This window comes from Pseudomonas sp. PD9R, from assembly GCF_019200975.1.
In the GTDB taxonomy this organism is placed as follows: Bacteria; Pseudomonadota; Gammaproteobacteria; order Pseudomonadales; family Pseudomonadaceae; genus Aquipseudomonas.
In genome coordinates this window covers 568,825-626,265 of sequence record NZ_JAHTMR010000002.1, presented here as the reverse complement: position 1 = coordinate 626,265, position 57,441 = coordinate 568,825, and the positions used below count along the sequence as shown (strand labels likewise).

Genomic DNA, 57,441 nt, shown 5'->3' with positions numbered 1-57,441 from the left:
CCTGCCCGAGCAAATGCTCCGGGGTCACGCGGCTGGCCCGCAGGGTCCAGAGACGCTCGGCAACGATTGCCATCGCCACGATGGAACTCAGGATGATTGGAATCATCATCCAGCCGCCGGATTTAACCAATTCCCACACAGTGACAGTCCCCTCGAAAAAGTGCGCCACTCTAACATAGGGGGTGAGCGCACCGAAGACCGTGATGTCGCATCCGGTCGGTCTGTAATAACTCCTGGCTATTTATTTACGGGTGGCAAATCGCGCCAGAAACGCCGTTCCAGACGCATCGAGCGCGCCGCTTCGAAGCGCCCCAGTTGCAGATGAATGGCACCCTGCTCCGCACTGTCGTAGATCGCCATACCGAGTTTTCGGTAGCGCGCCATGACGGTCGGGTGCGGGTGGCCGAAGGAATTGCCCTGGCCACGGGAGATCAGCACCGCTTTGGGCTGCAAACCGTTAAGCAACGCCATGGAAGATGAGCTGCGACTGCCATGGTGCGGTGCCTGCAACCAGTCGGTGGGCACGGCCAGCGGACTGTCGAGCAGGACGCGCTCGGTCGTGGTGTCGATGTCTCCGGTCAATAGCAAGCGCTCGCCATTGGCTTCGATCTGCAGAACGCAGGACTTCTGATTGCTATCCCCGGCCAATGGCCATTGCCAGAGCTGGAACGTAACGCCGTCCCACGTCCATTGCCGGCCGCTCTCGCAGGCCTCGGCCTGCAATTCGGTAGGCAGGGCCAGTGGATCGCCACTGACGACTCTATTCACGGCAAGTCCATTGGCTACGGCCCGAGCACCACCGGCATGGTCGGCATCGGCGTGACTGATCAGCATCAGGTCGAGATGTTTCACCCCCAGCTTGCGCAACGTCGGCAACACTACCCGTTCACCCAAATCGAAATCACCAAAACGGGGCCCCGTGTCATACAGCAGTGTGTGCTCGCGAGTGCGAACCAGAACAGCCAAGCCCTGGCCGACATCCAGTTGCCAGATATCGGCGATGCCTTCCGGCAGCAATGGCCGCGGTGGAAAAACCAGCAACAGCAGCATCGGCCATCCCAGCGACCGCATCGGCACCCCGCGCGGCAGTAATAGTAGAAAAGCCCCGACCATGCCGAAAGCCCAAACCCACAACGGGATGGCTATGGGCACCCAGGCGGGAACCTGACCAGCGATCAACGCCAATCCCCTGAACAAGCCATCGATCAAACCGCCTGCCAGCCACAGCAACCCCTCGCCCACATAGGGCACCGCCAGCAACAGCGTCCCAACCAACGCTGGTGGCAACACAACCAGGCTGATCCAGGGCACCGCCAGCAAGTTGACCAATGGCCCGCTAATACTGATCGGCAGCCCCAACACCAGCAACATCGGGCACAGGCCAATCGCGATCAGCCACTGGGCACGGGTCCAGGTTTGCCACCATCGCCAAGGTCCCAAGCGACCGCCGAAAGTGAAGATAAGTACCGCCACCGCCGCGAAGGACAACCAGAACCCCGGTTGCAGACTCGCCAGCGGATCGAGCAGCAAAACGCCATTGAGCGCCAGCAACAGTGGCCACCACGCGCCCAAGTGACGAAAACGCAAACGCCATAACAACACCAGGCCGATCATCAGACAGGCTCGGCGCACCGGTACTTCGAAACCGGCCAGCAACCCGTAACCGAGGGCAGCCATAAATGCCAGACCGCAAGCCCAGGGCAGCCATGGCAGACGGCTTGGCCACAGGCCATAACGCGCGAGCCCGGCGACCAGCAGATACACCAGCCCCGCCAACAAACCGATGTGTTGGCCGGAAATCACCAATAGATGCACAGTGCCGGTGTCTTGCAGCACCTGCCAGTCTTCACGACTGAGGCCGGCGCCATCCCCCAGCACCAACGCCGCCAGCGCCCCCGCCCGGCCCTGGGCATCCACAGTCTGCAACCTCTGGCGAATACCATCGCGCCAGGCCCATCGAGCTTCGGCGAGTCTTTCGCCCGTCTTGACCGTCCCGGTCGCACCGATACGTTGTGCCAGAAGCCAGGCGTCATAATCGAAAGCATGCGGGTTGAGCAGCCCGGCGGGACGCTTCAACTTGATCGCCAGCCGCCAGCGCTCGCCGCTGTTGACTGGCGGCCCGTCGTACCAGGCCAGACGCATGAGCTGCGGCACCGTGCCGTGTCGCGACCGGGCATTCGCCAATTCGAAGCGCACGACCGCCTCGCTACTCTGCGGCAACCCCACCACCCGCCCTTCGACCCAGCGTGTTTCGCCATCCAGGCCCGGCGACAGTCGATCATCCAGCGCCCACTGCGCCTGCACGCAGGCCCAGCTCAGACCGAACAGGAAAAACGCCAATGGGTAAGTCTTGAATGGAAGCAGCATCAAAGCCACGACCGGCAACAACAGCAACAACCCGACCGGCGGCAATGCCGGTAAAAAACGCAAGGCCAGCAGACCCAACGCCAGCGCCATCATCCCTGTGCGCATAAGCCCGTCCTTGAGAGTCCACTCCCTAGGCATAGCCGGCCTGCCGCACGGCCGTCGTTATTAATTGTCACAAAGTCTGAATGGGCGCCTCATAGAATCCAGACATACTTGCCGCCTTAACCGACCGAGAAGCCTTATGCCCCGGCGCTTATTCAAACGCTACATGCCAGACCCGACCAGCATCAGGGAACACAAATCCTTACGCTTTCTTGGCACCCTGCTGCATGACCCGAACCTCTGGCACCTCAATCGCCATTCCGTCGCGCGGGCCATGGCTGTGGGTCTGTTCGCGGCGTTCCTGCCGATTCCGCTGCAAATGCTGGTGGCTGCCATTCTTGCCATTGTCGTGCGTGGAAACATGCCGATTGCGGTCAGTCTGGTCTGGCTGACCAATCCGATCACCATGCCCGCCGTGTTTTTCTGCACCTATCAGACGGGTGCCTGGTTGATGGACGTACCTGCCCGCCATTTGCCGGATGAACTGACCTGGGAATGGATCAGCGGTGAACTCTCGACGTTGTGGCAGCCGTTTTTGCTGGGGTCGGTGGTGACGGGGTTGGTGCTGGGGGCGTTGGCTTATTGCCTGGTGATGATGTATTGGCGGTGGTGGGTGGCGCGGCAGTGGAAGCGACGTAAGCAACGTCGGATGTGAGCATGCAAAAACGGCCTCTGGGAAAGAGGCAGCAGATCAACGTTAAAGCAAAGCAAAATCAAAAGATCGCAGCCTTCGGCAGCTCCACAGAGGGACATACGGTTTCCTGTAGAAGCTGCCGAAGGCTGCGATCTTTTGATCTTGATTTATGGTCCTCTCGAGAGGCCGAGTGGAGGTTTTGCACAGCGGCTGACCCGCTCCCACAAGGGATCGAGTACAACCGCTAAATCAAGTCAGCAACAAGTTCGTTATCAAAGCGACTAGGTCCGCATCCCCCGCCCACTCACCAACAACCGTGCGCAACCGATATACAACACCAAAGTCGCCACCACCATGAACGTAATCGCAATGCTGATCTTGATGTCCGACACCCCAAGAATGCCGTAACGGAACGCGTTAACCATGTGCAGCACCGGGTTAGCCAACGACACGGTTTGCCAGAACGGCGGCAGCAATGTAATCGAGTAAAACACCCCGCCCAAGTAGGTCAACGGCGTCAGTACAAACGTCGGAATGATCGAGATGTCATCAAAATTGCGCGCAAACACCGCGTTGATGAAACCCAGCAGCGAGAAGATCGTTGCCGTCAGCACCACCACCAGAATGGTCACGCCCAGGTGATGCACCTGCAAATGGGTGAAGAACAACGACAGCAGCGTCACGATGATCCCGACCATCAACCCGCGCAGCACGCCGCCCAAGGTGTAGCCGATGAGAATGGTGTGCGGCGACACCGGCGACACCATCAACTCTTCGATCGAGCGCTGGAACTTGCTGCCGAAGAAACTCGACACCACGTTGCCATAAGAGTTGGTGATCACCGACATCATGATCAGCCCCGGTACGATGTATTCCATATAGGTGAAGCCACCCATATCGCCGATCTGCCGGCCAATCAGGTTACCGAAGATCACGAAGTACAGAACCATGGTGATGGCCGGCGGCAGCAGGGTTTGCGGCCAGATCCGGGTAAAACGCCGGACCTCACGGTAAACAATGGTGTTCAGGGCAACGAGATTGGGTTGCAGCTCGGAACTCATACCGCCACCTTCGACAGATTTTTCTCCACCAGGGACACGAACAACTCCTCGAGGCGATTGGTTTTGTTACGCAGGCTCAGCACTTCAATACGCTGTTCGGCAAGCTGTGTGAACAGCGCGGTGATGCCCATGCTTTTGTCCACCTGGACTTCCAGGGTATGACCGTCAAGCAACCGTGATGGATAGCCGATCAGTTGCGGCGGCACACCCAGACCGTTCTTCAAATCCAGCAGGAAGGTCTCGACATGCAGTTGGCCGAGCAACTGCTTCATGCTGGTGTTCTCGACAATAGTGCCGTGATCGATGATGCCGATGTTGCGGCACAACTGCTCAGCCTCTTCCAGATAGTGCGTGGTGAGGATGATGGTGATGCCTTTCTTGTTCAGCTCGGTGAGGAAGGTCCACATCGAGCGACGCAATTCGATGTCCACGCCAGCGGTCGGTTCGTCGAGGATCAACAGGCGCGGTTCGTGAACCAGCGCCCGGGCGATCATCAGTCGACGCTTCATGCCCCCAGACAGAGAACGCGACGGCACATCGCGCTTGTCCCACAGCCCGAGCTGGGTCAGATACTGCTCGGCACGCTCTTTCGCGACTTTCGCCGGAATGCCGTAGTAACCGGCCTGGGTCACGACGATGTCGAATGTCTTTTCGAACTGGTTGAAGTTGAATTCCTGGGGCACCACGCCGATGGAGCGCTTGAGCTGTGCAGGATTCTTGTCCAGGTCATGGCCGAAGATATTCACTGTGCCGCTGGACTTGTTCACCAGGGTCGAGAGAATGCCGATGGTCGTGGATTTGCCGGCGCCGTTCGGGCCGAGCAAGGCGAAGAAGTCACCTTCGGCGACGTCCAGATCGATACCACTCAAGGCCTGGAAACCGTTGCCGTAGGTTTTGGTTAGCTGCCGGATGGACAGAGCGGAACTCATATCGGATTTACGCACCAAGAAGGGAAGGAAGGGATAAATATGGGCGGACGGCGAGCAATGCAACCGCAGCGCGTTAGCGCAATGGTGCTTGTCGCCGCCACACAAGTACAGTCAAGTGTGTCGATAGTGAGTATTAAGTCAACGCGGTCATCACCGCTTTTTGATACGCCGGGCGTTGTTTCAGCCGCGCATACCAGGCCTCCAGATGAGGTTGCGGTGCGCGCTCGATTGGCATCTCGAACCAGGCATAAATAAAACTGCCCAGCGGAACATCGCCCATGCCGATCTCGTCGCCGGACAGGTAAGGTTTGGTTGCCAACGCCTGATCGGCCATCGCCAGCAAAGCGTCGCACTCTGTTATCCCTGCCTTGATCGCGGACCAGTCCTGCTGGTCTGCCGGAGTGCGCAGCACGCCCCAGAACACAGTGCGAAACGGGCCGGCAAAACTCGACGTGGTCCAGTCCATCCATTTGTCAGCGGTGGCGCGCGCTTGCAGATCCGCCGGATACCACGCGGTGTCTGTGGCGTATTTGGCCATCAGGTAGCGAACGATGGCATTGGATTCCCACAACACGAAGCCGTCGTCTTCAATCACCGGTACGCGTCCATTGGGATTCATCGCACGGTACTCGGGCGTGTCAACTACACCGAAGGCACCGCCCGCATCAATGGCTTCATAGGCCAGGCCAAGTTCTTCGGCGGCCCACAAAGGCTTTCTGACATTCGATGAATTTTTCCGACCCCAGATCTTCAGCATGACCGCCTCTTTATAGATGAATGCGCAGGCAGCATACGCCGGATCAGGCGCGACTCAAATCGCTCTACATATCCCCCAGCAGCGGCGGCAGTTGAGCGCCGAACAAGTGCGGATAGCACTTCTCAAGGTGCTCGAAGAAGAAGGCTTCGGGGACGTCAGTGAACTGGCCGTGATCGATCAGGTACTCCATCAACTTTTCGCCATCTCGATTGAAGGGGTGGAAAACACTGTCGTTGATTCCGTCGAACTCCAGTGGCGCGACATTGAACAGTTCGCATAAACCCTGATTGAACGCCGGAGTGGCTTTGACCCAACGACCATTCAGATACAGCTCGGTGTAGCCATGCATGGCGAATACGTCGCTCTTGAGCAATTCGAGCAGGCGCGGCGTCGATAAATGATTGCGCACGTCCGCCAGGCCGATCCGCGCGGGAATTCCACAATGTCGCGCACACCCAGCCAGCAGCGTGGCTTTGGGCACGCAGTAACTTTCGCCGGTTGCCAGCGCATAACTGCCGCGCAAGGTCTGCGGATCGCGACTGAAGGTGTACGGGTTGTAGCGCACTGCCTCTCGCACCGCGTAATAAAGATTGATTGCCTGCTCGAGCGGGTCGCGACTGGCACCGCGATGTTTTTCGGCGAACTCCACCACCGAGGGGTGGTCACTATCGATGAAGCGGCCGGGACTCAGATACTCGTGCATGCGGGCAATCTCCTGGGGGAGCCCCGAGTCTAGCGAGAGGTTCAGCACAGAGATAACGACGTTTCGGCCAAATATAGGCGCGTTGTCGCCCGCCTCAACGAACGATTTCCCAGACACGTGGCGAACCCGGCCTACACCATTTATCCCGGGTTTCCCACGTTTTCAATCACATCGCTCTGACCGTCCGATTCTGCGGATGCCGTCTAAGCTCTGTGAGTTGGTTCGCCCTGGTTTCACGGAGGATTAAATATGCTGCTGTTGTGGATACTGGTTCTGGTTGTCGGGATAGCTTATTTAGCCCACCGTCGTATCTCCCCGCTGCCTGCCCTGGGCATCGTGGCTGTCTACCTACTGGCAATGGGCGCCTTCAGCCGCGCACCGGGCTGGTTGCTACTGATTTTCTGGGTATTGATGGCCGCCGTGGCGGCCCCTTTGTTGTTACCCGACCTGCGCCGCAAACTGTTCAGCGCGCCACTGTTCAAATGGTTCCAGAAAACCCTGCCGCCCATGTCGCAAACCGAACGCGAGGCCATCGAAGCTGGCACGGTGTGGTGGGATGGCGAATTGTTCAGCGGCCGCCCGGACTGGAACAAGCTGCTGTCCTATCCGAAAGCACAACTGAGCGAAGAGGAACAGGCGTTTATCGATGGCCCGACCAATGAGCTCTGCGCCATGGTCAGCGACTGGCAACTCGGGCAAACCATGGACCTGCCAGCCGAAGCCTGGACCTTTATCAAGGCGCAGGGTTTCTTCGCCCTGATCATTCCCAAGGAGTTTGGCGGCAAGGGGTTTTCGGCCTATGCCCACTCTCAAGTCGCCATGAAACTGGCAAGCCATAGCGGCGACCTGGCGTCCACCGTGATGGTCCCCAACTCCCTCGGCCCGGCCGAACTGTTGCTGCATTACGGCACCGACGAACAACGTAACCATTACCTGCCACGCCTGGCGCGCGGCGACGAAATTCCTTGCTTCGCATTGACCGGTCCGCTGGCCGGCTCTGACGCGGGTGGCATGCCCGACACGGGGGTTATCTGCAAGGGTGAATGGGAAGGCAAGGAAACCCTCGGCCTGCGCCTGAACTGGGAAAAGCGCTACATCACGCTCGGCCCGGTGGCCACCCTCCTCGGTGTGGCATTCAAGGCCTACGACCCGGACCATTTGCTAGGAGAAACAGAGGATCTGGGCATCAGCCTGGCGCTGGTTCCAACCGATACCGCTGGCGTGGAAATCGGCCGTCGTCATCTGCCTTTGGGCGCGGCGTTCATGAATGGTCCGAACTCCGGCAAGGACGTTTTCATCCCACTGGAATTCCTTATCGGCGGCCAGGAAATGCTCGGCAAGGGCTGGATGATGCTGATGAATTGCCTGTCGGTCGGGCGTTCAATCTCCCTGCCAGCGGTGGGCACCGGCATGGCCAAGTTCACCAGCCTGGTGACCGGCCAGTACGCGCAGATTCGCGAACAGTTCAACGTGCCGATTGCCGCTTTCGAAGGCATTCAGGAAGCCATGGCGCGCATCGGCGGCAACGCCTGGATGATGGACGCGGCGCGAATGTTGACCGCCAACGCGGTGGACCTGGGCGAAAAACCGTCAGTACTGTCGGCGATTCTCAAGTATCACCTCACCGAGCGCGGGCGCGAGTGCATCAGCCACGCCATGGATGTTCACGGTGGCAAGGGGATCATCATGGGGCCCAAGAATTATCTGGGGCGCATGTGGAGCGGCGCGCCGATCTGTATCACGGTCGAAGGTGCGAACATCCTCTCGCGCAACCTGATGATCTTCGGCCAGGGCGCAATTCGCTGCCACCCCTTCGTACTCAAGGAAATGGCTCTGGCCAGCCGCGAGGACAAGGACCAGGCACTCATTGAGTTCGATGACCTGTTGCTCAAGCACATCGGTTTTGCCGTGAGCAACGCGGCCAGCACGCTGGTGTTGAACCTCGGTTTCGGGCACTTGGAACACATGCCGGGCGACAAACTCAGCCAAGGTTACTTCCGCGCGCTCAATCGCCAGTCCGCCGCGTTCGCCCTGCTCGCCGACCTCAGCATGATGTTGCTGGGCGGCGAACTGAAACGCCGCGAACGCCTGTCGGCACGGCTGGGCGATGTGCTCAGCAACTTGTATCTGGCCAGCGCCGCGCTCAAGCGTTACAGCGATCTCGACTCACCCGAGCACATGACGCCGCTGTTTACCTGGGCCATGGAAGAAAGCCTCGGTCAAGGCGAACGGGCGATGGATGAGCTGTTGAGCAACTTCCCGAACAAAGTGCTGGGTTGTCTGTTGCGGGTGATCGTGTTCCCGTTCGGGCGCCGCCACAAAGGACCGTCGGATAAACTTGGCGCCGAAGTCGCGGCGGTGATCGCTCGGGCCAAAGGCGATCCGACCCTCGAAGAATTGCTCCAGGGCTGCTATCGCCCGCAATCGATCGAAGATCCGGTCGGTGTCCTGCAACACGCCTGCGATCAGTTGAGTGCCGCGCAACCGTTGCGAAAGAAACTGCACGTGGCGCTCAAGAGCGGCCAGGTCAAACCGGTTGCCGGCGAACACATCATCGATGCAGCGCTGGAAGCTGGTGTATTGCAGCCGGTCGAAGCACACACGCTGCGTGAGGCCGAAGCGGTGCGGCGCAAAGTGATTGATGTCGATGATTTCGACAAAGAGGAGCTGACGCTGGCCACAGGCAAGGTCCGCTGATCCAGCTAACCATGTCCGGCATGTAAAAAAGGGCGCAGGCGCTTTATACTCCCGCGCCCGTTTTGCTCTTGAGGACTTATCTCGTGTCCAACATCGTTGCCGATCATCTCGTTTTGCTCGACCACCTGCGCAGCATCCTGGTCGCCGTAGGTGAGGCCGACCAGGTTCCCGAAGAAAGCCATGCCTTGTTCCTGGAGCGCTTCGACGAATTGCGTGCGTTGCTGCCGGTCGACCCGATCGAAAGCCAATACCTGGGCCAGGACATCCTGTGCCAGGTGATTACCCGCTACCCGCAAATCGCACACCTGGTCCCGCGCGACTTGCTGTGGTACTTCGCCGGTGACTGCCTGCATTACATGCCCGATGATGAAATCGATCTGTATCAGGCGCTGGAAGAACGTCGCTTTGAAGCCGAACAGAATGACGAGCCGTTTGACTGGAACCAGGAAAAGCAATTGCTGGCGTTGTCGAACCAGGACAGCAAGCACTGATCCGAATGCCGGGCAGATCAAAAGATCGCAGCCTTCGGCAGCTCCTACAGGGAACGAATGTAGGCGCCGCCGAAGGCTGCGATCTTTTGATTTTTGTTTTTTAAAACAAACCGTCGCTCTCGGGCAGCTCATACTCCGATACGGCCGTCACCAGACCGCTCGACTTACCCGGTTTGCTCAAAGTCGGCTCCTTCTCCAGACACTCCACCAGATAATCAATCAGCACGCGTATTTTTGGCGGCATGTATCGGGTTGGCGAATGCAGCAACCAGGCGCCTCCGTGGTAGGACGCCAGGAAAGTCCAGTCCGGCAATACTTGCACCATCAACCCCTTCTCCAAGGCTCGGCGCGCCGTGAAGTACGGCAGGCTGCCAATGCCGATGTGCTGCAATACAGCGCCAAAACGTACGCCAGTATGATTGGCGGCATAACGTCCGCGCACACCGACAGTGACCGTCTTAGTGCCTTTCTTGAATTTCCAGCGCGCATCGCTCGGGGTTTCACCCAGGTAAATGCAACTGTGGTTGAGCAAGTCATGGGGATGAGTCGGCGTTCCGTGTTCGGCCAGATACTGCGGTGTCGCGCAGAGCAAATGGTCAATCGTCAGCAACTGCCGCCCCACAAGCCCCGAAGGCGGGCGATCAGTGATGCGAATCGCCAGGTCGACGTGATCATCGATCAAATCCACCTGACGATCTTCAAGCAACAGCTCTACATCCACTTTGGGATAACGGCGTAAAAACTCGGGCATATGGGGGTGAATCACGATCCGGCCCACCGCTTTTGGCACGCTCAGACGCACCAGCCCCTCGGCTTCATCGGTGAACTGACCGCTGATTTCCATCACCGATCTGGCGGCGCTGACCATGTCCTGGCAACGCTTGAACACTTCCTCGCCACCGTCGCTCAGGCGCAATTTGCGCGTGGTGCGTTGCAGCAGGCGGGTAGCGAGCGCCTTTTCCAGACGCGAGATGCTGCGGCTGACCGCCGAAGGCGATGAACCCAACTGGCGGGCCGCCTCGGAGAAGCTCCCGGTCTCGACAACCTTGACGAAAATCGCCATTTCACCGAGCAGCGGCAGTGGAAGATTTATGCTCACAACGCAACAGTCCTTTGAAGTTTGAACGGATTATCACGTTATTCCGCGCTTCATATAATAAAAAATAGAAATTTGATTACGAGCCTGGAACATGACGCTTCGCCTCTTTTTCCATAGTGATGACCTCAAGGCCAATGTGGAAGTCCTGGATTGCACGCCCCACGAGAACGAGTTCGCCGTGGTTCTGCGCGCAACGTTGTTTCACCCACAGGGCGGCGGCCAACCCTGTGATACCGGCTGGATTGGCGAAAGCCAAGTGCTGCGCGTGGTTCAGGACCCGGACCGGATTATTCATTTCGTCGATCGTCCGGTAAAAATCGGCATGACCCAGATCCGCATCGACGAACAGCGTCGCCAATTCAACACGCGCATGCATTCGGCCGGACACTTGATCGGCCATTTTGTCCAGGCCATGCGCTGGATGCCGATCAAGGCCCACCACTGGCCAGGCGAAGGACGCGTGCAATTCAAACCGACAGAGTCCGCAAAAGAAGTTGATGCCGATACGGTCGCGCACGGCATCGAACAGTGGATTGCCGATGATCTGCCGCGCCTGACCTCGCTGCGCGAAGGCGCCCGGGAAATCGGTTTCGGCGAACTACCCGCCTATGGTTGCGGCGGCACCCACGTACGCAGCCTGAAGGATTTGGGTGCAGTCAAGATTGCTTCCCTTTCGCAGAAGAAAGGGATTTTGTCCGTCCACTACCAAGTGGACTGAGAATTCGGGCGTGACTACAGCATCGCCTGCCTCCGGGGAAGGCTCGTTGCCCTGGCTGCTCGCGAGCCTCGCGTGAGCCCTTCCCTACTTTGTCGGCTACTTCGCGCCTAACCTTCTGGAGTTGAAATGCTTTCCAATTATCTGGGCGAGTTTTTGGCGCTGGCAACCATCCACTTTCTCGCCGTGGTTGCTCCCGGACCGGATTTTGCCGTGACCATCCGCCAGAGCGTGCGTTTCGGCCGAGTGGTGGGCATCTGCACCGCCCTGGGCATTGGTGCCGGCATTTCCGTGCATGTGCTGTACACCTTGCTGGGCGTTGGAGCATTGATGCACGCCCTCCCATGGCTGTTGACGGTAGCCAAGGTCGCGGGCGGTGCTTACATCCTGTACCTGGGCGTAAACCTGCTGCGCAGTCAGCCAAAATCAGTGCTGGAAGGCGATAAAGCGGCTGACGAACCCGTCGTCGAGCAATCGCTGCCGAAGGCCTTCACCACAGGTTTTCTGACCAACGCCACCAACCCCAAGGCCACTTTGTTTTTCCTGGCGATTTTCACCACCCTGATCAGCGCTACGACCCCCCTGAAGATTCAAGCGCTGTACGGTGTGTGGATGTGTTTCGTGAACGCGCTGTGGTTTGTGATCGTTGCATTGTTCTTTTCCAGCAACAGGGTGCGATTGTTATTTCTGCGCATGGGGCACTGGTTCGAACGCACCATGGGGGTGATTTTGATCCTGTTTGCCGGGCGGTTGATTCTGTCGATGTAAAACCACCGCATAAAGAGAAGGCCCGCTCAGTCAGACTGGCGGGCCTTTTTCTTTTTCAGACTCAAATTACGCACAAACAAAAACGCCGCTCAATGAGCGGCGTTTTTGTTAAATATGGAGCGGGAAACGAGACTCGAACTCGCGACCCCGACCTTGGCAAGGTCGTGCTCTACCAACTGAGCTATTCCCGCAAATGGCGTCCCCTAGGGGACTCGAACCCCTGTTACCGCCGTGAAAGGGCGGTGTCCTAGGCCACTAGACGAAGGGGACACGCTACCCGGAACACATGGTGTGTGTTTCGGTGTCCAGATCCGCATCCGAAGACTTGGTTCTGGTTTCACTCAGCCCTGCCCGAAAGCAACGCTGTTTAAAATTGGAGCGGGAAACGAGACTCGAACTCGCGACCCCGACCTTGGCAAGGTCGTGCTCTACCAACTGAGCTATTCCCGCATTGGCGTCCCCTAGGGGACTCGAACCCCTGTTACCGCCGTGAAAGGGCGGTGTCCTAGGCCACTAGACGAAGGGGACACACGTACAACATTCACTCCCTGCTTCGTTTCGCTGTGTGCTTTACGCTGCAAGTGGCGCGCATTCTATGGATGGATTGAGAGGTCGTCAACCCCCTGATATAAATTTATTTAAATCAATGACTTCGCCGTGCTTTAAGGCACCAATCCGGATTTTCCGCCGCCCGGTGTTTGGCGCCTATATTCTGACACTCGCCAAGACGTTATAGTCCACGCCATGACTGATGGCAATCTGCTCCATGAGTGCCAGCATTTATATAAGCAGGGCTGCGGCCGATACAGGTAGAGCCATGCCGAACCAACTCGTCGAGTCACGCTAGGCGCTTAAATGCCGAGCCACTACACTCGCATGCGAACCCTAAAAAGAGGTCTTACCGGTGACACCACTCATGATCACCCTGCTAGTCGTAGCCGGGATCGCACTCTTGATCGCCATTGGCTACATCAACCATGTGGTGGAAAACAACAAGGTGGAAAGGGCCCGTACCAAGGTTGAACTCAACGACCGCCTGCGCCGTTGCGGCGAGATCACCGAGACCTTCCCCGGCCAATTGATGACACCAGCGCTCAAGCTGCTGCTGACACGCTTGGAGTTGAATGTCTGCCAGCGTCTGTTGAACCTGGAAAAAACCAGTTCCAACCTCAGGGCACGCATCACCGAACTGGAGACTCTGACGGCACAAGGCGAATCGATCCCGGTCAATAACCCGCCGGCACCGATCCAGACCGAAGCCAAGGCCAAGGATGTACGCTTCCTGCTCGAAGCCCTGCACGGCCAGATCACCCGCGCCGCCCAGGACGGCTTTCTGCCGCCGAACGAAGCCAAGCGCTGGATCCGCGAAGTGCGCCATATTCTGGTGTTGCTGCATATCGAGTTTTTCAACAACCTCGGGCAGCACTCCCTGCAACAGAATCAGCCCGGTCAGGCGCGCCTGGCGTTCGAACGCGGCGTGCAGTACCTGCGTAAACAGCAGGAACCACAGATCTACGCCGAACAGCTGGAATACCTGGAAAAACTCCTGGGCCGCGCCAACGCACAAGTCATGGACCGCATTGCACCGGTAGAAGGCGAAGAGAACCAATTGACCGTAGGCCTCAAAGACGTCGAGGCAGATGCGGACTGGAAGAAGAAAGTGATCTACGACTGATCAGAGAAAGTAGAAAAGAAAGCCACCGATCGAGGTGGCTTTTTTTTTGTGTTGGGATTGGGTGGTGGGTACAAGATTAAAAGATCGCAGCCTTCGGCAGCTCCTACATGAAACACATCCCCTGCAGGAGCTGCCGAAGGCTGCGATCTTTTGATCTTGATCTTCTTGCCCTATTGAGAGCTTCGATCCGGTTCTGCCCAGAGGGCCACCCGGTATGGATCCCGGATTAGCCGCCGTTACCGCAGCAATGGATATGAACTCAGCTTGCAAGTCACAAAGCAGTGCAAGGCTCAAAGCCTGAAATGCCCCACCATCCCCTTCAACTCAACCCCCAACTGCGCCAGCTCGATACTCGATGCCGCATTGCCCTGCATCGCCAACGAAGACTGATCCGCACTGGCGCGAATACTGGTGACGCTGCGATTAATCTCCTCGGCCACCGAACTCTGTTCCTCGGCCGCCGCAGCGATCTGCTGGTTCATCTGCTGAATCAACGACACGGCCGACGCAATGCTCCCCAGCGCACTCTCGGTCTGCAACGCATCGCTGACCGCCAGCTTCACCAGCTCGCCACTGCTCTGAATTTGCTGCACCGACGCCTGCGCCGCCGTGCGCAAGGCACTGACCAATCGTTCGATCTCCTCGGTCGATTGCTGGGTACGCTTGGCCAGGGCCCGCACTTCATCCGCCACCACGGCAAAGCCCCTGCCCTGCTCACCTGCCCGCGCCGCTTCGATGGCTGCATTGAGTGCCAGCAGGTTGGTCTGCTCCGCCACGCTCTTGATGACGCTGAGCACGGTGCCTATGTTCTGGATTTCCGCGCTCAGGCTTTCGATGCTCGAACTGGCCGACGTAGCCGAGTCCGCCAATTGCTCGATTCGCGCCATGCTCTGACGCACCACATGCTGACCACTTTCAACCTTGCCGTCCGCCGTTTGCGCCGCCTGGGCGGCTTCCTCCGCGTTACGCGCGACGTCGTGCACGGTAGCAGTCATCTGGTTCATGGCCGTGGCGACCTGTTCGGTTTCTTCCTTCTGGCTGCTGACTTCGAGGTTGGTTTGCTCAGTCACCGCGGACAGCGATTGCGCTGAAGTTGCCAGTTGCTCGATACCCGCCTGCAAACCGCTGACGATGTGGCTCAGTCCTGCTCCCATCTGCTGCATGGCTTGCATCAGCTGGCCAATCTCGTCACGACGGGTCACTTCGACCGTCCCGCTCAAATCACCCGAGGCGATCTGTTGCGCCACACGAATCACACTGCGCAGCGGAGCCACAATCAACCGAGTAATCACCCAGGCCGCAATCAACCCGACCAGCAGCGCCAGCGCGGAGGAACCGATGATCATCAGCGAGTTCTTTTTCAATTCAGTCTGCATCGACTGGTCTTCAGCGACATAGGCCTGGTCGACCCGCGCCACCACTTGGTCGGCGCGTTGATGCAATTGCTGATAGACGGTTTTTTCCTGCTCCAGCAAGCCGGTGTACTCAGCGAGCTTGTCACTGAAACTGGCGATATGGCCGGTCACTTCGTTGAGCACGGTCTGGTAACCCTCATCCTTGACCGTGGTTTTCAGTTGCTCGGCCTGGGTCAGTGCCTGACTGGCCTGTTCGATCTTGCCTTGACCCGCGCTGTCATCACCCTTGCGGCTTTGATCCAGACGCACGCGCGCCTCGTTCATCGCTTGCAACATCAACCGGGATACCTGGCTGACCTGACTGGCTTGCTCAAGAAATTGCGCACCATCCTTGCCTTCGGAATTCTTCAAGGTATAGGCACCGTCATCGGCGAGACCCGACTGCAGCACATCGAGGTTATTGGCCACGCTGGACACCGACCAACTGGCCATTTCCAGCGCCAGGTCCTTGGCCTGACTGAGCGAGACGAACTCGTCGAAAGCCTTGCGATAAGCGCCCAGAGACTGTTCGACGTCAGTCATCACCGGCACGTTGGCCGCAGACTGCGTCTTGAGCTGGGTCGCCAGGGCAATCAAGCCGTCAACACCTTCGTGCAGGGCGTCGGCGGTTTTCGGGTTGCCGTGCAAGGCGTACTCCTGCTCCAGCAGGCGCACCTTGAGCAAACCGCTGTTGAGCGACGACATTTGCTTGAGCCCGTCGAAGCGCTGGCTGATGGTTTGCAGGGACCAGACGCCGATGGCCGCCACCAGGGCGGTCAACAACAGCACCAGCACAAACCCGATACCCAGTTTTTTTGCCATACCGAGGTTGGCAAAACGTCCTTGCACGGCCGAAATCATTGCACTTAGTCCCCTGCCATAATCTGTAGACGCAGAGTCGCAACGGGTCTTTGGCAACACAAGTCTTTGGCATCGGAATAATGGCAAAAAGCTACGCCAACGTCGTTTTCAGGACGCTTGAGGTCGATCCGGAGCGGTGGCCTGAAAAAATGCCCGGGCTCGCGGATCACAGGCATGGGCCACATTGATACGCTGCCAGTCGTGGGCCTCACCGGTGGGGCTGAAGGCCGTCTTCGAGGACAGCAAAACACCGTGGCGTTGCGCCTGAGCCAGGACCAGAGCGTAGTCGGACATCCGTGATCGCGCCCAGATGAACAGGCCACCGACAGGCCTGCCGAAAACTTCCCACTCAGCGTCTTCCAGTACCTGCAGCGCCGCCTGCCTGTCGCTGCTCAAGCGCTGGCGCTGGCGTTGTACCAACTTGCGATAGGCGCCATTGGCCAACAGACAAGCCAGCACCGATTCGCAAAATCCTGAAGCGCCCATGCTGCTGATCATCTTGACCTCGGCCAATCGCGCGACCACTTCGGCACCGGCAACCACGAAGCCGACACGCAGGGAACTGCTGAGCGTCTTGGAGTAACTGCCGACATAGATCACGCTGTCATCCAGCGCGGCGAGACGCGTACCCGGGCCGCTGTGCAGATCCGCATACACATCGTCTTCAATGACCAGCATTCCATGGGCTTTCGCCAGTTGCAGGACTCGTCGCGCCACAGTCGGCGTCAGGCTGCTGCCTGTCGGGTTGTGATAAAAGCTGTTGATGAACAATCCGCGAGGCCGGTGTTCCAGAAGCAATGCTTCCAAGGCTGCAACATCCGGCCCGGTTGGCGTTCGCGGAATTTCGAGCATGCGGATGGCGTGCAGCTTGAGCAAATCGAACAGCATGGGGTAACCGGGACTTTCCACCACCACACAATCACCGGGCTTGAGCAACGTTCGCACGATCAGGTCCAGTCCCTGGCTGGCACCCGCCGTGGTCAGTATCCGGTTGTCATCTACCTTGATGTCCAGTTGTATCAGGCGCTTGAGGATCTGTTGGCGCAAGGCCGGCAACCCCAAGGGCGTGCTGTAGTTGAACAGGCCGGCCATGTCGGTGCGACTGACCTGCCGGATCGCGTAACTCAAGTCGTCCGTTTCACGCCAGCTTTCCGGCAGCCCGCCATCGCCCAGCTTCAACTCGCCGAAGGAAAGGCTGTGTCTGACTTCTGCGCCTTCGAACCATGAAAGATCCTGTTTCTCCTGAGCAATCGGCTCCGCAGCCGCGACAAAGAAGCCGGCCCCCTGGCGCGACACCAGCAGCCCTTGCGCCACCAGACGTTCACAAGCCTCGACGACACAGGACTGGCTGAGCAAATTGATCCGCGCAATGTGCCGCACCGACGGCAACCGCGCTCCCGGCGCCACGTCGTTGCAACGGAGCCAGCAGACCAGCGCGTCGACGATTTGCTGTACGACCGGCACCAATGCCTGTCGATCGATTCTCAACTCCATGAGCAAGCAAACTCCTGTTGGTTTTGCGCCAACAGTTAATCACAGGAGCGCTCGACGGGATGTGCGACAACGCCGCCAAAACCGGTGGTTTTAACCATTTGAAACACACTCCTGCAAAGCGAACAAAAAACCTGTGGGAGCGATCCTGCCCGCGAAAGCGGTGTGTCAGTCAACATTAATGTCGGCTGTTACCTTCTTCGCGAGCAGGCTCGCTCCCAACAGGTTCAGTGTTTCCTGCAGATTGTTTCAGAACGCTGTGACGCCACCATCCACGGCCAGCGAATGCCCGGTGGTGAACGCTGCGCCATCGCTGCACAGGTACAGCACCGCACTGGCGATTTCCTCGACCTTGCCAATGCGACCCACCGGGTGCATGGCATTGGCGAACTCGCCTTTCTTCGGATCGGCTTCATAAGCGCGACGGAACATGTCGGTGTCGATCACCGCCGGGCACACTGCGTTGACCCGAATCTTTTTCTTGGCGTATTCGATCGCCGCTGATTTGGTCAGGCCGATCACGGCGTGCTTGGAGGCCGCGTAGATGCTCATTTTCGGCGCAGCCCCAAGGCCGGCCACCGAAGCAGTGTTGACGATAGCGCCGCCACCCTGGGCCAACAGCAACGGCAACTGGTACTTCATGCACAGCCAGACACCTTTGACGTTGACGCCCATGATCGCGTCGAACTCGTCGACCGTGCCCTCGGCCAGTTTTCCCTTCTCGATTTCGATACCGGCATTGTTGAAGGCATAGTCGAGACGGCCGTAGGTATTCACCACTTCGTCCATCAGATTTTTTACATCGCTTTCCACGGTGACATTGCAGCGTACGAAGGTCGCTTCGCCGCCCGCCGTACGAATCAGCGCCACCGTGCCCTCGCCGCCCGCCGTGTCCATGTCGGCGACAACCACCTTCAAGCCTTCAACGGCAAACGCCTGGGCAGTCGCACGGCCAATACCATTGGCGGCACCCGTCACTACGGCGACCTGACCGGAAAACGTCATGCTCATTGTTATGTCCTCGAAGAGAAGTAGGCGGGGGATCGCGTTTTTCCAGTCTAGCCACAGCGCCCCATGTCACGGCAGCACTATCAGAAGGCCGGTTGGTTACCCATGAGTCGCAGTGATGGAGCAGTCGTACCAACTATCACTGCACTGGATCAGCCTGCATTCGCCGCATCAGCCAAACTTGCGGCATCGCGCCTGAAGGTCTATCAACAAGGTTTCATTCATCTTGAGTGCCTGTCATGACTACCCAGACCAATCGCCAATTCCTGCTCGCCAAACGCCCAGTGGGCGCAGCAACGCGCGAGACGTTCACCTATCAGGAAGTTCCGGTCGGTGATCCGGCTGACGGTCAAATCCTGGTCAAAAACGAGTACCTATCCCTGGACCCGGCCATGCGTGGCTGGATGAACGAGGGCAAGTCCTATATCCCGCCGGTGGGTCTCGGTGAAGTCATGCGCGCCTTGGGCGTCGGCAAAGTCGTGGCGTCGAACAATCCTGGCTTCGCGGTCGGGGACTACGTCAACGGTGCACTGGGTGTGCAGGATTATTTCCTCGGCGAGCCACGCGGTTTCTACAAGGTCGATCCGAAACTGGCGCCGCTGCCGCGCTATTTGTCCGCGCTCGGCATGACCGGCATGACGGCTTACTTCGCCCTGCTCGATGTCGGCGCACCGAAAGCCGGTGACACCGTGGTGCTGTCGGGCGCGGCCGGTGCGGTGGGCAGCATTGCCGGGCAGATTGCCAAGATCAAAGGTTGCCGGGTGGTCGGCATCGCCGGCGGCGCGGACAAGTGCAAGTTCCTGATCGATGAGTTGGGGTTCGATGGTGCCATCGACTACAAGAGTGAAGACGTCATCGCCGGCCTCAAGCGCGAATGCCCGAAAGGCGTCGACGTGTATTTCGATAACGTCGGCGGCGACATTCTCGATGCAGTGCTAAGCCGCTTGAATTTCAAGGCGCGGGTGGTGATCTGCGGCGCCATCAGCCAGTACAACAATAAAGAAGCGGTCAAGGGCCCGGCCAATTACCTGTCGTTGCTGGTCAACCGCGCGCGGATGGAAGGCTTCGTGGTGATGGACTACGCCGCCCAATACGCCAGCGCCGCGCAGGAAATGGCCGGCTGGATGGCCAAGGGGCAGCTCAAGAGCAAGGAAGATATCGTGGAAGGCCTGGAAACTTTCCCGGAGACGCTGATGAAATTGTTCAGCGGCGAGAATTTCGGCAAGTTGGTGTTGAAGGTTTAACCGAGAAGATCAAAAGATCGCAGGCTGCGCCAGCTCCTACAGGGGAACGCGATCCCATGTAGAAGCTGCCGGAGGCTGCGATCTTTTTAGGCCAGCTCAGCCACTACCGAAGCCAACGCCTTCGCCGGATCAGCCGCCTGGCTGATCGGACGGCCAATCACCAGGTAATCGGAACCGGCATCCAGCGCCTGACGCGGGGTCAGAATGCGGCGCTGGTCGTCCTGGGCGCTGCCCGCCGGGCGAATCCCCGGGGTCACCAGTTGCAGCGACGGGTGCGCCGATTTCAGGGCCTGGGCTTCCAGGGCAGAACACACCAGACCGTCCATCCCGGCTTTTTCCGCCAATGCGGCCAGGCGCAATACCTGTTCCTGCGGCTCGATATCCAGACCGATACCCGCCAGGTCTTCACGCTCCATGCTGGTCAGGACGGTCACGCCGATCAACAGCGGTTGCGGGCCGCTGCGCTTGTCCAGCACTTCACGGCACGCGGCCATCATGCGCAGGCCACCGGAACAATGCACGTTGACCATCCACACGCCCATCTCCGCAGCAGCCTTGACCGCCATGGCGGTGGTGTTGGGAATGTCGTGGAATTTCAGGTCCAGGAACACTTCGAAACCTTTGTCACGCAAGGTACCGACGATTTCCGAGGCGCAGCTGGTGAACAGTTCTTTACCGACTTTGACGCGGCACAGTTTCGGGTCCAACTGATCGGCCAGCTTCAGTGCGGCGTCACGGGTAGGGAAATCCAGGGCGACGATGATAGGAGTCTGGCAGGCGGACATGAGTGGGCTCTCAGGCAGGTCGAAATCGGCGCGCATTGTAGCGGAACCAGCGCTGCTGCGGGACCCGATGATCGGTAAATCGTCGAGAACGCTCAGGCAAGACTAGCCTTTGGCGTGATTGTGTCGAGTCCGGTACAGTCCCGACACGCCCACAACACCCTTGCCCGTTACCCTCGGCTGCCGCAACACGTCCTTACAGCACTTCCCGCCTCCGGGCCGGACGCCTATGCTGAAGCCACAACCTCGCAGCCTATCTTTGTGGTTGGCAGCCTACCTGGCAGATGAACGCACGCATGCACAACACCCACGCACCTGTGAACGACGATCAAAAAGCGCCCGGCGACGACAAACGCTGGAGCATTCGCGCCCTGATCGTCGACGATGACGTCCCGATCCGTGAATTGATGATCGATTACCTGGCCCGGTTCAACATCCACGCCAGCGGCGTCACCGATGGCGCCGCGATGCGCCTGGCCCTGCAAGCCGAGCATTTCGATGTGGTTGTGCTCGACCTGATGCTGCCCGGCGAAGACGGCCTGTCGCTGTGCCGCTGGCTGCGCGCCGAATCCGACATCCCGATCCTGATGCTCACCGCCCGCTGCGAACCCACCGATCGAATCATCGGCCTGGAACTGGGCGCCGACGATTACATGGCCAAGCCATTTGAGCCGCGCGAACTGGTAGCACGCATCCAGACCATCCTGCGCCGGGTGCGCGACGACCGCACTGAACAACGGGCCAACATCCGCTTCGACAACTGGCGCTTGAACAGCGTATTGCGTCAACTGATCGCCGATGATGGCCTGGTAGTGCCGCTGTCCAACGCCGAATTCCGTCTGTTGTGGGTGTTCATTGAACGTCCGCGTCGGGTCCTCAGCCGCGAACAACTGCTGGACGCCGCCCGCGGTCGCTCGATCGAAGCCTTTGATCGCAGCATAGACCTGCTGGTCTCGCGCCTGCGGCAAAAACTCGGTGATGACCCAAAAGCGCCGCAGCTGATCAAGACCGTGCGCGGTGAGGGCTACCTGTTCGACGCCAGAGACATCGGCTGATGCGAGGGCGCTTCGATACGCTCTTCGGCCGCCTGTTTGGCGTGCTGCTGGTGGCGATTATCCTGGCGCACTTGCTGGCGTTTGCCTGGTTTCACTATTACGGCCCGCCGCCACCTCCGCCACCGCCGGAATTTTCCGAAGCCTTCGACGGACAACGCCCCGCACCGGACCCGCGCTTCGCAAACCGGCCGCCACGGCCGTGGTTCGGCGGGCCGCTGGTACCGCTGACCTTTCAGTTGATCTCGCTGATCATTGCCGCCTGGTACGGTGCCAAATTGTTGAGTCGGCCGATCCAGCGCCTCAGTGACGCGGCCGAGCGCTTGAGCGAAAACCTCGACAGCCACCCATTGGAAGAGTCAGGTCCCCGGGAAGCACGGCAAGCGGCGCACACCTTCAACAAGATGCAACGAAGGATCATCGAGCAAGTGAAGCAGCGCTCGCGCATGCTCGGCGCGGTGTCCCACGATCTGCGCACACCGCTGTCGCGGCTCAAGCTGCGGCTGGAACAGATCGACGATGACAAGCTGCAAGGCCAGATGCGTCAGGATCTGGACGACATGATCAGCATGCTCGACGCCACCCTTACTTATCTGCACGAACAACGCACCAGCGAGGCGCCGCAGTGGATGGACGTGCAGGCGCTGATTGAGTCCTTGAGCGAAAACGCCCAGGACCAGGGCGCCGATGTACAGGCCAGCGGTCACTGCGCGCCGCTGCAAGTGCAGCCGATGGCGCTGCGTTCCTGCATCAACAACCTGCTGGACAACGCCCTGCGTTATGCCGGGCAGGCGCTGATCAGCCTTGAAGACCATCGCGAGCAGTTGATCATCCGGGTCATCGACCATGGGCCGGGGATCGCGGCGGAGCAACGCGAAGCGGTGTTTGAACCGTTCTTCCGCCTGGAGGGTTCACGCAATCGCAATTCCGGTGGTGTCGGCCTGGGCATGACCATCGCCCGCGAGGCGGCGGAGCGGCTGGGCGGGCAATTGAGCCTGGAAGAGACGCACGGTGGCGGGTTGACTGCGATTATTCGTTTGCCCAGAGTTTGAGGCGCAGCAACAAAGATCGCAGCCTTCGGCAGCTCCTACATTGAAAGGCGATCCCCAGTAGGAGCTGCCGCAGGCTGCGATCTTTTGACTTTGCATCAGACACTTATCTCATGTGTACCGACCGGTACAAACCTCACATACCCACGACACCTTGCCCCTTGAGTCTGCATAAGCCGGTGCACCCACCGGTTTTCCATTCCAGGGAGTGAGTCCAATGATCGGTAGCGTCAGCAATTACACGAGCTATACCAGCACCAGCAGTACCACAACCAATAGCGCCCGCTCGCAACAGTTCCAGAAAGAACTGTTGGCCAAACTCGACACCAACAGCGACGGCGCGGTGGATCAGGATGAACTCAAGAGCGCGCTGTCGCAGAAAAGCGACGATGGCTTGCTGGTTAACCTGAGCAAAAATTTTGCAGACCTGGACAGCGACGACAGTGGCAACCTGAGCAGCGAAGAAATGGCCGCCATGGCCCCTCCGCCGCCACCGCCCCGGGATCAGGCCCCGGACACCGAACTGGCTGACGCACTGATCAGTGCACTGGATGCCGACGGCGACGGCGCCATCAGCAGCGACGAGCTGAGCAATGGCCTGACCAGCGCCGGCAGCACAGCCGACAGCAAAGAGATCTTCTCGGCCCTGGACAAGAACCAGGACGGCACCGTCAGCAAGGACGAACTGGCCGCCAGCCTTGCGCCGCCACCGCCCCCACCGCAGCAAATGTCCAGCGATGAACTGTTCAGCAGCCTGGACGCCGACAGTGATGGCAGCGTCAGCGCCACCGAGCTGAGCAGCGCGTTGCAGGCCAGTGATTCATCGACCAGCACCGACACCAGCGCCGCATTGCTCAAGGTTCTGGATAGCGACAGCAGCGGCGGCGTCAGCAGCGATGAACTCAAAGCCGCACTGCAAGCCGGCCGCGAGCAAAACAGCGACAGCACCACGACGCAATCCGCCACCCGCGAAGCGCTGAACAAAATGATCGCCAACCTGAGCAAGCAATATTCGCTCGACAACGTGGCGAGCGTGGGCAAGTACCTGAACGTGGCGACCTGAGGCAATTAGCCTCGTTGCAGGAGCGAGGCTTGCCCGCGAAAGCGGTGTGTCAGGCAACATCTCTGTTGAATGTGATGGCCTCTTCGCGGGCAAGCCTCGCTCCTACAGAGTTTGTGTCGGGTGCAATATTTGTAAACCAACCGACACCTGTAGGAGCCGAGCTTGCTCGCGAGGGCGGTGGGTCAGCCCGCAACGATGTTGACTGACACACTGCGTAGCTCAGCGCTTGCGCAGTATCACGCTGCCGATCGAGTAACCGGCACCGAACGAGCTGAGCACTGCCAGCGAGCCGGCAGGCAGGTCATCCTGGTTCTTGTGAAACGCAATCACGGAACCTGCGGAACTGGTGTTGGCATAGGTGTCGAGAATCACCGGTGCTTCCTGTTCGGTAGCGTCGCGACCGAGCAGTTTCTTGACGATCAGGTGGTTCATGCTGAGGTTGGCCTGGTGCAGCCAGAAGCGCTTCACGTCGCTGACGTTTAGCTGGTTCTCCGACAGGTGCGTCGCGACCAGCTCGGCCACCATCGGGCACACATCGCGGAACACCTTGCGGCCTTCCTGCACGAACAGCTTATCCCTGGCACCAACGCCCTCTTCCGCTGCGCGGTTGAGGAAGCCGAAGTTGTTGCGGATGTTGTTGGAGAACTTGGTCAGCAACTTGGTGCTGACAATGTCGAACTGGTACTTGGACGTGGCGAGGTCGGCACGCTCGATGATCACTGCGGTGGCAGCGTCGCCGAAGATGAAGTGGCTGTCGCGGTCGCGGAAGTTCAAGTGGCCGGTGCAGACTTCCGGATTGACCATCAGGATCGCCCGGGCCTGGCCCAGCTGGATGCTGTTGGCAGCGGTCTGGATGCCGAAGGTCGCCGAAGAACACGCCACGTTCATGTCAAAACCGAAACCCTGGATGCCCAGTGCTTCCTGAACTTCAATGGCAATGGCCGGGTAGGCGCGCTGCAGGTTGGAGCAGGCGACGATCACACCGTCGATGTCCGCTGCGGTTTTGCCCGCACGTTGCAGGGCTTGTTCGGCCGCGCCAATGGCCATCTGGCAGAGCACCGACCATTCGTCGTTCGAGCGCTCCGGCAGGCGTGGCGCCATGCGTTGCGGGTCGAGGATGCCTTCCTTGTCCATGACAAAGCGGCTTTTGATGCCAGAGGCTTTTTCGATAAACGCTGCGCTGGACTCGGTCAACGCCTCGACTTCGCCGCGGGCGATGGCATCGGCGTTATCGGCGTTGAATTGCACCACATAAGTATTGAAAGACTGCACCAGCTCTTCGTTGGAGATGCTGTTGGCCGGAGTGTAAAGGCCGGTGCCGCTGATGACGACGTTATGCATGGTCGTGTCTCTGATCTGTTCAGGCAGAAAGTATTGGCACCGTCGTACCAACACACAAAGGGATCGCTCCCGCTCGGGGAAGCAAACCTGGGCATCGCTTTATTCCGTACCGCCCGAACCATGGAAGGCTCAAAACCGCGGGGCCGGCGTTTATAGGCGCGAAGTTTGCCATAAACGTCGGCTTTTGGCCCCTTTTTGCTGGATCACAACTCCATGTAGGAGCTGCCGAAGGCTGTGATCTTTTGATCTTTTATCGTCGCAACAAAGAAAGATCAAAAGATCGCAGCCTTCGGCAGCTCCTACAGTCGATCACAGCCAAATACAGTGATCGCAAAGGATCGGGTTTAGGGCTCGACTTGCGTCCACTGCTTGTTCAAGCGCTTGTCGGAGATCGGCACCTTGGTCCCCAACTGCTGGGCGAACAGCGAAACCCGGTACTCTTCCAGCCACCAGCGATACAGCTCCAGCTGCGGGTCGCGTTTGCCTTCCTGGGCGTGTTTGTTGGCGCGGGTCTGGTATTGGGCCCAGAGGCCGGACAACTCGCCGCTCCACACCCGATCCTTCTGCACTTGCGCGCCGAGTTTCTCGAAGCGCTGCTCGATGGCCTTGAGGTAACGCGGCAACTCCTTGAGCCATTGCATCGGCGTTTCCCGGACGAAGCCTGGGTACACCAGATGGCTGAGCTGCTGCTTGATGTCGTTCAGGGCCACGGCTTGTGCCAGGTCGATCTTGCCCTTGAAGCGCTTTTGCAGGCCGTGCCAAAGCTTGAGAATCTCCAGGGTCAGCTTCGCCAGACGTTCCGCGTGCTCGGTCCAGCCGCCACGCTTGCGCTCGGCCAGCGACGCCAGCCCCGCGCCGTCACGGGGCAGCGGGTCTTCGCCGTCAAGAATGCAGCTGTCGAGGCTGGCCAGCAGAATGTCTTCCACCAGCGCATCGATACGCCCCAGCTCGCGGTACATCAATCCCAGCTCGGTCAGCCCCGGCAACTTGCCGCGCAGGAACTTCGCCGGTTCCGCCAATTGCTGCATCAGCAAACGTTGCAAGGCACGGCGATGTTGAAACTCGGCTTCAGCTGGCGTCGAGAAGCGCCCTTCCTTGACCGTTCCCGCCTCTTCCACCAGCGCCGGATACACCGTCATCGACAAGCCGGCGATCTTCTGTTGGGTTTTCTCGGCAACGGCAGCAAACACCTTCGGCTCGACCGGCTGCTGGCTTTTCGCAGTCTGCGGCACGGCTAATGCGGCTTGGCTGGCTTCGGCAAAACGTGCGGTCAGCTCGGCCAGATCACGCCCTTCGCCGAGGAACTTGCCTTGTGCGTCGACAATTTCCAGGTTCATGCGCAAATGGCTTTCGACCTGTTGTGCAGCTTCCGCCCAGGCTTCGTCGCTGACGCGGGCACCGGTCATACGCAACAACTCGCGTCCCAGCGCCTGGGGCAACGAACCTTCAGCAAAGGTCATGCGCTGCAACGCCGCTTTGATGAAATCCGGCACCGGCACGAAATTCTTGCGCAAGGCCTTGGGCAGGTTGCGTACCAGCGCGATGCACTTGGCCTCGATCACTCCCGGCACCAGCCATTCCAGGCGTTCCGGCGGCAGCATCGGCAACAGCGGTGCCGGCACGCGCAGGGTCACACCGTCGCGTGGATGGTTGGGTTCGAAGTGGTAACTCAGGGCCAATTCCAGATCACCGATGTGCAGGGTGTCCGGGTAATGCTGGGCGGTGACTTCACTGGCCTCGCGGGCCAGCACGTCTTCTTCGCGCATGATCAGCAGCTGCGGGTCTTTCTGGCTGTTGATTCGATACCAGCTGTCGAAGGTCGCGGTCTGGTGAATCTCCGCCGGCAACCGCGCGTCGTAAAAGGCATACAGGGTTTCTTCATCCGCGAGAATGTCGCGACGACGGGCCTTGGCCTCCAGCTCGTCGAGCTGTTCCAGCAGCTGCTTGTTTGCAGTCAGGCACTTGGCCTTGGATTGAATTTCGCCACGCACCAGCCCTTCACGGATAAACAACTCGCGGGACACCACCGGGTCCACCGGCCCGTAATGCACTGGCCGGCGACCGACCACGATCAATCCGAACAAGGTGATCTGCTCGAAAGCCACGACCTGCCCGCGCTTTTTCTCCCAATGGGGTTCGAAGTGGTTTTTCTTGATCAGGTGCCCGGCCAACGGTTCGATCCAGTCGGCATCAATCTTCGCCACCATCCGCGCATAGAGCTTGGTGGTTTCCACCAGCTCGGCGGTCATCAACCATTGCGGGCGCTTCTTGCCGATCCCCGATGACGGGTGAATCCAGAAGCGCCGCTGGCGAGCGCCGAGGTAATCGCCGTCTTCGGTTTTCTGCCCGATCTGACTGAGCAAACCGACCAGAACGGCTTTGTGCAGCTTCGGATAATCCGCCGGTTCTTTGTTGAGGCTCAGCTGCATGTCGCGGCAGATCAGGCTCAACTGGCGGTGGGAATCGCGCCATTCGCGCAGGCGCAGATAATTCAGGAAATTCTTGCGACACCAGTTACGCAGCGGGCTTGCGGTCAACGCCTGGCGCTGCTCTTCGAAGCCGCGCCACAGATTGACCAGCCCGGCGAAGTCCGAATCCACGTCTTTCCATTGCGCATGGGCCTGATCCGCCGCTTGCTGACGCTCCGGCGGACGTTCGCGCGGGTCTTGGATCGACATGGCGCTGGCGACGATCAGCACTTCCTGCAAGCTGCCAAGTTTGGCCGCTTCGAGCAGCATGCGGCCCATGCGCGGGTCCACCGGTAGCCGCGCCAATTGCCGACCGAGCGGGGTCAGTTGGCTGTTGCGATCCACCGCCGAGAGTTCTTGCAGCAGGTTGTAACCGTCACTGATGGCCTTGCCATCCGGCGGCTCGATGAACGGGAACGCGGTGACCTCACCGAGGCGCAGGTGCAGCATCTGCAAGATAACGGCGGCGAGGTTGGTGCGCAGGATCTCCGGGTCGGTAAATTCCGGACGTCCAATGAAATCTTCTTCGCTGTACAGGCGGATGCAAATGCCCGGCTCGACCCGTCCGCAACGGCCCTTGCGCTGGTTGGCGCTGGCCTGGGAAATGGCTTCGATGGGCAGGCGCTGGACCTTGGCACGGTAGCTGTAGCGGCTGATGCGCGCGGTACCGCTGTCGATCACGTAACGAATGCCGGGCACCGTCAGCGAGGTTTCCGCGACGTTGGTCGCCAGAACCACGCGACGCCCCGGGTGCGACTGGAAAATCCGCTGCTGTTCGGCCGGCGACAAGCGTGCGTACAACGGCAGAATTTCGGTGTGTTTGAGTTGGGCCTTGCGCAGCATGTCGGCGGCGTCGCGGATTTCGCGCTCGCCGGGCAAGAACACCAGCACATCGCCGGGGCTGCGGCGTTCGCTGCGTTCGTACGCGGCGATTTCGTCGAGGGTGGCGAGGATTGCCTGATCCACGGTCAGGTCGTCTTCGACGCGGTTGCCCTCTTCGTCCTGCTCCAGAGTCAGCGGGCGATACCAAGTGTCCACCGGGAAGGTGCGGCCAGACACTTCGACAATCGGCGCATCGTCAAAATGCTTGGAGAAGCGCTCCAGATCGATGGTCGCCGAAGTGATGATGACTTTCAGGTCCGGGCGACGCGGCAACAGGGTTTTCAGGTAGCCGAGCAGGAAGTCGATGTTGAGGCTGCGTTCGTGAGCTTCGTCGACGATGATCGTGTCGTAGCGTTCCAGATAACGGTCGTTCTGGGTTTCCGCCAACAGGATGCCGTCGGTCATCAGTTTGATCAGGGTGTTGGAATCGCTCTGGTCCTCGAAACGCACCTGGTAGCCGACCAGCGCGCCCAACGGCGTGCCCAGTTCCTCGGCAACCCGGCTCGCCACACTGCGCGCGGCGATTCGGCGTGGTTGGGTATGGCCGATAAGACCGTGCTGGCCGCGACCGATTTCCAGGCAGATCTTCGGCAACTGGGTGGTTTTACCCGAGCCGGTTTCGCCAGCAATGATCAGCACTTGATGCTTTTGCAGCGCCGCTTTGATTTCGTCACGCTTGGCGGCGATCGGCAGGCTGTCGTCGTAGCGAATCACCGGCAGGCTGGCCTTGCGTGCCAGCACCTGATCACAGGAAGCCTGCATGCGCGCCACCCATTGGGCCAGCTTGGCCTCGTCGGGGTTCTTGCGCAGCTCAAGCAACTGCCGCCGCAGCCGGTGGCGGTCGGCGAGCATGGCGTGATCGAGGTTTTTCAGCAGTTTGTCGATGGAGGGCGATTCGTCGGTCATCGGGTACGCAATTCAGTCGTCTAGTGGCGCAGGTTGCAGATTGTCGCAGATTTGCTATGGATTGGCTGGTTCTCCTGTAGGAGCTGTGTAGGAGCTGTCGAGTGAAACGAGGCTGCGATCTTTTGACCTTGAATTTTAAAAGCAGGATCAAAAGATCGCAGCCTGCGGCAGCCCCTGCAGAGTGCGTATTTATTCGTTATTGAGGCCTTTGCGGCGATACGGGAACACGTCGATCACCTTGCCGGCGCGTATCGCCTCTTGCAGGCTTTTCCAGTAATCGGCGTTGTACAACTCGCCATGCAATTGATCGAACAACTTGCGCTGCCCGAAATCGGCAAACAAAAACGGCGGGAACTCTTCGGGGAACACATCCAGCGGTCCGATCGAGTACCACGGCTCGGACGCCATTTCGTCTTCCGGCGTGCGCGGCTCCGGGATGTGGCGGAAGTTGGCTTCGGTCAGGAAACAGATCTCGTCGTAGTCGTAAAACACCACGCGACCATGACGGGTGACGCCGAAGTTTTTCAGCAGCATGTCGCCAGGAAAAATGTTTGCCGCCGCCAGTTGCTTGATCGCCAGGCCGTAATCTTCCAGGGCTTCGCGCACTTGCGCTTCGTTGGCATTCTCCAGATACAGGTTGAGCGGTGTCATCCGCCGTTCGGTCCAGCAGTGGCGGATCAGCACCGTGTCGCCTTCCACCGACACTGTGGACGGCGCGACCTCCAACAGTTCCTCCAGACACGCCGGCTCGAACTTGCTCAGCGGAAAACGGAAGTCGGCGAACTCCTGGGTATCGGCCATGCGCCCGACACGGTCGACGCTTTTCACCAAGCGGTACTTCTCGATCACCGTGGCGCGGTCGACGTTTTTCGACGGCGAAAAACGATCCTTGATGATTTTGAATACGGTGTTGAAGCCCGGCAGGGTGAACACGGTCATGACCATGCCGCGCACGCCGGGGGCCATGATGAACTGGTCGTCGGTGTTGGCCAGGTGGTTGATCAACGCGCGGTAGAACTCGGACTTGCCGTGTTTGTAGAAGCCGATCGAGGTGTAGAGCTCGGCAATGTGCTTGCCCGGCAGGATACGCTTGAGGAAGCCGATGAACTCCGCCGGCACCGGCACATCCACCATGAAGTAAGAACGGGTGAACGAGAAGATGATCGACACATCCGCTTCATCAGTGATCAGCGCATCGATCTGGATGCCGTGGCCTTCACGGTGCAGCAGCGGAATCGCCAACGGCCATTGCTCATCAGCGGTGTAGATGCGCCCAACCAGATAAGCGCCCTTATTGCGGTAGAGCACCGAGGAAAACAGTTCGACACTCAACTCCGGGTCCTTGCACACCCAGTCCGGCAGGCTCTCGCGCAGTTGTGCTTCGAGGCGGCGCAGGTCGCCGGACAGGTCGGCGTATTCCTCGCTGAAACGGTAGTCGGCAAAAATGCTCGCCAGCATGCCGGACAACTGGCCCTGGGGTTTGTAGGTACGGGTTTGTGCAGCGCGAGCCCGACGCAGGCTTGGCCGGGTGGTGTGGATGAACATGCAGCCGTCGCTGATCAAGTCATGGCTGAACAGCCCGCAGAAAATCGAGTTGTACCAGGTCTCGGACAGCTCATCGTCGAAACGCAGGTCGATCAACGAGATGTAAGCGCTTTTGACCAGCGGCCAGCAACTGACGTCCAGCGTGTCCGTGTCGAAAGCGATGCGCAGCCGATCTACCGTTTCGCTGACTTTTTCTTCGTAGAGATTGATCCGCGCCGCCGACGCCGATTGCGTCTCCTGCCACTGGGCCTGTTCAAAACGGGCCCGGGCGCCGTCAGTGATCTGGCGGAAATGCTCGCGGTAATCGTCGAAGCCGTCGAGGATCAAACGGGCGATGTCGGCGGCTGGCCAATGCTGCGGCATGGTGAGACCTCTGCGGGAATTCGGGAAGCCTGAGCTTAGCCAGTGAAGCGGGTGCAGGAGAAGTGTAATTTTCGGGCTGCCGCGTCATCGACGCGCTTGGGAGTTATATGCGCGTTTTGCGGTTGCCATCGATCAGGCGCTCGGCAACACTCTCGTCCCCATCAAGGAAGGAACGCGCTGTGAATCCCGTCGATATATTCCGTTTACTGTCACTGGCGGCCATTTGGGGTGCGAGTTTTCTGTTCATGCGCATCATCGCCCCGGTGATTGGCAGTATTCCTACGGCTTTTTTCCGCGTATCGATTGCCGCTGCCGGGTTGCTGGTGATTCTTGGCCTGATGCGCATCAGCTGGGATTTCAAAGGCAAACTCAAGACCGTGATGCTGCTCGGGGTGATCAACTCTGGCATTCCCGCGACCCTGTATTCCGTCGCCGCGCAGGTGCTTCCAGCCGGTTATTCATCGATTTTCAATGCCACCACGCCGCTGATGGGTGTGCTGATCGGCGTCCTGTTTTTCCATGAACGGCTCACCGTAGCCAAACTGGGTGGCGTATTCCTCGGGCTGTTCGGGGTCGGCGTACTGACCCGTGCAGGCCCCATGGCGTTCGATATTGAATTGTTGATGGGTGCCGCTGCCTGCCTGCTCGCCACGACCTGCTACGGTTTTGCCGGTTTCCTGGCCCGTCGCTGGCTCGATCAGGCGGGAGGTCTCGACAGTCGTCTTTCGGCGTTGGGCAGCATGCTCGGGGCAACGCTGTTCCTGTTGCCGTTGTTCGGTTACAGCGTGATCAACCAGCCACCGGCGAGCTGGGGCGGCTGGAGTGTCTGGTTGTCGTTGCTGGGGTTGGGGCTGATGTGTACGGCGCTTGCGTACATCATCTACTTCCGTTTGCTCAGCTCGGTCGGGCCGGTGAAGTCGATGACCACGACCTTCCTGATCCCGCCGTTCGGAGTTCTGTGGGGGGCATTGTTGCTGGATGAGCCGCTGTCGATGGCGCACATTTATGGCGGGGTTTTGATTGCGGCGGCGTTGTGGTTGGTGTTGAAGCCGGCGGTGGTGAAAGTGGCTGAGGTGACGGCCAAGTAAATTTGTGGCGCAGCCGAGGACGCCTTCGCGGGCAAGCCTCGCTCCTACGGGATTGAGTTGCCGCGTAATGTTGGGCACGACTCAAATCTGTAGGAGCGAGGCTTGCCCGCGAAGGCGATAGTCCAGACACCGACCATTACAGAGCGAGGGCACTCACCTCCCCATCCACCAACCGCCGAATCCCCAGCGGATTGGCATCCTGCAACGCCTCGGGCAGCAACGCATCCGGGTAATTCTGGAAGCACACTGGCCGCAGGAATCGATCAATGGCCAAGGTCCCGACCGAAGTCCCGCGCGAATCCGACGTCGCCGGATACGGCCCGCCATGTACCATCGCCTCGCACACCTCGACCCCGGTCGGATAGCCATTGAGCAGAATCCGCCCGACCTTTTCCTGCAGCATCTCCGCCAGCCAGCGGTACTCCAGCAACTCCTCGACTTCGCCGATCAGGGTCGCCGTGAGTTGCCCGCGCAAGCCGTGCAGCGCCGCTGCCAACTGCGCCCGGTCTGCGACTTCGATGACGATGGTGGTCGGTCCGAACACTTCTTCCTGAAGCAATTCATCCCCCTTGAGCAACAGGCTGACATCGGCCTTGAACACCTGCGGCTGCGCTTGGTGGCCTTGCTGTGGCTTGCCTGCCAGGTGCGTCAATCCCGGATGTTCATGCAACTCGCCAAGGCCTCGGCTGTAGCTGACCAGCGCGCCGGCATTGAGCATGGTCTGCGCCGGTTGCTGGTTCATGCTGGCGCAGAACGTTTCCAGGAACAGGCTGAACTGCGGTGAACGCAAGCCAATGACCAGGCCGGGATTGGTACAGAACTGACCGCAGCCCAAGGTCACCGAGCCGGCCAGTTGCGCAGCAATCTGCTCACCGCGTACCGCCAGCGCCTCGGGCAGCAGGAATACCGGGTTGATGCTCGACATCTCGGCAAACACCGGGATCGGTTGTGGCCGGTTCGCGGCCATGTGGCTCAGGGCATTGCCGCCCTTGAGCGAACCAGTGAAACCGACAGCCTGGATCGCCGGGTGCTTGACCAGCCACTCACCGACACCACCGCCGTAGATCATGTTGAACACGCCAGCCGGCATGTCGGTGCGCTCGGCAGCGCGGATGATCGCGTCTGCCACCCATTCGGCGGTTGCCATGTGCCCGCTGTGAGCCTTGAACACCACCGGGCAACCGGCGGCCAATGCTGAAGCGGTATCGCCGCCGGCAGTGGAAAATGCCAGCGGAAAGTTGCTGGCGCCGAACACCGCCACAGGCCCCAGCGCGATGCGGTACTGACGCAAATCCGGACGCGGCAATGGCTGGCGATCGGGCAACGCGCGGTCGATACGCGCGCCGTAGAAATCGCCGCGACGCAGGACGTTGGCGAACAAACGCATCTGCCCGCTGGTACGGCCACGCTCACCTTGAATGCGCCCGGCCGGCAATGCGGTTTCGCGGCACACGGTGGCGACGAAATCTTCGCCCAATGCGTCGATTTCATCGGCGATGGCGTCGAGGAATGTGGCGCGTTTTTCCGCACTGAGGTTGCGGTAGGTCGGGTACGCCGCAGCGGCCGCTTTGGCAGCGGCGTCCACTTCGGCTTCGGATGCCTGGAAGAACGTGCCCGGTAGCGCCTCGCCAGTGGTGGCGTCGAGGCTTTGCAATTGCAAAGTCCCGTTGGCGCTGCGCCGACCGCCGATGTAGTTGTGTCCAGATAACGTGGTCATGAGTGATTCCTTGATCGCCTGACTAGCCGAATATATGTGCGGCGCTCTTGAGTCCATCGCGAGCAAGCTCGCTCCTACAACGTGCGAACCTGACCGATGGCCAACGGCTGGGCGCTTTCACCGATGCCGTTTACCAACGGTGCACCGAACTCTTCGAGGCTGATCTGGAAACGATCTCCCGGCTGGGTTTTCACGCCGTCGGCAAACGACAGTGTGGCGGTGCCGAAGTAGTGCACATGGACATCACCGGGGCGCAAAAACTGCGCGTACTTGAAGTGATGGAATTCCAGATTGGCGAGGCTGTGGCACATGTTGTCTTCGCCGCTGAGAAACTCCTTTTCCCAGATCGTTTCGCCATTGCGCTTGATGCGGCTGGTGCCGGCCAGATGCCTGGGCAATTCACCGACGCGCAGCTCCGGACCGAAGGAGCAAAAACGCAGTTTCGAATGAGCGAGGTACAGGTAATTGCGCCTCTCCATCACATGGTCGGAGAACTCGTTGCCCAAGGCATAACCGAGGCGATACGGCTGGCCGTCGTCGCCAATCACATAGAGCCCGGTCAGCTCCGGTTCTTCCCCGGCGTCTTCGGCGAATGGCGGCACCGGGAAGTCCGCACCAGGTCGCACGACGATGCTGCCATCACCTTTGTAGAACCATTCCGGCTGCGCGCCGACCTGCCCCGCCGCCGGTTTTCCGCCCTCCAGGCCCCACTTGAAAATACGCATGGTGTCGGTCATGCCGGCTTCCACCGCGCCTTCTTGCTGATGCATTTTGTCTCGCGCCGAAGCGCTGCCCAAGTGAGTCAGGCCGGTGCCGCTGATCAGGCAATGGGCCGGGTCTTCGTGGTCCAGCGGCGGCAGGACGCGACCTTGCTGCAACAGCGGCGCATATTCCGGGCCTGGCTCGGTGCCGCGCCGGGCGACTTCTTCTTGCAGGCTGCGGTTGGCGCGGATCGCCGCCAGTGCCAGCTCCCGAGTGCTGCGGGTGTCGCGCAGGACTTGAATCCGTGCACCCTCGACGAGGCCGACCTGGCGTTCACCGGTGGCGTTTTCAAATTGAATCAGGCGCATGGCGGCCCTCCAGAAAGTCAGGATTGGCGCTGCCCGAAAGCAGCGCTGCAAGGTCACTCGATGATGTTGAAGTCGCTCAAGTATTCATCGGAGATTTCCAGACCCAGGCCCGGCTTGTTGTCGTCCAGCTGGATGTAGCCGTTGACCGGTTGCGGTTCGCCCTTGAACACGTAGTAGAAGAGTTCGTTGCCGACTTCGACGTCGAATACCGGGAAGAACTCGGCCATCGGCGAGGCGGTGGTGGACATGGTCAGGTGGTAATTGTGCATCTGCCCGGCATGCGGGATGACAGGCACCGACCAGGCTTCGGCCATGGCGTTGATCTTGCGCGCGGCAGTGATACCGCCGACGCGGTTGGTGTCGTACTGGATCACGTCGACGGCGCGGCGTTCCAGCAGGTCTTTGAAGCCGTAGGAGGTGAACTCGTGTTCGCCGCCGGAGATTGGCATGATCCCCATTTTTTTGAGTTCGATGTAACCCTCGATGTCGTCGGCGATCACCGGTTCTTCGAGCCAGCGCGGTTCGAACTCGGCCAGTTTCGGCAACATGCGGCGGGCATATTCCAGGGTCCAGCCCATGTAGCATTCGAGCATGATGTCGATGTCCGGGCCGGCCAGTTCACGCAGCGCCCGCACCTGTTCGATGTTTTTGCGCATGCCTGCCGGGCCGTCTTTCGGGCCGTAGCCGAAACGCATTTTCAGTGCGGTGAAACCCTGGCTCAGATAGCCCTGGGCTTCTTCTAGGAACAGGTCGAGGTTGTCGTTGGCGTAGAGCTTCGAGGCGTAGGTCCAGATCTTTTCCTTGGTGCGGCCGCCGAGCAACTTGAACACCGGCTTGTTCACCGCTTTGCCCATGATGTCCCAGATGGCAATGTCGATCGCCGAGATCGCCGCCATGCCAATGCCTTTGCGGCCCCAGGCGTGGCTCTGGCGGTACATCTTCTGCCAGATGTATTCGTTGTCGAACGGGTCTTCGCCGATGGCGATTGGCGCGAGGTAAGTGTCGATGATTTCCTTGGCCACACGCGGTGCCAGGGCGCAGTTACCGATGCCGACAAGACCGGTATCGGTCTCGACTTCCACCACCAGCCAGCCGTGGAAACGGAACGAGCCCATGGCATCGCCGCGCTCGAACAGAATGTCGCTGGCGTTGGTGCAGAAGTGCGCTTGAGGTGGGACGACTTTGCCTTTCCACTCGAAAACGCGGGTACGGATCGCTTTGATTTTCATGAATACAGTTTCCTTGCGCTGCCGGCTTTTTATAGTTGTTGAGTCGTGTGTCCAGAGCCGCTCGTGTGATCGGTTCCAGGCGTTCGATGGGGCGACTTTAGCCAGCGCTCGGGGGGTGCGGATAATCACTTATGCGTATCCGGCGATAACCTCAGGTGATATCGAAAAGCGCTCATCCGCTAGATCGGGTTATCAGACACAGCACAAAAAATCGTAGGAGCGAGCCTGCTCGCGATAGCGGCCTGACAGTCACTGCTGAGGTGTCTGTACTGCCGTTATCGCGAGCAGGCTCGCTCCCACAGGGAATTGTGTGGAATCAGTAGTTGTTGCCGCCCATCCTGCAAGCAATCTCGAATGCCTGACGGGTTGCGCCGACGTTGGCTTTGCCCTGCCCCGCGATATCGAACGCGGTACCGTGGGCCGGTGTGGTGATCGGGATCGGCAAGCCACCCTGCACCGTGACGCCACGGGAGAAGCCCATCAACTTGATCGCGATCTGACCCTGGTCGTGATACATCGTGACGACCGCGTCAAAGGCACTGGCATCGCCCTGGACCTTGAGGAAAATCGTGTCCCCCGGGTACGGCCCTTCGGCCGCAATCCCCAGCGCCTGCGCCGAGCGAACGGCCGGGCCGATGATGTCCAGTTCTTCGCGGCCAAACGAGCCGTTGTCACCGTTGTGCGGGTTCAAGCCACAAACGCCGATACGCGGTTTCTCCAGGCCGTTGCGCTTGAGTGCGGTGTCGATCAGTTGGATCGCTTCCACTACTCGCGCTTGCGTCAACAGGCCGGGCACTTCGGATAACGCTACGTGGGAGGTCACCCGCGACGTCCAGAGATTGTCGAGCACGTTGAACTCGCAGAACGGCCCGTGGAAATCCAGCAACTCGGCGAACCAGTGCAACTCATCGTTGTGCGCCATGCCGGCCATGTGCAGCGACGTCTTGTTCAACGGGCCAAACAATATGGCGTCAGTGGTGCCGGCCTCGGTCAGGCGCAGAGCTATTTCCAAAGTGTCGAGGCTATAGCGACCGCCGATGACGCTGGCTTCGCTGCGGGGAAATTCCCCAAGGGTTTCGCCACGAAAATCGTAGAACAGCGGCGTGTCATCAACGAACGACAGTTGCTCCAGCGACTCCACGCGGCGATAGGGAAATTCGACGCCGGCGATGCGCATGCCGCGCCGCATTTCCGCCTCGTCGGCAATCAGAATCACCTGAGCCTTGCTGCGCACTTCGGGCACGGCGAGCAAGCGTGCGATCAGCTCCGGGCCGATGCCTGCCGGGTCACCCAGGACCATGGCGATAGTGGTTTTTTTCATGCTTCACTCCTCAAGGGTTCAGGCCACGCCCGGTCAATGGCGCAATGCTCGCAGCGATAAACCCGCTGCGCGTTGCTATAGAACAGTCGCTCCTGATCGGCCACGGGCAGATCGGCGACGATGGATTTGAAACCGCTGTAGATGTCATCGAATGAACCGCACAAGCTGTCCACCGGAAAGTTGCTGGCGAACATCGCACGGTCGGCACCGAACATCGCGATCACTTCGCGCACGATCCAGGCGTTGTCCTTGGCGCGCCAGCGTTGGCCGCCCTGCCCCAGCCCGGAAATCTTCACCTGCACGTTCGGCCATTGGGCCAGTCGCGCCATGGCCAGCCGCCAACCGGCCAGGCCTTCGGCGCTGCGGTCGTTGGGTAATCCGGCGTGGTTGAGAATCAGGGTGATGCCGGGAAAATCCCGAGCCAGCCGTTCGGCCTCGTGCAGGTTCCACCACGGCGTCTGCAAATCGAAATGCAGGCCCAGGCCTTCGAGCGCGGCGTAGCTGCGACGCCAGTGTTCGTCGCTCATCAGGCTGCGCTGATGCCCGACCTGCGCAGGCACCGTTGGCCCACCGGGTTTGTGCCGCACGCTGCGCACGCACTTGAATGTCGCCTGTTCGGTCAACACGTCGATGGCATCCGGATGGTCGAGCCAGGCTTGCGCAACGATCGCGTTCGGCACGCCATAGCGAGCAGCCAGTTGCTCGATGAAACGGGTTTCGCCAATCGGGTCCTGCGGGTTCCACTCGGTCTCGACGTACACCGTTTGCACCACCCGATGATCACCGGCATCGGCGAAGTAATCCTCGGGAAAATAGCGGCGCTTGATCGCACTGTAATCGCCGTACCGAAACGGGATATTGGCCTCGGGTGCGAGCCATGGGTGATCGTTGATGGTCGGGTCCCAGAAGTGATGATGGGCATCGATAATCGGGCCGTCCCATAATTTAGCCATGACGCACCTCGTCGAGACTGATGAACAACGTTGCCAGCACAAACACTGCCGAACACGCCGCGAAGAAACCGAGCACAGGAGCGAAGCCACCGGCCATTTGCAAAATCACCCCCACCAGAATCGGCACCGCTATACCACCGGTACTGCCGGCCATGTTCATTACGCCGCCAATCAAGCCAACCCGCGCCGGCGCTGCCAGCAGCGCCGGGAAGCTCCAGTAGAGGCTCCCCCACATCAAGAAAAACGCGGTCATGGCCAACAGCGCCACGGCCGCAAAAGGATTGCTCAGGGTCGGCAACAACAGGAACGCACCAAGGGCTACCAGACCGGAAAACGCCAGCAGGCTCTTGACCGCCACCCCACGACTGACGCCTTTACGGATCAGGCCGTCGCAGAGGAAACCACCGGTCAATGACCCCAACGCGCCACAGATGAAAATCACGAAGGTCGCTGCGCCGATGCCCTTGATGTCAAAGCCTCGGGCCTGGGCCAGATAACTCGGCCCCCAGGTCAACAGACCGAAATACACCATCGCCCAACTGGCCCGCCCGATCAGCAAACCGCTTAGAGAACGGGCGGCAATGCCCAGGCCTTTGACCGGCGCACGGGCGGCTTCAGCGGCTGGAGTGGCGCGACCGGCATTGATTTTCTCAAGCTCCAGATCATTGACCTGCGGATGACTGGCCGGATCATCGCGCAAGTAGCGCCGCGCCATCCACGCCAGGACCAGAGTTGCAACACCAGCAATCACGAACGCCAGTCGCCAGGAGTCCAGCGAGGCGATCAGATAAGCAATGATCAAACCACCCAACGCCACACCCAGCGGGCTGCCGCTGTCCATCAACACCGCACCGCGACTGCGTTCGCTGGGCGCCAGCCAAAGTGAAATCAATTTGCCGCCGGATGGGAACAACGGTGCTTCCGACGCTCCCAGCGCCACCCGCGCAAACAGCAACGACAGGCCACCGCTGGCGAATGCCGCCAACACCTGGAACGTGCCCCACAACCCGGTGGACCAACTGATGACCCGATGCGGACCGAAGCGGTCGATCATCCAGCCGCCAGGAATCTGCAACAACGCGTAGGCCCAGAAAAAGCTGCTGAGGATGAGCCCCTGCATGCTCGGCGACAGGGAGAATTCGTGGGCAATGGTCGGCATAGCAATCGACAGCGACACCCGATCGATCAGGTTGACCATGGTCAGCGCAAAGATGATCGCGAAGATCCGCCAGCGCACATTGCTGGCCTTGATGATGCTGTCTTGCGGTATCGCCGCGGCCATCGGTTGCGAATCTGCGCCGGGCAGATGCAGGGAAGCACTGGGACGAGCCATGGTGCGTACCTCGATTTTTTATTTTTGTGGATGCAACATCACCGCGTTTGTCACGGCGTTGGCGAGCACTATCGAAGGCTCGGCGATAACCGTCTAATCAAAACTTGAAATCAGGCGATAGCCTCGGGTTATGTCATGCCCTGCTTTCAACGACCTTTCAACGCATCTTTCCTGTAGGAGCGAGCCTGCTCGCGATGGTCGTTAACGATGTCGTTGGTTTTCTGGCTAAACGCCGTGCTCTGGAGTCCATCGTCGGATCGCCGCCCGGAGCAAGCTCGCTCCTACATAAATGCTGCTTCGTTTGCCGAGCTATAACCCCAGGCTATCGGTGTATGTATTGTTTTGACTAGACGCGGCGACGGCGGTTTCCCACACTCAGGCCAGGCTTGCAGCTTTACCGCTCAGACAAGCCACTCATAACAACTACAAAAACGAGGCCCTTCCATGCGAAATGCATTCGTCCGTCGCACCTCCCGCCTGTTTCTTGGTTGCACGCTGATCGCCGCTGGCGCCCTTCCCGCCCTCGCTCACGCCTGGCAACCGGACAAGAACGTCGAAATCGTCGTCGCTGGCGGCCCCGGTGGCGGCACCGACCAGCTCGGCCGCCTGATCCAATCGATCATCACCACGCACAAATTCCTCGACGTTAATACCATCGTCCTCAACAAGGGCGGCGGCAATGGCGCCGAAGCCTTTCTCGACATGAAAATGAACAAGGGCGATGCCGAAAAACTGGTAATCGGCACCAACAACATCTACCTGCTGCCGCTGGTGTCCAAGCTCGGTTATCAATGGCAGGAACTGACGCCGATTGCCGCCGTGGCCGAGGACGATTTCATCCTCTGGAGCTACAAAGACGCACCGTGGAAGGACGCCAAAGGTTTCTACGAAGCGGTCAAGGCCGATCCGTCGAACCTGCGCATGGGCGGCAGCCAATCCAAAGATGTTGACCAGACCCTGACGCTGCTGCTGAACCAGACCAACAACAGCAAACTGGTGTACATCCCGTTCAAGAGCGGCAGCGAAGCCGCGACTCAACTGGCCGGCAAACACATCGCCGCCAACGTCAACAACCCCAGTGAAAGCATCAGCCAATGGCGCGGCGATCAGGTCGAACCGCTCTGTGTGTTCAGTAAGGAACGCATGAGCTATACCGAGAAAGTCGCCGGCGATAAATCCTGGGCTGACGTTCCAACCTGTCACGAACAGGGCTTGGGCATTGATCAGTACCGCTTCCCGCGCACCGTGTTCATGCCCGGCGACATCTCCGCCGAACAGCGCGCGTTCTACGTCGAGCTGATGCGCAAAGTCACCCAGACCGATGAGTTCAAGGCCTACGTCAAGCAGAACGCGCTGGTGCCGACCTTCCTCGAAGGCGAGCCGCTGACCGCCTACATCGAAAAAGACACCGCCCGTGTTACGCCGGTGTTCAAAGAAGCCGGCTGGCTGAAAAACTGAGTCGTCACGGCCGTTCGCCTGCGAGCGGCCGTCACCTGTTGGAGGTGTTTTCATGTCTCATTCTTCGGATTCACCGGCGCTGGTCGGCACCCATTGGGTCGAACTCGGCCTGGCGGTGTTCACCGCACTGATCGGCGCGGTGGTGATGTTCGGCAGCAGCGAACAAGGTATCGGCTGGGGCGATGCCGGGCCCGAGCCGGGCTACTTCCCCTTCTACATCGGCTTGCTGTTGAGCACCGCGAGTGTGGCCAACGGCGTATTGACCGTGATCCGCTGGCAAGCCCTGAGCGTTGCATTCGTCAGTCGCAGTGCGTTCAAGCAAGTGCTATCGGTATTCGTGCCCATCGCGCTGTTCGTCGGCGCCATGCCATTGACCGGCATCTATGTGTCTTCCGCCTGCTTCATCGCCTGGTTCATGTGGCGCGACAAGGTCCGCGCCAAGCCTTACGGCAAATGGATGATTGGTAGCGTGTCGCTTGGTGCGGTGCTCGCCAGTTACTTGATTTTTGCATTGTGGTTCAAGGTGCCGCTGGATGCCGGCCCTATGGGTGACTGGATTGCCCTGGCCGGGAGACATTTCAAATGAGCGAGTTCGATTCCCTGCTGCAAGGCATGAACCTGATCCTGACCCCGGGCCACATCGGCTTGATGGTGATCGGCGTTCTGCTGGGCATTCTGGTCGGCGTATTGCCCGGCCTCGGCGCCCCCAATGGCGTGGCACTGTTGTTGCCGCTGACGTTCACCATGTCGCCGGTGTCGGCGATCATTTTGTTGTCGTGCATGTATTGGGGCGCGCTGTTCGGCGGCTCGATCACTTCGATTCTATTCAACATACCCGGCGAGCCCTCATCGGTCGCGACCACCTTCGACGGCTACCCGATGGCCCGTGAAGGTCGCGCCGCCGAAGCACTGACCGCCGCCTTCAGTTCGGCGCTGATTGGCGCGTTGTGCGGCGTGTTGCTGCTGACGTTTCTGTCGACAAAAATTGCCGCGTTCGCCATGTCATTCAGTTCGCCGGAATTCTTCGCGGTGTATCTATTGGCGTTCTGCACCTTCATCGGCATGAGCAAGAACCCTCCGCTGAAAACCGTGGTGGCGATGATGATCGGCTTCGCCATGGCGGCGGTCGGCATGGACACCGTGTCTGGCAATCTGCGTCTGACATTTGATCAGCCGATCCTGATGACCGGCATCAGTTTCGAAGTGGCGGTGATCGGTCTGTTTGGCATCGGCGAAATCCTCTGCACCGTGGAGGAAGGCCTGGTGTTCCGTGGCGAGCATGCGCGCATCACGCCGATGGTGATCCTGCGTACCTGGGCCAAGTTGCCGCGTTACTGGTGGACCATCGTGCGCAGCACCCTGGTCGGTTGCTGGATGGGCATCACGCCTGGCGGCCCGACCGCCGCATCGTTCATGAGCTACAGCCTGGCGCGGCGTTTTTCGAAGAACCGCGACAACTTTGGCAAAGGTGAAATCGAAGGCGTGATCGCCCCGGAAACCGCCGATCACGCGGCCGGCACCAGCGCCTTGCTGCCGATGCTGACGCTGGGTATTCCGGGTTCAGCCACTGCGGCGGTGATGCTCGGCGGCCTGATGATCTGGGGTCTGCACCCTGGCCCGACGCTGTTCGTCGAACAGCATGACTTTGTCTGGGGCCTGATCGCGAGCATGTACCTGGGCAACGTGGTGAGCCTGATCGTGGTGTTGGCCACCGTGCCGCTGTTCGCCTCGATCCTGCGCATACCGTTCTCGATCATTGCGCCGATTATCATCATGGTCTGCGCCATCGGTGCGTACTCGGTGCACAACTCGTTCTTCGATGTGGTGCTGATGCTGGGCTTCGGTGCGCTGGGGTATCTGTTCAAGAAACTCGGCTACCCGATTGCACCGCTGGTGTTGGCCGCCGTGCTGGGGGACAAGGCTGAAGATGCGTTCCGCCAGTCGATGCTGTTTTCCGATGGGCACTTGGGCATCTTCTGGTCCAACCCATTGGTGGGGAGCCTGACCACGGCGGCGCTGTTGATGCTGTTCTGGCCGTTGATTTCCAAAGCGCTGGGCGCGCTGACAGGCCTGCGCAAACCTCACGCTGCCAAGCCAAAATCGGTGCTGTGACACAGCAATGCTGGCAACGCCTGACATTTGTTGTCAGGCTTGCCGCAGACTTTCTTGCGAGCACGGCCCATGACCCGAATTCCTGCTGCCAATGTGATCCACAGTCGACTGCGTCTGCGCCAACTGCGGTTGATGCTGGCGTTGCAGGAGTTTGGCTCGCTTCGCCGCGCCGCCGATCACATCGGCATGACTCAGCCCGCAGCGACCAAGATGCTGCACGAAGCCGAGGACTTGCTCGGCGTCGAACTCTTCGAACGTCTGCCTCGGGGCATGCGCTCTACCCCGTTCGGGGAAACCGTCATTTACTACGCACGCATGGTCTTCGCCGAACTCAGCGGCATGCGCGAGGAGCTGGTGGCGCTGGAATCCGGCAACCTTGGCCGGGTGGCGGTCGGCGCGATTCCGGCGCTGGCCTCGGGTTTATTGACCCGTACCATCGCGACCTTGAAACAAAGTCATCCACGTTTGTCCATGAGCATCCAGGTCGACACCAGCGATGTGCTGGTGCAGGCGCTGTTGCAGGATCAACTGGATATCGTTTTGGGGCGGATTCCCGCCGGCGCGCGGGCTGAAGAATTGCTTTTCGACAGCCTCGGTGAGGAAGCGTTGTGCGTGATTGCCAGCGCGCAAAATCCTCTGGCGCAGGAGAAACAACTGGGTTGGGCCGAACTGCAGCACATGACGTGGGTGCTGCAACAGCATCCAAGCCCGATGCGCGCGATCATCAATCAGGTGTTCCACAACGCGCGGGTCGACATTCCGAGCAGCATCGTCGAAACCACTTCGATCATGACCTTGCTCTCATTGATACAGCAGACGGACATGCTCGGTGTCACGCCGGTGTCGGTGGTCGAGGATTATCCCGGTCGTGATCTGCTGGCGGTGCTGCCGATCAAGTTTGAAGCGCGGCTGCCACCGTATGGATTGATTACCCGGCGTCACCGCATTCAATCGTCAGCCATGCAGGCGTTCATGAACTCGGTGCGGGCCGAGCACGCTTTGACCAAATGACAGGCTGGGCAAGATCAAAAGATCGCAGCCTGCGGCCGCGCCTACAGGGTGTATTCGATTCCCATGTAGGCGCTGCCGCAGGCTGCAATCTTTTGCTTGTGATTTCCTTGCCCGGCCTACGCGGTTTTACGGAACACAAACACCAGGCCGACGATGATCATCAGCATGCCAAACATGCTTAACATCGCCAGCCGGTTGCCGAAAAACACATAGTCCATTACCGCCGTCACCGCCGGCACCAGGTAAAACAGACTGGTGACATTCACCAGATTGCCCCGGGCGATCAGGCGGTACAGCAACAACGTCGCCATTACCGACACCACCAGCCCCATCCACAACACCGGCACGATGAAGCCCGTGCTGTGTTCGAAGTGAAACGGCTGGAACGGCACAAAAATCCCGCAGAGCAACAACCCGGCAAGGTACTGCACCGGCAACGTGCCAAGGGGATTGTCGGTGATGCGCTTCTGCATGATCGAGCCGAACGTCATGCTCGCCAGCGCCAGCAAACCGAAGAGCATGCCGGCCAAGGACATGCCGGCCAGGCCGATACCCTGGTAGACCACCATGATCAAACCCGCCAGCCCCAGCGACAGACCGAACATCCGGCTCCATGAACGCTGACGTTCCATCAACACCACGGTGAGAATCGGTTGCACGCCCATGATGGTCGCCATCACCCCCGGCGTGACCTTCAGGTCCAGGGCCAGCAGATAGAAAATCTGATAAGCCCCCAGCAACACCACCCCGGTGGCCATCGCATACAGCATCGGCTTGCCGCCCTTGGGTAACTTCAATTTCAGCAACGGCACCAGCAGAATCAGCCCGCATAAGGCGATCGCAAAGCGAAACAGTAAGAAGGCAAAGGGCGACGCATGGGCCAGCCCCCATTTGGAGAAAATCGCCCCGCTGCTCCACAGCAGAACGAACAGGCTCGTGGAAGCGGCCGCGAGCGCGGATTTTTTCGAAAGGACAAACATGAATACCACCTGTAGTCAGGCAATTAGCCAACTCAGCCGAAGCTGAAATTCAGTAGTTGTGTTCAGGCGGGCATCGGGAACAGCAGAGAAACGCTGATCAGCCCGTAAGGCCAACACCCGGCGGCGAAACCACCGCGCACACTGGCGTGCGACTGACAGGAGGGGGGTAATGACTGATCTGCACAGGCTGCTGATTCCCGCACGGCACAACGTCAGCGTTGACCGCTGAAACGACTACCGCGTTGATGAGGGATGCAGGCATTGGGCTGATCTTTTCTTGAGGGATAAAAAGGCGAGCTCTGGTACTCACTGTGCGCCGACTATAACCAGCGCGTGACACGGATTGCAATGACTTGGTCAAAGGGCCAGCAGCGACAGTCTCGGCGCCGATGCCTAGGCTTGGGAGTGACTGCAACGCCCGCTGAAGGGGACATGGAAAGCGAGAGATCGTATGCCAAGGGAAAGGACGTAGCTTCGGTATCAATTGTATAAATCACAGGCCAGAAAGCTTGCTGGCGTTAAAACAACCCAATTGCAGCAGGCACTGGAGCTAATCAGCCCTACAGAAGTCGATTTATCGAAAGTGCGATTTGAAGCGATAAACGCACAGGCGTTGGATGCCTGGGAGCTTTGGGAGGATCCACACTTCGTTTGGACTGAAGTGATCGGGTGGAAAGCGAGGTAACCCTTGGCTCTGGACCAGGCCATCTGGTTCGATGAAGAACTGTGTGGATTATGCTTTGCAAATCCAAACAACACTCGGAGTCGAATCCGCATCGTGCGATTGGAGGGGCGCCCCGGAAAGGCCCATTCTCTGAAAAAGCGTATTGCGCCACTGTCCATATTGGTCATTGAACAGTACGCGCGAATCATCGGCAGCAGGTTGATGGAAATTCAGGAACCGATGGAAGGCGCAATCCCGGTTTATAAAAACCTCGGCCTCTATTTCGATGTTAAACGCCGTTTTGTCAAATCAGTGGAGAGCCTAGCATCGTGAAAACTGTTCATTTAATGACCGATCATGGAGGAAATATGCGCAAGGTGATTAAAAAAACTTCCTCAGTAAAACGTTCACCCACAGCAAAACGTCAGAGCGTTGTAACAGAGCTGACAGCCAGTGAGCGGCGTATCCTGCAATTCGCGGCGATGGGCATGGAAGACGAACCGGATGGCGTTCTTGCAGGCGCAAATTTTAAATTTTCCTCATAAAAAAACCGCTCTCCAGGAGCGGTTTTTTTATGCAGACGATCAACCAAACAACCAGTACCCCAACAACGTCAGCACCATCACCGCCAGTATCGGCCGCAACACGCGGTACGCCTTGGGATGGCTGCGCTTCCACTTTTTGACCACGCCGCTGACTTTATCGCTGGAGTTCTTGCTCCAGGCATAGGCCTGGTTGATGCCGCCAACGCGTTCGTCGTCGAGATTCTGCGGCGCAGTAGCACGGCCCAGCAGACCGCTGATCCAGCGGTTGATGCGCGTCATCAAGCGATTGCTCAGTGGCCGCTCAATGTCGCAGAACAGGATGACCCGGGTCTGGTCGGTTTCGTTCTTGACCCAGTGCACATAGGTTTCGTCGAACATCACGTCTTCACCGTCGCGCCAGGCATAAACCTGACCGTCGACAAAGATTCGGCAATCATCGGAGTTCGGTGTCGACAAGCCGAGGTGATAGCGCAGTGAACCGGCGAACGGATCACGGTGCGGGTTGAGGTGGCTGCCGCCGGGCAACAGCGCAAACATGGCGCCTTTGACATTGGGAATACTGCTGACCAGTTCCACGGTTTTCGGGCAAAGGAGTTCGGCCGATGGCAAAGGCTTGTCGTACCACTTGAGGTAAAAACGCTTCCAGCCTTTTTTGAAGAACGAGCCAAAACCGGCGTCATTGTTCTTTTCAGCAGCGCGGATATAACCCTCGTCGAACAGATGCATCGCTTCGTCGCGAATGACTTCCCAGTTGTCCTTGAGCACGTCGAGTTCAGGAAACTTGCTGCGATCCAGGTAAGGCTTCGAAGGCACGCCAGAGAACGCGTACATCAAGGCGTTATAAGGTGCAAACAGTGCCGAGTGATTAACGAATTGACGAAGAACCGGCAAACGCGCTTTGCCACGCAAATGCACATAGAGGGTACTGCCGAGAAACAGCAGTAACAGCGACGCCTTCGCGGCAAAGGAAAAGGTCATCAACAACTCCTTGGTAATAAACACTCTGCACAACGCCATTTACCCGACGTGGCTGTCGGCATGATAAACACTACCGACCTCGGGAAAAACCCGCCCGATTCAACATTCAGTGTTAACGATTGCGCAATAAAGATCTTCTTAACACAGGTCTCCTGAACGTCCGCTGATCTGAATCACACTTTTTGAGTTGGATTCTCAGCGCGGTGGCGCCAATGCAGGCGCCACCATGCCAATCGTTACTGCTGGTTTTCCTGATCGGTGAACAGATCACTGAACAGCATGCTCGACAGGTAACGTTCTCCGGAGTCGGGCAGGATCACCACGATAGTCTTGCCCTGCATTTCCGGGGTTTCAGCCAACCGCACCGCCACCGCCATTGCCGCACCGCAGGAAATGCCGCACAAAATCCCTTCTTCCTGCATCAAACGCAGGGCCATGGCCTTGGACTCTTCATCGCTGACCAACTCCACACGATCAACCATCGACAAATCCAGGTTCTTTGGTACAAAACCGGCACCGATGCCCTGGATCTTGTGCGGACTCGGTTTGATCTCTTCACCGGCCAACGCCTGGGTGATCACTGGCGACACTGCGGGTTCCACTGCCACCGAGATGATCGGTTTGCCCTGGGTATTCTTGATATACCGCGAAACGCCGGTGATCGTTCCACCTGTTCCGACCCCTGCCACCAGTACATCGACAGCGCCGTCGGTGTCATTCCAGATTTCCGGACCGGTGGTTTTTTCGTGGATTGCCGGGTTGGCGGGGTTATCGAACTGCGCCGGCATGAAATATTTGGCTGGATCGCTGGCAACGATTGCGCCGGCCTTCTCGATCGCGCCTTTCATACCCTTGGCTGGCTCGGTCAACACCAGCTCGGCACCCAGCGCCTTGAGCACCTTACGGCGTTCAATACTCATGGACGCCGGCATGGTCAGCATCAATTTATAGCCCCGAGCGGCGGCTACGAAGGCCAGGCCGATGCCGGTGTTGCCGGAGGTCGGCTCGACAATGGTCATGCCAGGCTTGAGTTTGCCGTTGCTTTCGGCGTCCCAGATCATGTTCGCGCCGATGCGGCATTTGACCGAATATCCGGGGTTGCGCCCTTCGATCTTGGCCAGGATGGTCACACCGCGAGGGGCGATACGGTTGATCTGCACCAGCGGTGTATTGCCGATGGAATGGGCGTTGTCAGCGAAAATGCGGCTCATGACTGGGTCCTTACTACAGCATTTAATAAGCGCACAAAGGTATGCCTGTTGCCCGTGGGCGTCCAGTCAGGTCGAACGTCCTGTGACCCGCGCAGTCAATGGCTTTAGATCGCCAGAGATTTGCCATCATGAAACGTCGATACCGCTGGCCCCTGTGGACCCTCGCCGGCCTCGTTGTGTTGCTGGTTGCCCTGCGCGTCGCCCTGCCCTACCTGATGCGCGACTACCTCAATGACAAGTTGGCGGACATGGGCGATTACCGTGGTCAAATCACCGATGTTGACGTGGCCCTGTGGCGCGGGGCCTACAAAATCAATGGCCTGAAAATCGTCAAGGTCGAGGGCAAGGTGCCGGTGCCGTTCGTTAACGCACCGTTCATCGACCTCTCCGTCAGTTGGCATTCCCTCTGGTACGACCATGCGGTGGTGGCCGAGGTACGGTTCGTCAACCCCGAGGTGAACTTCGTCGACGGCGGTGCCAACAAGCAGAACTCCCAGACTGGTCGGGGCACCGACTGGCGCGCCCAACTGGGTAAATTGTTGCCCATCACCCTGAACGAAGTGCGGATCGAAGATGGCAAGATCAGCTTTCGCAACTTCAACTCCAAGCCGCCCGTGAACATGAACGCCACAAAGGTCGAAGCCAGCATTTACAACTTGACCAACGTGGTTGACACCCAGGGCAAGCGCGACGCCCGATTCGAAGGCAAGGCTTTGCTGCTGGGGCATGCGCCGCTGGAAACCACAGCGACTTTCGATCCACTGAGCAATTTCGAAGACTTCGAGTTTCGCCTGCGGGCCAAGGATATCGAACTCAAACGCATGAACGACTTCGCCTCGGCCTACGGCAAATTCGACTTCAATGCCGGTCATGGCGATGTGGTAATCGAAGCTCAGGCCAAAAAAGCCAAATTGACGGGGTACATCAAACCGCTGCTCATTGACGTCGACGTGTTCAATTGGCAGCAGGACGTGGAAAACAAGGACAAAGGGATTTTCCGCTCCATTTGGGAGGCCATCGTCGGCGGCTCCGAAACCGTGCTGAAAAATCAGGGCAAGAACCAGTTTGCAACCCGCGTCGAACTGAGCGGCAACGTTCATCGGCAAGATATCAGCGCGTTCCAGGCGTTTTTGCAGATTTTACGCAATGGTTTCATTCAGGCCTTCAATGCCCGTTATGAACGACCCAAGCCAGAGGCGGGTTAAGTCATCAAGTGACGCCCCATTCAGAGACTGAATAAGCCGTCTGCGTTCACAGTCGACCGGGCACCGCGTTATAGTCGGGGCTGACCATTTTATTGCGCCCCGCCCTGCTTTGTTCAGGTCGGCGTTATCGTTCGAGGATTAGCAGATGAAGTTCGAAGGCACCCAGGCCTATGTCGCCACCGATGACCTGAAGCTGGCGATCAACGCCGCTATCACCCTGGAGCGGCCACTGCTGGTCAAGGGCGAACCAGGCACCGGCAAGACCATGCTCGCCGAGCAACTGGCCGAATCCTTTGGCGCCAAGCTGATTACCTGGCACATCAAATCCACCACCAAGGCCCATCAAGGCCTTTACGAGTACGATGCGGTCAGCCGCCTGCGTGATTCGCAGTTGGGCACGGAAAAGGTCCACGACGTTCGCAACTACCTGAAAAAGGGCAAGCTCTGGGAAGCCTTCGAGTCCGAAGAGCGGGTAATTTTGCTGATCGACGAAATCGACAAGGCCGACATCGAGTTCCCGAACGACCTGTTGCAAGAACTCGACAAGATGGAGTTCTACGTTTACGAGATCGACGAGACGATCAAGGCCAAGAAGCGCCCGATCATCATCATTACCTCCAACAACGAGAAAGAGCTGCCGGACGCCTTCCTGCGCCGTTGCTTCTTCCACTACATCGCCTTCCCGGACCGCGTCACGATGCAGCGTATCGTTGATGTGCACTACCCGAACATCAAGAAAGACCTGGTCAGCGAAGCGCTGGACGTGTTCTTCGACGTGCGCAAGGTGCCGGGCCTGAAGAAAAAACCATCGACCTCCGAACTGGTGGACTGGCTGAAACTGTTGATGGCCGACAACATCGGCGAAGCGGTGCTGCGCGAACGCGATCCGACCAAGGCCATCCCGCCGCTGGCCGGTGCCTTGGTGAAGAACGAACAGGACGTGCAATTGCTTGAGCGCCTGGCGTTCATGAGCCGTCGCGGCACCCGCTAAGAGGCTGATGCCATGCTGCTCAACCTGTTCAATGAAATGCGCGCAGCCAAAGTACCGGTCTCGGTGCGCGAGCTACTGGACCTGATCAACGCGCTGAAACAGCGCGTGACCTTCGCCGACATGGACGAGTTTTATTACTTGTCCCGGGCGATCCTGGTGAAGGACGAAAAGCATTTCGACAAGTTCGACCGGGCCTTCGGCGCCTATTTCAATGGCCTGGAAAAACTCGACGATCACTTGCAGGCCTTGATTCCCGAAGACTGGCTGCGCAAGGAGTTCGAACGTTCCTTGACCGATGAAGAGCGCGCGGCGATCCAGTCCCTCGGCGGGCTGGACAAGCTGATCGAAGAGTTCAAGAAACGCCTGGAAGAACAGAAGGAACGCCATGCCGGGGGCAACAAGTGGATCGGCACCGGCGGCACCAGTCCGTTCGGTTCCGGAGGCTTCAACCCGGAAGGCATTCGGGTTGGCGATGCCGGCAAGCGCCAGGGCAAAGCGGTCAAAGTCTGGGACCAGCGCGAGTACAAAAACCTCGATGATTCGGTGGAACTGGGCACGCGCAATATCAAGGTGGCTTTGCGCCGCCTGCGCAAGTTTGCCCGTCAGGGTGCGGCCGAAGAGTTGGATATCGACGGCACTATCGATCACACCGCGAAAGACGCCGGGCTGCTGAATATCCAGATGCGGCCGGAGCGGCGCAACACCGTCAAGTTGTTGCTGCTGTTCGACATCGGCGGGTCGATGGACGCCCACGTGAAGATCTGCGAAGAACTGTTCTCGGCCTGCAAGACCGAGTTCAAGCATTTGGAGTATTTCTATTTCCACAACTTCATTTATGAATCGGTGTGGAAGAACAACATGCGCCGCACTTCCGAGCGCACCTCGACCCAGGATTTGCTGCACAAGTACGGCGCCGACTACAAAGTGATTTTCATCGGTGACGCCGCCATGGCGCCCTACGAAATCACCCAGGCCGGCGGCAGCGTCGAGCACTGGAACGAAGAAGCTGGCTACTTGTGGATGCAGCGCTTCAAGGAGAAGTACAAGAAACTTATCTGGATCAATCCGTACCCGAAAGACACTTGGGGCTATACCTCATCGACCAACATTGTTCGGGACTTGATCGATGACCAGATGTATCCGCTGACGTTGCGGGGGTTGGAGGAAGGGATGCGGTTTCTTTCCAAATAACCGCGTGACGGCCTGAAAGATCGCAGCCTGCGGCAGCGCCTACATAGCTCAGTGTAGGAGCCGCCGCAGGCTGCGATCTTTTGATCTTCACCTGAATCGCCGCAAATACTCGACCTGCTCCCGGTGCGCCACCTCCTGCACCACTGGCCGCAACCGCACCTGCGTCCCCGGCAGGCATTGCGCCAATCGGGCCAGCGCCAATGGCGTCAACGCCCCCAATCTTGGATAGCCGCCAATGGTCTGCCGATCGTTGAGCAACACTATCGGCTGCCCGTCCGGCGGCACCTGGACTGCGCCCAGCGGGATACCTTCGGAAATCATCGGCTTGCCCTGGTATTGCAACGGCGTGCCCAACAGGCGAATGCCCATCCGGTCCGCTCGGCTATCAAGGCTCCACACGCTGTTAAACGCGTCGAACAGACTCTGACCACTGAACTCACCAATCTGCGCACCCAGCACCACATCCAGCGCAGACCCGACGGTGAAATCCGGCACCTGCTCAGCCGACAACGCCCGCAGCAATACCAGCGAATCCCCTAAGTAGCTCAATGACGCGCCTTTGGTCAGCGCACGGCCCATGCCATCGAGACCGCCGAGTTCTTCACGCACCACCGTCGCGCTACTGCCCAACACCTTCGGAGCCTCAAACCCGCCCGGTGCGGCCAGATAGGCTCGGGCACCCTGCAAGGGCTGGGTGAATTGCAAACGCTGTCCTTTGTGCAACCTGAAACTGCGCCAAGGTGCCAATGCCTCACCGTCCACTTGCGCGCCCAGATCCGCGCCAGCCAACGCCAGCACGCAATCGTCTTCAGCGACCACAGTGAACCCGCCGAGGGTAATCTCGATCACGGGAACATCCAGCCCGTTCCCCAGAAGCCAGTTGGCCCAGGACATCGAACGCCAGTCCAGTCCGCCGCCCTGGGTCACGCCCAGATGCCGCACGCCAAAACGGCCGGCGTCCTGCAACAGGCACAGCGGCGTACTCGCTTCAATCGTCAGACGGCTCATGCCAGTGCCTCCAGCGGCGTGTCGTCACCGCCCAGGTTAATGAACTCGGCATGGCCGACCGATTCGAAGCGCACGGTATCGCCGGGCTGCATCAGGCTGTAGCCGTCGCGATTACGGTCGAACAATTTGGCCGGGGTGCGTCCGATCAGGTTCCAGCCCCCCGGCGATACCACCGGATACGCGGCCGTCTGCCGCTCGGCGATGCCGACGCTGCCCGCCGCGACTTTCTTGCGCGGCGTGTTCAGACGCGGCGCCGCCAGCACTTCTTCCACCAACCCCATGAACGCGAAGCCCGGTGCAAAACCCAGTGCGAACACCTGATACTCACGCTCGCTGTGCCGGCGGATTACCTCTTCCACCGCCAGCCCGCTGCGCTGTGACAACAGCCTCAACTCCGGGCCGACACTCAAGTCGTACCAGACCGGCAACACATGACAGGTTCCGCGGGCGTGCGCGTTGGGCGACAGGTCGATCAGCGCCTGGGCAATCAACTCCCGAGCCTGGGCCGGGCTCAACGCAATCAGGTCGTAATGCACCATCAACGTCGTATAGGACGGCACCAGATCAATCAAATGCCCGGCAAACGCAGCACGCAGACTTTCGCTGGCAGCGAGCATCCACGGCATGTTGGCCTCGGCGATTTCATCGAACAGACGCACCATCAGGCAATCGAGCGCGACCACTTCCACCCGCAGTTTCATGACGCGTTCTGCTGGTTCAAGGCCTCGCGAATACGTCGCACGGCAGCCACTGAACTGGCGTTGTCGCCATGCACGCAAAGGGTATTGGCCTGCAGGTGCAACGCGCTGCCATCACTCGCGGTGAGATGTTCGCCACGGGCAATGGTCAGCGCCTGCTGGATGATTTTCTCCGGATCGTGATGCACCGCCCCAGGCAGTTGTCGCGAGACCAACATGCCGGCGCTGTCATATGCGCGATCAGCGAAGGCTTCGAACCACAGCGTCACGCCGTATTCATCGCCCAACTGCTGCGCGGCGCTGTTGTCGCGGGTAGCCATCAACATCAGTGGCAAGCTGCGGTCGTAGGACGCCACGGCCTGGAGCACAGCGCGAAGTTGCGCCGGATTGGCCATCATGTCGTTGTACATCGCACCGTGAGGTTTGACGTAACTGACGCCGCCACCCTGGGCGCGGCAGATGCCGTCGAGGGCACCGATCTGGTAATGCAGAATGTCTTGAAGTTCCTGAGCGCTGTAGGCCATGGAACGCCGGCCGAATCCCACCAGATCCTGATAGGCCGGATGCGCACCAATCTGCACGCCATGGCTGAGGGCCAGGCTGACAGTCTTGCGCATGATGCTCGGGTCGCCGGCGTGGAAGCCGCAGGCGATGTTGGCGCAATCGATGACGGGCATGACCTCGGCGTCCAGCCCCATGGTCCAGTTACCAAAACTCTCGCCGATGTCGCAGTTCAATAGCAGGCGGCTCACGGTGAACACTCCTGTAGGTTTTATTCTTTTTTGCTGCGGGACACGTCTGTAGGACGTGCCCGCAGATTATCAGTTACTGGGCGTCGAGTTGCTTGCCGCGGGTTTCCGGCAAGCTCAGGGCCGCAAGGATCACCACGCCGTAGGAAACCGCCGCAAAGGCACCGATTCCCACGCTCAGAGGTACCGTCTGGCTGAGCAGCCCAATCAGCAGCGGGAACAACGCCGCCAGCGCCCGGCCGATGTTGTAGCAAAAACCCTGGCCCGAACCGCGAATTCGTGTAGGAAACAACTCGGTCAAGAATGCGCCCATGCCGCTGAAGATTCCCGAAGCGAAGAAGCCCAGCGGGAAGCCCAGCCAGAGCATCACGCCGTTGCTGACCGGCAGTTGGGTGTACAACAAGACGATCGTGAACGAGCCGACCGCGAACAGGATGAAGTTCTTTTTGCGTCCGAGGATGTCGGTCAAGTAGGCACTGATGACGTAGCCGACGTAGGACCCGATGATCACCATCGCCAGATAACCACCCGTGCCGAGTACGCTCAAACCGCGTTCGTTCTTCAGAAAAGTCGGCAGCCAGGAAGTGATCGCGTAATAACCGCCCAGTGCACCAGTGGTCAGCAGCGAAGCACGAATGGTGGTGAAGAGCATGCCGGGGGCGAAGATCTCGTAGAACTTCGACGGGTTGCTTGGTTCCTGACTGGCTTTGGCTTGGCGGTAAATTTCAGGGTCTTTGACCAGTCGACGGACGAAGATCACGAAAATCGCCGGAACGATGCCGAGGATGAACAGGGCGCGCCAGGCATCTTCTGGCGGCAGTACCGAGAACAGCAGCGCATACAGAATCGCCGTCAGCCCCCAACCCAGCGCCCAGCCGGATTGCACCATGCCCACCGCTTTGCCACGGTCCTGGGCACGAATGACTTCGCCGATCAGCACTGCGCCCGCCGTCCATTCACCACCGAAACCAAAGCCCATCAGGGTGCGGGCGATCAGCAGTTGCTCGTAGCTCTGGGCGAAACCGCAAAGGAAGGTGAAGAAGGCAAACCACAACACGGTCAGTTGCAAGGTGCGTACGCGGCCGATGCGGTCGGAGAGAATCCCCGCCACCCAGCCACCGATGGCGGAAGCGATCAGCGTGCTGGTATGAATCAGTCCCGCCTGCCCGGTGGTGATGCCCCACATGGCAATCAGGGTCGGCACCACGAAGCTGAGCATCTGAGTGTCCATGCCGTCCAGGCCATAGCCGATCTTGCAGCTCCAGAAGGTGCGGCGCTCTTGTTGATTGATGTTGTGGTACCAGTCGAAAGGTCCCGGGCGAGCGGTTACTTTCGGGATGGCGCTGGTGTCGGGCGCACTCATGGCAAATCTCCGCACTGATTTTATTGGTATTGTTCTGAGCCCCGACGACGCCTATCGTGGGAACCGGATGGCCTGATTTTTGGGTGCCCGGCCTTGCCGCGTCCAACGAATAAAAACCCGCCCTAGACATAAGAAAAATTTATCCCCCCGAGCCGACCCCATGAACCTGAAGTTTCTCGAGACCTTCGTCTGGGTCGCCCGACTCAAGAGTTTCCGTCTCACTGCCGACAAGCTTTTCACCACCCAGGCATCGATTTCCAGCCGCATCGCGGTGCTCGAAAGCGAGCTTGGGGTGAAGCTGTTTTTGCGTGATTCACGGGGTGTGAGCCTGACGCCAGAAGGTTTGAAAGTGCTCGATTACGCCGAGCAGATGCTGGACACCATGCAAGCGCTCAAACAGTCGATCGAAACCCGGTCGAGCAAGACCGGGCGCGTGCGCATCGGTGTGATGGACACGGTGATCCACACCTGGCTCAGCCCATTGGTGGCGCAGATGACTGATCACTACCCTTTGGTGGAAATCGAGCTGGTAGCCGATACTTCGCTCAACCTCTGCGATCAGCTGCAAAAAGGCTTTCTCGATGTAATCCTGCAAACCGACCTGGTGCGCCAGGAAAGCGTGCGCAGCCTCGAATTGGCCAGCCATCCGATGGGCTGGATCGTCGCCAGCAATTCGCTCTACAACCGTGAGTATTCAGGCATCGCCGATCTGGCGAATGAGCGGATCATTACCTACTCGAAAAACTCCCATCCGCATCAGGAAGTGCTCGCGCTGATGCAGGCCAACGGCGTCATGGCGCCACGATTGAACTGCGTGAATTCAGTGTCGGCGATTACTCGATTGCTGCGCGATGGTTTCGGCATTGGCGCGTTGCCACCGGTACTCGTAGCGGAAGAACTAACACGTGGGGAGCTGACTTTGCTGGCTATTGACCAGCGCCCGCCGGATTTGCAGGTAGTGGTGTCTTGGCGGGTTGGCGTGGAGTGGGTCGAAGAGATTGTGGCGTTATGTCAGCAGGTGCTGGAGGGGTATGCGCGCAGGGTGGGTGAGAGTTATATCGTTTTGAATCGCTGAAAATCAACAGATCGCCGCCCGCAGTAGCGTTCCATGTAGGAGCT

At 59.2% G+C, this 57,441-nt stretch carries 48 protein-coding genes, 4 tRNA genes and 1 pseudogene (1 of these 53 only partly in view); 21 read left to right on the top strand and 32 right to left on the bottom strand.

What is annotated here, in order from left to right:
• Together KUF73_RS07370 and KUF73_RS07365 are read right to left on the bottom strand one after the other, a co-directional pair.
• Nucleotides 1–139, bottom strand: the 5' portion of a protein-coding gene (locus KUF73_RS07370) for a MotA/TolQ/ExbB proton channel family protein (RefSeq protein WP_218437375.1). 497 nt of this gene lie to the left of the window's left edge; the window shows 139 of its 636 coding nt (coding positions 1–139); its start codon is at nt 137–139; its stop codon lies off the left edge, out of view.
• Between the two features lie 98 nt (nt 140–237).
• Nucleotides 238–2,472 (bottom strand): DNA internalization-related competence protein ComEC/Rec2, encoded by a 2,235-nt coding sequence (locus tag KUF73_RS07365; protein ID WP_218437374.1) that lies wholly within the window; start codon nt 2,470–2,472, stop codon nt 238–240.
• A gap of 136 nt (nt 2,473–2,608) precedes the next feature.
• Here KUF73_RS07365 and KUF73_RS07360 point away from each other — a divergent pair, with 136 nt between their 5' ends.
• Nucleotides 2,609–3,124 (top strand): DUF2062 domain-containing protein, encoded by a 516-nt coding sequence (locus KUF73_RS07360; protein WP_218437373.1) that lies wholly within the window; start codon nt 2,609–2,611, stop codon nt 3,122–3,124.
• A 260-nt stretch (nt 3,125–3,384) separates the two neighbouring features.
• Here KUF73_RS07360 and KUF73_RS07355 read toward each other — a convergent pair whose 3' ends face one another.
• The 4 genes from KUF73_RS07355 to KUF73_RS07340 all read right to left on the bottom strand — a co-directional run bounded on the left by KUF73_RS07355 (nt 3,385) and on the right by KUF73_RS07340 (nt 6,553).
• The gene (locus tag KUF73_RS07355; RefSeq protein ID WP_218437372.1) at nt 3,385–4,164 is read right to left on the bottom strand and encodes an ABC transporter permease; all 780 of its coding nucleotides are present in this window, start codon (nt 4,162–4,164) and stop codon (nt 3,385–3,387) included.
• A complete protein-coding gene (locus KUF73_RS07350) occupies nt 4,161–5,093 on the bottom strand; it encodes an ABC transporter ATP-binding protein (RefSeq protein ID WP_218437371.1) in 933 nt (310 codons plus the stop codon). Before KUF73_RS07350 ends, KUF73_RS07355 begins: the two co-directional genes overlap by 4 nt.
• A gap of 133 nt (nt 5,094–5,226) precedes the next feature.
• Entirely contained in the window at nt 5,227–5,850 is a 624-nt protein-coding gene (locus tag KUF73_RS07345; protein ID WP_218437370.1) for a glutathione S-transferase family protein, read from the bottom strand.
• Between the two features lie 64 nt (nt 5,851–5,914).
• On the bottom strand, nt 5,915–6,553 hold the full coding sequence (locus tag KUF73_RS07340) for a transglutaminase family protein (protein WP_218437369.1): 639 nt from the start codon (nt 6,551–6,553) through the stop codon (nt 5,915–5,917).
• A gap of 249 nt (nt 6,554–6,802) precedes the next feature.
• Between KUF73_RS07340 and KUF73_RS07335 the strand changes: the two genes are divergently transcribed.
• Together KUF73_RS07335 and KUF73_RS07330 are read left to right on the top strand one after the other, a co-directional pair.
• A complete protein-coding gene (locus KUF73_RS07335; protein ID WP_218437368.1) occupies nt 6,803–9,250 on the top strand; it encodes an acyl-CoA dehydrogenase in 2,448 nt (815 codons plus the stop codon).
• 83 nt (nt 9,251–9,333) lie between these two features.
• Nucleotides 9,334–9,741, top strand: a complete 408-nt coding sequence (locus KUF73_RS07330; RefSeq protein ID WP_077047009.1) for a PA2817 family protein — start codon at nt 9,334–9,336, stop codon at nt 9,739–9,741.
• A 100-nt stretch (nt 9,742–9,841) separates the two neighbouring features.
• On the opposite strand, the gene KUF73_RS07325 is transcribed toward KUF73_RS07330, so the two are convergent.
• Nucleotides 9,842–10,840 carry a LysR family transcriptional regulator gene (locus KUF73_RS07325; RefSeq protein WP_218437367.1) on the bottom strand — a complete coding sequence of 333 codons (999 nt, stop codon included), beginning with the start codon at nt 10,838–10,840 and terminating at the stop codon, nt 9,842–9,844.
• Between the two features lie 91 nt (nt 10,841–10,931).
• Between KUF73_RS07325 and KUF73_RS07320 the strand changes: the two genes are divergently transcribed.
• Nucleotides 10,932–11,558 carry an alanyl-tRNA editing protein gene (locus tag KUF73_RS07320; RefSeq protein WP_218437366.1) on the top strand — a complete coding sequence of 209 codons (627 nt, stop codon included), beginning with the start codon at nt 10,932–10,934 and terminating at the stop codon, nt 11,556–11,558.
• Nucleotides 11,559–11,684: 126 nt separating this feature from the next.
• On the top strand, nt 11,685–12,323 hold the full coding sequence (locus tag KUF73_RS07315; protein ID WP_218437365.1) for a LysE family translocator: 639 nt from the start codon (nt 11,685–11,687) through the stop codon (nt 12,321–12,323).
• 115 nt (nt 12,324–12,438) lie between these two features.
• Here KUF73_RS07315 and KUF73_RS07310 read toward each other — a convergent pair.
• The 4 genes from KUF73_RS07310 to KUF73_RS07295 form a co-directional block, all read right to left on the bottom strand.
• A tRNA-Gly gene (locus KUF73_RS07310) sits at nt 12,439–12,514 on the bottom strand.
• A 3-nt stretch (nt 12,515–12,517) separates the two neighbouring features.
• Nucleotides 12,518–12,593 (bottom strand) — tRNA-Glu (locus KUF73_RS07305).
• Between the two features lie 104 nt (nt 12,594–12,697).
• Nucleotides 12,698–12,773: transfer RNA gene (locus KUF73_RS07300), tRNA-Gly, on the bottom strand.
• A gap of 2 nt (nt 12,774–12,775) precedes the next feature.
• Nucleotides 12,776–12,851, bottom strand: a tRNA-Glu gene (locus tag KUF73_RS07295).
• Between the two features lie 388 nt (nt 12,852–13,239).
• Here KUF73_RS07295 and KUF73_RS07290 point away from each other — a divergent pair.
• Entirely contained in the window at nt 13,240–13,998 is a 759-nt protein-coding gene (locus KUF73_RS07290) for a hypothetical protein (RefSeq protein ID WP_256345452.1), read from the top strand.
• A 290-nt stretch (nt 13,999–14,288) separates the two neighbouring features.
• Here the strand turns inward: KUF73_RS07290 and KUF73_RS31640 are convergent, their stop codons facing one another.
• The 4 genes and pseudogenes from KUF73_RS31640 to KUF73_RS07275 all read right to left on the bottom strand — a co-directional run bounded on the left by KUF73_RS31640 (nt 14,289) and on the right by KUF73_RS07275 (nt 18,755).
• Nucleotides 14,289–15,152: a methyl-accepting chemotaxis protein gene (locus tag KUF73_RS31640; RefSeq protein WP_371135422.1), complete on the bottom strand. Its 864-nt coding sequence runs from the start codon at nt 15,150–15,152 to the stop codon at nt 14,289–14,291.
• Nucleotides 15,150–15,344 (bottom strand): annotated as a pseudogene (locus KUF73_RS31635) (HAMP domain-containing protein); the annotation flags it as partial. The pseudogene KUF73_RS31635 and the gene KUF73_RS31640, both read right to left, overlap by 3 nt.
• A gap of 1,017 nt (nt 15,345–16,361) precedes the next feature.
• Nucleotides 16,362–17,747, bottom strand: coding sequence for a PLP-dependent aminotransferase family protein (locus KUF73_RS07280; RefSeq protein WP_218437362.1), 1,386 nt, complete (start codon nt 17,745–17,747; stop codon nt 16,362–16,364).
• Nucleotides 17,748–17,993: 246 nt separating this feature from the next.
• Entirely contained in the window at nt 17,994–18,755 is a 762-nt protein-coding gene (locus KUF73_RS07275) for an SDR family oxidoreductase (RefSeq protein WP_218437361.1), read from the bottom strand.
• A 236-nt stretch (nt 18,756–18,991) separates the two neighbouring features.
• Here KUF73_RS07275 and KUF73_RS07270 point away from each other — a divergent pair, with 236 nt between their 5' ends.
• The gene (locus KUF73_RS07270) at nt 18,992–19,996 is read left to right on the top strand and encodes an NADP-dependent oxidoreductase (protein ID WP_218437360.1); all 1,005 of its coding nucleotides are present in this window, start codon (nt 18,992–18,994) and stop codon (nt 19,994–19,996) included.
• A gap of 86 nt (nt 19,997–20,082) precedes the next feature.
• Here KUF73_RS07270 and pyrF read toward each other — a convergent pair whose 3' ends face one another.
• Nucleotides 20,083–20,781, bottom strand: coding sequence for an orotidine-5'-phosphate decarboxylase (gene pyrF / locus KUF73_RS07265; protein ID WP_172668695.1), 699 nt, complete (start codon nt 20,779–20,781; stop codon nt 20,083–20,085).
• A gap of 293 nt (nt 20,782–21,074) precedes the next feature.
• Between pyrF and KUF73_RS07260 the strand changes: the two genes are divergently transcribed.
• The 3 genes from KUF73_RS07260 (at nt 21,075) to xopAW (ending at nt 23,942) form a co-directional block, all read left to right on the top strand.
• Nucleotides 21,075–21,833, top strand: coding sequence for a response regulator (locus KUF73_RS07260; protein WP_218437359.1), 759 nt, complete (start codon nt 21,075–21,077; stop codon nt 21,831–21,833).
• On the top strand, nt 21,833–22,882 hold the full coding sequence (locus tag KUF73_RS07255) for a HAMP domain-containing sensor histidine kinase (RefSeq protein WP_218437358.1): 1,050 nt from the start codon (nt 21,833–21,835) through the stop codon (nt 22,880–22,882). The genes KUF73_RS07260 and KUF73_RS07255 overlap by 1 nt, the downstream gene beginning before the upstream one ends.
• A 214-nt stretch (nt 22,883–23,096) precedes the next feature.
• Entirely contained in the window at nt 23,097–23,942 is an 846-nt protein-coding gene (gene xopAW, locus KUF73_RS07250; protein ID WP_218437357.1) for an EF-hand domain-containing protein, read from the top strand.
• A 219-nt stretch (nt 23,943–24,161) separates the two neighbouring features.
• Here xopAW and KUF73_RS07245 read toward each other — a convergent pair whose 3' ends face one another.
• The 3 genes from KUF73_RS07245 to aceK all read right to left on the bottom strand — a co-directional run bounded on the left by KUF73_RS07245 (nt 24,162) and on the right by aceK (nt 31,447).
• Nucleotides 24,162–25,283: a beta-ketoacyl-ACP synthase III gene (locus KUF73_RS07245; protein ID WP_218437356.1), complete on the bottom strand. Its 1,122-nt coding sequence runs from the start codon at nt 25,281–25,283 to the stop codon at nt 24,162–24,164.
• A 344-nt stretch (nt 25,284–25,627) separates the two neighbouring features.
• Complete coding sequence (gene hrpA, locus KUF73_RS07240; protein WP_218437355.1) at nt 25,628–29,539, bottom strand: ATP-dependent RNA helicase HrpA; 3,912 nt, start codon at nt 29,537–29,539, stop codon at nt 25,628–25,630.
• Nucleotides 29,540–29,728: 189 nt separating this feature from the next.
• Nucleotides 29,729–31,447 carry a bifunctional isocitrate dehydrogenase kinase/phosphatase gene (gene aceK, locus KUF73_RS07235; protein ID WP_218437354.1) on the bottom strand — a complete coding sequence of 573 codons (1,719 nt, stop codon included), beginning with the start codon at nt 31,445–31,447 and terminating at the stop codon, nt 29,729–29,731.
• Between the two features lie 179 nt (nt 31,448–31,626).
• On the opposite strand from aceK, the gene KUF73_RS07230 reads away from it, so the two are divergent.
• On the top strand, nt 31,627–32,535 hold the full coding sequence (locus tag KUF73_RS07230) for a DMT family transporter (protein ID WP_218437353.1): 909 nt from the start codon (nt 31,627–31,629) through the stop codon (nt 32,533–32,535).
• Between the two features lie 136 nt (nt 32,536–32,671).
• On the opposite strand, the gene KUF73_RS07225 is transcribed toward KUF73_RS07230, so the two are convergent.
• From KUF73_RS07225 to KUF73_RS07200, 6 genes are all read right to left on the bottom strand, one after another.
• Nucleotides 32,672–34,252 (bottom strand): aldehyde dehydrogenase (NADP(+)), encoded by a 1,581-nt coding sequence (locus tag KUF73_RS07225; RefSeq protein ID WP_218437352.1) that lies wholly within the window; start codon nt 34,250–34,252, stop codon nt 32,672–32,674.
• A gap of 74 nt (nt 34,253–34,326) precedes the next feature.
• Nucleotides 34,327–35,322: an AraD1 family protein gene (gene araD1, locus KUF73_RS07220; protein ID WP_218437351.1), complete on the bottom strand. Its 996-nt coding sequence runs from the start codon at nt 35,320–35,322 to the stop codon at nt 34,327–34,329.
• Between the two features lie 53 nt (nt 35,323–35,375).
• The gene (locus tag KUF73_RS07215) at nt 35,376–36,551 is read right to left on the bottom strand and encodes an L-rhamnonate dehydratase (RefSeq protein ID WP_218437350.1); all 1,176 of its coding nucleotides are present in this window, start codon (nt 36,549–36,551) and stop codon (nt 35,376–35,378) included.
• 316 nt (nt 36,552–36,867) lie between these two features.
• Nucleotides 36,868–37,872 (bottom strand): 4-hydroxythreonine-4-phosphate dehydrogenase PdxA, encoded by a 1,005-nt coding sequence (locus KUF73_RS07210; protein ID WP_218437349.1) that lies wholly within the window; start codon nt 37,870–37,872, stop codon nt 36,868–36,870.
• Nucleotides 37,869–38,825, bottom strand: a complete 957-nt coding sequence (locus tag KUF73_RS07205) for an amidohydrolase (protein ID WP_218437348.1) — start codon at nt 38,823–38,825, stop codon at nt 37,869–37,871. The genes KUF73_RS07210 and KUF73_RS07205 overlap by 4 nt, the downstream gene beginning before the upstream one ends.
• Complete coding sequence (locus KUF73_RS07200) at nt 38,818–40,107, bottom strand: MFS transporter (protein WP_256345468.1); 1,290 nt, start codon at nt 40,105–40,107, stop codon at nt 38,818–38,820. Before KUF73_RS07200 ends, KUF73_RS07205 begins: the two co-directional genes overlap by 8 nt.
• Before the next feature lie 495 nt (nt 40,108–40,602).
• Between KUF73_RS07200 and KUF73_RS07195 the strand changes: the two genes are divergently transcribed.
• The 4 genes from KUF73_RS07195 to KUF73_RS07180 all read left to right on the top strand — a co-directional run bounded on the left by KUF73_RS07195 (nt 40,603) and on the right by KUF73_RS07180 (nt 44,739).
• Complete coding sequence (locus KUF73_RS07195; RefSeq protein WP_218437346.1) at nt 40,603–41,616, top strand: tripartite tricarboxylate transporter substrate binding protein; 1,014 nt, start codon at nt 40,603–40,605, stop codon at nt 41,614–41,616.
• Nucleotides 41,617–41,668: 52 nt separating this feature from the next.
• Nucleotides 41,669–42,202, top strand: coding sequence for a tripartite tricarboxylate transporter TctB family protein (locus tag KUF73_RS07190; protein ID WP_218437345.1), 534 nt, complete (start codon nt 41,669–41,671; stop codon nt 42,200–42,202).
• The gene (locus KUF73_RS07185; RefSeq protein ID WP_218437344.1) at nt 42,199–43,728 is read left to right on the top strand and encodes a tripartite tricarboxylate transporter permease; all 1,530 of its coding nucleotides are present in this window, start codon (nt 42,199–42,201) and stop codon (nt 43,726–43,728) included. Before KUF73_RS07190 ends, KUF73_RS07185 begins: the two co-directional genes overlap by 4 nt.
• Nucleotides 43,729–43,797: 69 nt before the next feature.
• Nucleotides 43,798–44,739 carry a LysR family transcriptional regulator gene (locus KUF73_RS07180; RefSeq protein WP_218437343.1) on the top strand — a complete coding sequence of 314 codons (942 nt, stop codon included), beginning with the start codon at nt 43,798–43,800 and terminating at the stop codon, nt 44,737–44,739.
• Between the two features lie 116 nt (nt 44,740–44,855).
• Here KUF73_RS07180 and KUF73_RS07175 read toward each other — a convergent pair whose 3' ends face one another.
• A complete protein-coding gene (locus KUF73_RS07175; RefSeq protein WP_218437342.1) occupies nt 44,856–45,719 on the bottom strand; it encodes a DMT family transporter in 864 nt (287 codons plus the stop codon).
• A 688-nt stretch (nt 45,720–46,407) separates the two neighbouring features.
• On the opposite strand from KUF73_RS07175, the gene KUF73_RS31630 reads away from it, so the two are divergent.
• Nucleotides 46,408–46,716: a hypothetical protein gene (locus KUF73_RS31630; RefSeq protein WP_371135417.1), complete on the top strand. Its 309-nt coding sequence runs from the start codon at nt 46,408–46,410 to the stop codon at nt 46,714–46,716.
• Entirely contained in the window at nt 46,713–46,928 is a 216-nt protein-coding gene (locus KUF73_RS07165) for a hypothetical protein (protein ID WP_218437448.1), read from the top strand. Before KUF73_RS31630 ends, KUF73_RS07165 begins: the two co-directional genes overlap by 4 nt.
• Nucleotides 46,929–46,967: 39 nt before the next feature.
• Here the strand turns inward: KUF73_RS07165 and KUF73_RS07160 are convergent, their stop codons facing one another.
• Complete coding sequence (locus KUF73_RS07160; RefSeq protein ID WP_218437341.1) at nt 46,968–47,906, bottom strand: aspartyl/asparaginyl beta-hydroxylase domain-containing protein; 939 nt, start codon at nt 47,904–47,906, stop codon at nt 46,968–46,970.
• Between the two features lie 236 nt (nt 47,907–48,142).
• Nucleotides 48,143–49,117, bottom strand: a complete 975-nt coding sequence (gene cysK / locus KUF73_RS07155) for a cysteine synthase A (RefSeq protein WP_218437340.1) — start codon at nt 49,115–49,117, stop codon at nt 48,143–48,145.
• 128 nt (nt 49,118–49,245) lie between these two features.
• Between cysK and KUF73_RS07150 the strand changes: the two genes are divergently transcribed.
• The 3 genes from KUF73_RS07150 (at nt 49,246) to KUF73_RS07140 (ending at nt 52,504) form a co-directional block, all read left to right on the top strand.
• Entirely contained in the window at nt 49,246–50,322 is a 1,077-nt protein-coding gene (locus KUF73_RS07150) for a DUF748 domain-containing protein (protein ID WP_218437339.1), read from the top strand.
• Between the two features lie 145 nt (nt 50,323–50,467).
• The gene (locus tag KUF73_RS07145; protein ID WP_201119159.1) at nt 50,468–51,313 is read left to right on the top strand and encodes a MoxR family ATPase; all 846 of its coding nucleotides are present in this window, start codon (nt 50,468–50,470) and stop codon (nt 51,311–51,313) included.
• A 12-nt stretch (nt 51,314–51,325) separates the two neighbouring features.
• A complete protein-coding gene (locus KUF73_RS07140) occupies nt 51,326–52,504 on the top strand; it encodes a VWA domain-containing protein (protein ID WP_218437338.1) in 1,179 nt (392 codons plus the stop codon).
• A gap of 87 nt (nt 52,505–52,591) precedes the next feature.
• Here KUF73_RS07140 and KUF73_RS07135 read toward each other — a convergent pair whose 3' ends face one another.
• The 4 genes from KUF73_RS07135 to KUF73_RS07120 form a co-directional block, all read right to left on the bottom strand.
• Nucleotides 52,592–53,512: a biotin-dependent carboxyltransferase family protein gene (locus tag KUF73_RS07135; protein ID WP_218437337.1), complete on the bottom strand. Its 921-nt coding sequence runs from the start codon at nt 53,510–53,512 to the stop codon at nt 52,592–52,594.
• Nucleotides 53,509–54,213: an allophanate hydrolase subunit 1 gene (locus KUF73_RS07130; RefSeq protein ID WP_218437336.1), complete on the bottom strand. Its 705-nt coding sequence runs from the start codon at nt 54,211–54,213 to the stop codon at nt 53,509–53,511. The genes KUF73_RS07135 and KUF73_RS07130 overlap by 4 nt, the downstream gene beginning before the upstream one ends.
• Nucleotides 54,210–54,962 carry a 5-oxoprolinase subunit PxpA gene (locus KUF73_RS07125; protein WP_218437335.1) on the bottom strand — a complete coding sequence of 251 codons (753 nt, stop codon included), beginning with the start codon at nt 54,960–54,962 and terminating at the stop codon, nt 54,210–54,212. The genes KUF73_RS07130 and KUF73_RS07125 overlap by 4 nt, the downstream gene beginning before the upstream one ends.
• Nucleotides 54,963–55,035: 73 nt before the next feature.
• Nucleotides 55,036–56,322: an MFS transporter gene (locus KUF73_RS07120; RefSeq protein WP_256345449.1), complete on the bottom strand. Its 1,287-nt coding sequence runs from the start codon at nt 56,320–56,322 to the stop codon at nt 55,036–55,038.
• A 160-nt stretch (nt 56,323–56,482) separates the two neighbouring features.
• On the opposite strand from KUF73_RS07120, the gene KUF73_RS07115 reads away from it, so the two are divergent.
• Nucleotides 56,483–57,397, top strand: a complete 915-nt coding sequence (locus KUF73_RS07115; protein WP_218437334.1) for a LysR family transcriptional regulator — start codon at nt 56,483–56,485, stop codon at nt 57,395–57,397.
• The last annotated feature ends 44 nt before the right edge of the window (nt 57,398–57,441 follow it).

What these genes read in the sequence shown, in the direction of transcription:
- KUF73_RS07365 (WP_218437374.1), bottom strand. Translation starts at nt 2,472, where the DNA reads ATGCGCACAGGGATGATGGCGCTGGCGTTGGGTCTGCTGGCCTTGCGT.
- KUF73_RS07360 (WP_218437373.1), top strand. Translation starts at nt 2,609, where the DNA reads ATGCCCCGGCGCTTATTCAAACGCTACATGCCAGACCCGACCAGCATC.
- KUF73_RS07355 (WP_218437372.1), bottom strand. Translation starts at nt 4,164, where the DNA reads ATGAGTTCCGAGCTGCAACCCAATCTCGTTGCCCTGAACACCATTGTT.
- KUF73_RS07350 (WP_218437371.1), bottom strand. Translation starts at nt 5,093, where the DNA reads ATGAGTTCCGCTCTGTCCATCCGGCAGCTAACCAAAACCTACGGCAAC.
- KUF73_RS07345 (WP_218437370.1), bottom strand. Translation starts at nt 5,850, where the DNA reads ATGCTGAAGATCTGGGGTCGGAAAAATTCATCGAATGTCAGAAAGCCT.
- KUF73_RS07340 (WP_218437369.1), bottom strand. Translation starts at nt 6,553, where the DNA reads ATGCACGAGTATCTGAGTCCCGGCCGCTTCATCGATAGTGACCACCCC.
- KUF73_RS07335 (WP_218437368.1), top strand. Translation starts at nt 6,803, where the DNA reads ATGCTGCTGTTGTGGATACTGGTTCTGGTTGTCGGGATAGCTTATTTA.
- KUF73_RS07320 (WP_218437366.1), top strand. Translation starts at nt 10,932, where the DNA reads ATGACGCTTCGCCTCTTTTTCCATAGTGATGACCTCAAGGCCAATGTG.
- KUF73_RS07315 (WP_218437365.1), top strand. Translation starts at nt 11,685, where the DNA reads ATGCTTTCCAATTATCTGGGCGAGTTTTTGGCGCTGGCAACCATCCAC.
- KUF73_RS07290 (WP_256345452.1), top strand. Translation starts at nt 13,240, where the DNA reads ATGATCACCCTGCTAGTCGTAGCCGGGATCGCACTCTTGATCGCCATT.
- KUF73_RS31640 (WP_371135422.1), bottom strand. Translation starts at nt 15,152, where the DNA reads ATGGGAGCAGGACTGAGCCACATCGTCAGCGGTTTGCAGGCGGGTATC.
- KUF73_RS07280 (WP_218437362.1), bottom strand. Translation starts at nt 17,747, where the DNA reads ATGGAGTTGAGAATCGATCGACAGGCATTGGTGCCGGTCGTACAGCAA.
- KUF73_RS07275 (WP_218437361.1), bottom strand. Translation starts at nt 18,755, where the DNA reads ATGAGCATGACGTTTTCCGGTCAGGTCGCCGTAGTGACGGGTGCCGCC.
- KUF73_RS07270 (WP_218437360.1), top strand. Translation starts at nt 18,992, where the DNA reads ATGACTACCCAGACCAATCGCCAATTCCTGCTCGCCAAACGCCCAGTG.
- pyrF (WP_172668695.1), bottom strand. Translation starts at nt 20,781, where the DNA reads ATGTCCGCCTGCCAGACTCCTATCATCGTCGCCCTGGATTTCCCTACC.
- KUF73_RS07260 (WP_218437359.1), top strand. Translation starts at nt 21,075, where the DNA reads ATGCACAACACCCACGCACCTGTGAACGACGATCAAAAAGCGCCCGGC.
- KUF73_RS07255 (WP_218437358.1), top strand. Translation starts at nt 21,833, where the DNA reads ATGCGAGGGCGCTTCGATACGCTCTTCGGCCGCCTGTTTGGCGTGCTG.
- xopAW (WP_218437357.1), top strand. Translation starts at nt 23,097, where the DNA reads ATGATCGGTAGCGTCAGCAATTACACGAGCTATACCAGCACCAGCAGT.
- KUF73_RS07245 (WP_218437356.1), bottom strand. Translation starts at nt 25,283, where the DNA reads ATGCATAACGTCGTCATCAGCGGCACCGGCCTTTACACTCCGGCCAAC.
- hrpA (WP_218437355.1), bottom strand. Translation starts at nt 29,539, where the DNA reads ATGACCGACGAATCGCCCTCCATCGACAAACTGCTGAAAAACCTCGAT.
- aceK (WP_218437354.1), bottom strand. Translation starts at nt 31,447, where the DNA reads ATGCCGCAGCATTGGCCAGCCGCCGACATCGCCCGTTTGATCCTCGAC.
- KUF73_RS07225 (WP_218437352.1), bottom strand. Translation starts at nt 34,252, where the DNA reads ATGACCACGTTATCTGGACACAACTACATCGGCGGTCGGCGCAGCGCC.
- araD1 (WP_218437351.1), bottom strand. Translation starts at nt 35,322, where the DNA reads ATGCGCCTGATTCAATTTGAAAACGCCACCGGTGAACGCCAGGTCGGC.
- KUF73_RS07215 (WP_218437350.1), bottom strand. Translation starts at nt 36,551, where the DNA reads ATGAAAATCAAAGCGATCCGTACCCGCGTTTTCGAGTGGAAAGGCAAA.
- KUF73_RS07210 (WP_218437349.1), bottom strand. Translation starts at nt 37,872, where the DNA reads ATGAAAAAAACCACTATCGCCATGGTCCTGGGTGACCCGGCAGGCATC.
- KUF73_RS07205 (WP_218437348.1), bottom strand. Translation starts at nt 38,825, where the DNA reads ATGGCTAAATTATGGGACGGCCCGATTATCGATGCCCATCATCACTTC.
- KUF73_RS07200 (WP_256345468.1), bottom strand. Translation starts at nt 40,107, where the DNA reads ATGGCCGCGGCGATACCGCAAGACAGCATCATCAAGGCCAGCAATGTG.
- KUF73_RS07195 (WP_218437346.1), top strand. Translation starts at nt 40,603, where the DNA reads ATGCGAAATGCATTCGTCCGTCGCACCTCCCGCCTGTTTCTTGGTTGC.
- KUF73_RS07190 (WP_218437345.1), top strand. Translation starts at nt 41,669, where the DNA reads ATGTCTCATTCTTCGGATTCACCGGCGCTGGTCGGCACCCATTGGGTC.
- KUF73_RS07185 (WP_218437344.1), top strand. Translation starts at nt 42,199, where the DNA reads ATGAGCGAGTTCGATTCCCTGCTGCAAGGCATGAACCTGATCCTGACC.
- KUF73_RS07180 (WP_218437343.1), top strand. Translation starts at nt 43,798, where the DNA reads ATGACCCGAATTCCTGCTGCCAATGTGATCCACAGTCGACTGCGTCTG.
- KUF73_RS07175 (WP_218437342.1), bottom strand. Translation starts at nt 45,719, where the DNA reads ATGTTTGTCCTTTCGAAAAAATCCGCGCTCGCGGCCGCTTCCACGAGC.
- KUF73_RS07160 (WP_218437341.1), bottom strand. Translation starts at nt 47,906, where the DNA reads ATGACCTTTTCCTTTGCCGCGAAGGCGTCGCTGTTACTGCTGTTTCTC.
- cysK (WP_218437340.1), bottom strand. Translation starts at nt 49,117, where the DNA reads ATGAGCCGCATTTTCGCTGACAACGCCCATTCCATCGGCAATACACCG.
- KUF73_RS07150 (WP_218437339.1), top strand. Translation starts at nt 49,246, where the DNA reads ATGAAACGTCGATACCGCTGGCCCCTGTGGACCCTCGCCGGCCTCGTT.
- KUF73_RS07145 (WP_201119159.1), top strand. Translation starts at nt 50,468, where the DNA reads ATGAAGTTCGAAGGCACCCAGGCCTATGTCGCCACCGATGACCTGAAG.
- KUF73_RS07140 (WP_218437338.1), top strand. Translation starts at nt 51,326, where the DNA reads ATGCTGCTCAACCTGTTCAATGAAATGCGCGCAGCCAAAGTACCGGTC.
- KUF73_RS07135 (WP_218437337.1), bottom strand. Translation starts at nt 53,512, where the DNA reads ATGAGCCGTCTGACGATTGAAGCGAGTACGCCGCTGTGCCTGTTGCAG.
- KUF73_RS07130 (WP_218437336.1), bottom strand. Translation starts at nt 54,213, where the DNA reads ATGAAACTGCGGGTGGAAGTGGTCGCGCTCGATTGCCTGATGGTGCGT.
- KUF73_RS07120 (WP_256345449.1), bottom strand. Translation starts at nt 56,322, where the DNA reads ATGAGTGCGCCCGACACCAGCGCCATCCCGAAAGTAACCGCTCGCCCG.
- KUF73_RS07115 (WP_218437334.1), top strand. Translation starts at nt 56,483, where the DNA reads ATGAACCTGAAGTTTCTCGAGACCTTCGTCTGGGTCGCCCGACTCAAG.